This is a genomic window from Marimonas lutisalis, from assembly GCF_005434965.1.
Lineage (GTDB): Bacteria > Pseudomonadota > Alphaproteobacteria > Rhodobacterales > Rhodobacteraceae > Marimonas_A > Marimonas_A lutisalis.
This window is the reverse complement of the sequence record NZ_SKCI01000004.1, coordinates 390,839-447,757: the sequence shown is the minus strand read 5'-3', so window position 1 is coordinate 447,757 and position 56,919 is coordinate 390,839. Positions and strand designations below refer to the sequence as shown.

Sequence of the window (56,919 nt, the reverse complement as noted above, 5' to 3'; positions counted from 1 at the left end):
GACGCGCTGGGCAGGTTCTATGCCGCTGAGATGGCCGAGGACGGCACCGATTTCGTTAACCCGCCGGTGGCAGGGGGTGAACTGCCGACCTCGCGCTCGATGATCTTTGTCAGCCCCGATGGCGAACGGTCGATGAACACCTACCTGGGCATCTCGGCCGAGCTGGGGCCCGAAGACGTGGACGATGCGGTGGCCGGTCAGGCCGAGCTCCTGTTCCTCGAGGGGTATCTTTACGACAAGGACAAGGGCAAAGAGGCTTTCCTGGCCGCGGCGCGGGCCTGCCGCGCGGGGGGCGGCAAGGCAGGTATCGCGCTGAGTGATCCCTTTTGCGTGGACCGGCACCGGGATGATTTCCGCAAGCTTGTGAAAGAGCTGGATTACGTGATCGGCAATTCCCATGAATGGGAATCGCTCTACCAGACGGACCTGAGCAGCGCGCTGGAACAGGCGGCGGCCGATGCCGGCATGGTGGTGTGCACGCGGTCGGGCCATGACGTGGTGCTGGTGCGTGGAGACGAACTGGTCGAGGTGCCGGTGGACGAGATCGTGCCGGTGGACGCCACCGGCGCGGGCGATCAGTTCGCCGCCGGGTTCCTGTACGGATATGCCACGGGTGCGAGCCTGGAGGTATCGGGCCGCATGGGATGCATTGCGGCGGCGGAAGTGATTTCGCATTTCGGCGCGCGGCCCGAGCGGGACGTGATGGCGCTCTTCCGCGAGGCAGGACTGGTCTGACCGTCGCGCGCCCGGCGCAGCCGCATTGCGGCTGCACGTGCTTTTTGATTTCGGGAAAATCGGGTGAGAGGCTGGACAACGACCCAAGCGGGGCTCGTTACGGCTGCTTCCTTCCGGACCTGACCGGGTTGGCGAGGCGCTTGCCCGCGCCAACCTCTCGATCCGGGATATAGGACGGCGCGGCGGGATTCGCAAGGCGGCCTATAGCGTGAGGCGCAGCAGCATGTAGCCCTCTTCCGTGTCGCCCAAATCTTCGACAAGCGGCAGCGCGGGATCGTCGAGATACGCGCGGGCGGCCGGCGCGGTGCGCATCAGCGCGCGGGCGCCACCAAGCGGGGCAAAGGACCAGATCGGGCGGGGCGCAATATCGAGCGGGCTGTGGCGTTGCACGTAGTCGCGAAGGATATCGCGGTTCCAGGTGGCGGCTTCGAGCACGATGGCGGGGGGCGTTTCATAGCCATGATCGCGGCGAAAGCCTGTGCCATGGGCGCGGAAGCTGTTGCTGGCGACGAGAAATCGCATGTCGTCCGTCACCGGGGCATCGTTCCAGCGCAGATCGGTGATCCGGCGCGCTTCTGGGTTCTGCAGGCGGCTGGTGGCATCGAACCGCGCCGGTTGCGACAGGTCGATCCGGTAAGTCACCCCCGAGATGACATCGAAGCTGTAGCCGGGAACGGCATCGTCGAGCAGGGGCTGAACGACGGGACAGCCGGGTGTGACCCGGTTGAACACGCTGGCGCTGTGCTCGAGCCAGGTACGCAGCGCGGCGCCATCGGCCAGAACGGCGCAAAAGGCATTCGGGTAGCAGTAGAGATCGGCAAGGCTGTGCTGTGTCAGCGGCCCGGTCGGGACGTGGCAATAGTGATCCGGCCCGGCGGCCCCGGTTTGAAACGGCGCCGCTGCGGACAGGATCGGCAGGTCGGGCAGGCCTGCGCGGCGGCGGATATCGCGCAGATAAGCGGCCTGAGCATCCGCCACGAGCTGCAGAACGCTGTCGTTGGCCATGAGCGAGAAAAAACTGGTCAGCGGACGACGTGTTTCGCCGACCTTCTGCTTCATGAAGCCCTGCGCGCGATCATGGGTGGCGCGGGAAATGGAGGCGATTTCGGGATCGGGCGGCAGCGCGGGGCGGTTTCCGTCGCGCACAGGTAGCAGCCGGGCGGATCGCGCGGTGACCTGCCAACGGCCCTTGTCCATGGCGGCAAGCGACAAGTCGACAACGCCCAGGTGGCTGGCCGAGGTGCCGCTCATGACGATGGGGGTGCCGTGGTAGAGACCGTTTTTTTCGTCGAGATCGGGCAGGGCGGCGCCGGCGGGGCCGGGAAACGCCTGGTGCGTGTGGCCGCCGAAAACCGCGTCGACTCCATCGAGGCGGGCCAGCGCGAGCAGCACGTTTTCGCGGCCGTCCGTGCCGGGCGTGTCGAGCCCGGAATGCGCCAGAACGACAGTCAGATCGCAACCCTTTGCGCGTAGGGTTGTGAGTTCCTGGCGCACACTGTCGACCATGTCGGGGATGTCGTAGGAGACCGAAAGGTGGTGATCCCATTCCAGTGTTTTAGGTGGCAGGCAGCCGATCACGCCGATCCGCAGATCGTGCGGCACACCGGCGGTATCGGTGAACCGTCGGGACAGAACCAGGTGTGACGGCAGGGCAGAACGTTCGCGTGGCGCGGCATCGCCCTTGTTGAGAAGGTTGCAGCAGGTCAGCGGAAACCGGGCATGGCGGAAACTGTCGAGGAAGAAGGCTGCGCCATAGTCGAAATCGTGATTGCCCGGGACGGCGGCGTCATAGCCGAGCGCGTTCATCGCCCGGATGATCGGGTGCGGCGGCGGCATGTCGAGGTCGCCGCGCGCGACAAGATCGCAGATCAAGGTGCCCTGCAAAGTGTCGCCGGTATCGAAAAGCATGCAGTTTCGCGCTTTGGCACGGGCATGGCGGACAAAGGGTGCCAAATGAACCAGGCCCTGACGGTCCCTGCCGGGACCGGCGGTATCATCCGTTTCGCCAAGGGCGCCATGCAGATCGGTGGTGTGCAGAAACCTGACATCCAACCGGGCAAATTGAGATTTGTCTGCCAAAAGACACGAGCCACCATTGTGCGATACGGAAACTTCCCGCAACCGAGGACACAGAACGCAAAAACGGCCCCGCACCTATGCCCGCAGGGCATGCAGGCGTGGCAGCGCGATTTCATTTTCACGAAATTTTAAGTCAACGCGGAACGCGACACAACTTAAAGATCTTATTACGCGATCACATACACTTAATGGGTGATATTTGCGCAACTTGCACGCGAGACATGTGCAATTGCCTGACTTGCGGAAACGTGCGAAACCGCGATTGAGGGAGAGTGGTATGCGTCTTGCGGAAACGGTGACATTCGGGGGGTCCGGGCTGGACCGGGCGGCGCATCTGCGCGGAAATGCCGAGGCGTTGGACGCGGCAATGAAGGCGCCCGAGAGCCGGACCATCCTGTTATGGCGCAGCAAGCCGCTGTTCGGGGGCGAGGGGCGCGACCATGTCGTGCGCGTTCCGATGGATCACCCGATGTTGCAGGATGCCTCGGCGCCGCCGGTTCTGCTGGGACTTGGGGATGGGGCGGCGGTCTTTGCCCATGACATTTCGCGCTGGCAGCCCGTGGAGGTGGACGAGAATGCCATGGGTGGTTTTTTCGATCCGACCGAGCAGGTGCATCCCGCCGCGCCGGAACACAGCGCATTTTGCGAATTGCGCGGGGTGATGACCCGGATTTCGGCGCGTGATGCCGAGCTGGCCGCGACGGCGAAGGCGATCATGAGCTGGCATCGCAGCCATCGGTTCTGTGCGCGCTGCGGGAAGGAAAGTGAAATGATCATGGCAGGCTGGCAACGCAGTTGCCCATCCTGCAAGACCCAGCATTTTCCCCGCACCGATCCTGTTGTGATCATGCTGATCACGCGGGGCAACAAGGTGCTGATGGGCCGCAGCCACGGCTGGCCCGAGGGCATGTATTCGCTGCTTGCGGGGTTCGTCGAGCCGGGCGAGACGATCGAGGCCGCGGTGCGCCGGGAGACCGCAGAGGAAACCGGCATCGAGGTGGGTGCGGTGGAATACCTGGCGTCGCAGCCATGGCCCTATCCAAGTTCGCTGATGTTCGGCTGCCGGGGCGAGGCGCTGAGCGAGGAGATCGAGATCGACCCGGCGGAAATCGAAACGGCACAGTGGTTTACACGCGAAGAGATCGCCGATGCCTTTGCCGGGCGGCATCCGTTCCTGAAGCCGGCGCGCAAGGGCGCAATCGCGCATTTCATTCTCTGGAACTGGCTTGCGGATCGGCTGGATTGACGTGAAACTGAAACCTAAAAAAGAAAGCAGATGGGCGACCGGGCAGATGAAATTCGAAACCAAGGAAGACATTGCAGCACCGTTGGAATACGTGTTCCGCGTGGTGTCGGATTTCGACGGGTTCGAGCGGCAGGCGATGCGGCGTGGCGCCGAGGTTTCAAGGCTGGATGCTCTGAGCGAACCCGGAACGGGCATGGCATGGGATATTGCCTTTCCGCTGCGCGGCAAAACGCGCCAGTTGCAGATTGAACTGACGGATTACGATCTTCCGCATCGCATGATGTTCGAGAGCCGTTCGCCCAACATGGGAGGCCACATGGTTGTTGACCTTGTGGCGCTGTCGCGTCAGCGCACGCGACTGGGCCTTGAACTGGAACTGAAACCGCAGAACCTGTCGGCGCGGCTGCTGGTGCAATCGCTGAAACTGGCACGCAACAACCTGAACAAGCGGTTCCAGATCCGGGTGGCCGAATTCGCCAAGACGACCGAGGAACGCTATGAAGGCCGCATGGCCTGATCGGGATCAGCGTTCGCGGTCGGCGGGATAGACACCCATGATCTCGAGATGCGAGGTGAAGTAATCGAGCTCTTCCAGCGCGCGCTGCACGGCCGGATCGTCGGGGTGGCCATCGATATCGGCCCAGAACCGCGTGGCGGTGAATGAGCCGTCGACCATGTAGCTTTCCAGCTTGGTCATGTTAACGCCGTTCGTGGCGAAACCGCCCATTGCCTTGTAGAGCGCGGCAGGGATGTTGCGCACTTCGAAAACGAAACTTGTCATCATGCCGAGTTTTCCACGGCGCGAATAATCGGGTTCGCGCGCCATGATGACGAAACGCGTGGTGTTGTGGCCGTGGTCCTCGATATCCCGGGCAAGGATGTCGAGCCCGTAGATTTCGCCGGCCAGGGCCGAGGCAAGCACGCCTTCGCCCGGGGTTTTAAGCCGGGCGAGATCGGCTGCGGCCCCGGCACTGTCGGCTGCGGCGATCCCCTTGATGCCGTGCTGTTTCAGGAAATTGGCTGATTGCGGCAGCAGCACCAGGTGCGCGCGCACGGTGTGGATGTCTTCGAGGTTTGCCTCCGGACTGGCCAGAAGGCTGATGCGGACGCGCACGAACGCCTCGTCGACGATATGCAGGCCGCTTTCCGGCAGAAGTCGGTGAATATCGGCCACACGGCCATAAGTGGAGTTTTCCACCGGCAGCATCGCACAGTCGGCTTCGCCGTCGCGCACGGCGGAAATCACCTCTTCGAAGGTGTGGCAGGGCAGGGCTTCGAAGCCCGGACGGGCCTTGTGGCAAGCCTCGTGACTGTAGGCGCCGGGCTCTCCCTGAAACGCGATGCGCTGGGTCATCTGGATCAATTTCCTGTCAGTTTGCCACCAAAAGGGCGATTGGTCGCGGAAACTACACCTTGCTTTGTCCAAGGGGAAGCGGATAGATACGCGCCGAAACGAGACCAATTCGGAAACGGGCCAATGTTTGACACGATGACTTCTACCAAGATTATCGGCGCCTTCTGCGGAGCACTCCTGGTGTTCATGCTGGGCAAGTGGGCAGCCGAGTCGCTGTACTCGATGGGCGGCGGACATGGCGATGAGGAACACCACGCCGGTTACGTGATCGAGGTCGAAGGCGGCGATGACCACGGCGGCGAGCAAGAGCAGGGCCCGACCTTCGAGGAACTGCTGGCATCGGCCGATGTGGGCAAGGGCGCAAAGGTGTTTGCCAAGTGCAAGGCCTGCCACAAGCTTGAACAAGGCGCGAATGGAACCGGCCCCTACCTCTACGGTGTTGTCGGCCGTGCAATCGGTGGGGCCGAGGGCTTCAACTACTCGGGCAGCCTGAACCAGGTTGGTGATACCTGGACGCCGGAGCACCTGGACGCGTTCCTGGCCAACCCGAAGGGCGCCGCACCCGGTACCTCGATGAGCTTTGGTGGCCTGAAAAAGGACACCGACCGGGCCAACCTGATCGCGTATCTCGACAGTCTCGACGATTGATCGACGCCTGATTCGAACCGGAATGGCCGCCTTCCGCAGGGAATGGCGGCCATTTCTTTGCTCTCTCACATCCAGTTTACATTTTCGCAACTTGAATGTGACTGCCCCTGCCCATTAGCTTGGGTCAGAATAAGCGGCCATGATCCAGGGCCGGTCCAACAGGAGGAAGAGCACGATGCCCCATCGCCGCCCCCCGATCGAACCGCAGGCCCGCGTGATTGCGCGCACGCGACATCTGCGAGCGCAACTCGAGGCGTTTTTCCTGGGGCTGTTGCTGATCACGCTGGGGGCGCTGCCCGCGCTGGCGCAGGAGAAGGTGATCAAGAGCCACGGGTATTCCTATTTCGGCGATCTGAAATATCCGGCCGATTTTCTGCATTTCGACTACGTGAACCCGGACGCGCCGAAAGGGGGCGAAATTGTTCTCTATTCGCTGGGCACCTTCGACTCGCTCAACCCCTACACCCGCAAGGGGCGCGCCAGTGGCACGCTGATCTGGAGCACCTACGAGAGCCTTCTGGGTGATGGACCGGCGGATGCCTACGGCGAAAACTACGGGCTTCTGGCTGAGAGCCTGGAATATGACGAGGGCAAGACCTGGGTGATTTTCCATATGCGGCCCGAGGCGCGGTTTTCGGATGGCACGCCGGTGACGGCGCATGATGTCGTGTTCAGCCACAACCTGTTCCTTGAGCAGGGCCTGCCCTCTTACGCCATCGCGGTGAAGAAACGGGTGCTGAGTGCCGAGGCGCTGGACGATCACACGGTGAAGTTCACCTTTGCCGAGGGGATTTCGCGGCGCAGCCTGGTTGATCAGGTGGGCAGCACGCCCGTGTTTTCGCGCAAGTGGTACGAGGAGACAGGCGCGAGGCTGGATGAATCGCGGCTGACCTACCCGCCGGGATCGGGGCCGTATGTTCTGGAGAGCTTCGATATCAGCCGGCGCGTTGTCTATAAACGCAACCCCGACTACTGGGGCTGGCATCTGCCGATCAACAAGGGCCGGCACAATTTCGATGAGATCCGGGTGGAGTACTTCGCCGATGACGGCGCGGCCTTCGAGGCATTCAAGGCCGGTGAATACACGGTGCGGCAGGAAAGCGATCCGAAGAAATGGGCCACGAGCTATGACTTCCCGGCGGCCAAGCGTGGCGAGGTGAAGGTGGTGGAACTGCCCGACGGGGTGCCGCCGTCGCCCACCGGGTTCATCTTCAACCTGCGGCGCGACAAGTTCGCTGATCCGCGCATCCGCGAGGCGATCGCGCTGGCCTATAATTTCGAATGGACCAATGCGTCGCTGCAATACGGGTTGTTCGCGCAGCGAAACTCGTTCGTGCAGAACGCCCCGCACGAGGCCAAGGACGTGCCAGAAGGGGCCGAGCGCGCCTTGCTGGAAGCGCTGGGTGATCTGGTGCCCGACGCCGTGCTGAACGAACCGGCGGTGATGGCGCATACGTCGAAGGGCGAGCGGCAGACGGACCGGCGCAACCTGCGCCGGGCGATGAAGCTTCTGGACGAGGCGGGCTGGGCCGTGGGTGATGACGGCATGCGCCGCAATGCCGAGGGCCGGGTCTTCACGATTGATTTCCCGATCCCGTCGAGTTTCCCGTCGACACTGAGTGCGGCGATCGAGGTGTTCGCGAAGAACCTGCAGCGGATGGGGATCGACGCGCAGGTGAACGCGATCGACCCGGCGCAATACACGCTCCTGGAGCGCGATTTCGACTACGACATGATCTATGACGCCTATATCCCGTTCCTCGAGGCGGGAACGGGCCTGCATCAGCGCTATGGTTCGGCCGAGGCGGCGATCAGCCTCTTTAACCCGGCCGGGCTGGCCAGCCCGCTGGTGGACAAGATCATCGACACGGCGCTGGAATCGGAAACCAGCGAGGAAGAGCAGACGGCGCTGATGGCGCTGGACCGCGTTCTGCGCTACGAGCGGTTCATGGTGCCGACGTGGTACAAGGACAAGCACTGGCTGAGTTACTGGGACATGTATGAACACCCCGACCCGCTGCCGCCCTTTGACCTGGGTGTGCTGGATTTCTGGTGGGTCAATCCCGAGAAGGCAGAGGCGCTCAGGGCCTCGGGCGCGTTGAGGTAAGCGGCGAATGGGCGCCTATTTCGCACGGCGGTTGCTGCTGATCATCCCGACGCTCATCGGGATCATGGTCATCAACTTCACGCTGGTCCAATTCGTCCCCGGCGGCCCGGTTGAGCAGGTCCTGGCGCAGGTTCAGGGCCAGGGTGACGTGTTTTCGGGCTTTGCCGGCGGAGGTGGCGAGCAGGCGGGCGGTTCGGACCTTGTGGGCGACGATTTCTTTGTCGGCTCGGGCGGGGACGAGAAATACGTCGGCGCGCGCGGCCTGCCCAAGGAATTCATCGAACAGCTGGAGAAGGAGTTCGGGTTCGACAAGCCGCCGCTGGAGCGGTTCCTGAACATGATGTGGAACTACATAAGGCTGGATTTCGGTGAGAGCTATTTCCGCTCGATCAGCGTGATCGACCTGGTGCTGGAAAAGATGCCGGTTTCGATCACGCTGGGCCTGTGGTCGACACTGATCGCGTATATCGTGTCGATCCCGCTGGGCATCCGCAAGGCGGTCAAGGACGGCAGCCCGTTCGACACATGGACCAGCGGCGCGATCATCGTGGCCTATGCGATCCCGGGCTTTTTGTTCGCCATCCTGCTGCTGGTGCTGTTTGCCGGCGGCTCCTACTGGAAGATTTTCCCGCTTAGGGGGCTGACGAGCGACGGGTTCGAGGATCTGAGCATGATCGGCAAGGTGCTGGATTATTTCTGGCACATCGCGCTGCCGGTTCTGGCGTCGACCATCGCGGCCTTTGCCACGCTGACGCTGCTGACCAAGAACAGTTTCCTTGATGAGATCAAGAAACACTATGTGATGACCGCGCGGGCCAAGGGGCTGAGCGAGGGCAAGGTCTTGTATGGCCACGTCTTCCGCAACGCGATGCTGATCGTGATTGCGGGTTTCCCGGCGGTGTTCATCGGCGTCTTTTTCGGCGGCAGCCTGATCATCGAGACGATCTTCTCGCTCGACGGTCTGGGACGGCTGGGGTTTGAGGCGGCGGTGGCGCGGGATTACCCGGTGATGTTCGGCACGCTGTTCATATTCGGCCTGATCGGTCTGGTCGTGGGCATCCTGAGTGACGCGATGTATGTGCTGGTGGATCCGCGGATCGATTTCGAGCGGAGGGAGGGGTAGTGGCGCTTTCACCGCTGAACCAACGCCGCTGGCGCAATTTCAAGCGCAACAGGCGGGCCTTCTGGTCGCTCTGGATTTTCCTGTTGCTGTTCGGGATCACGCTGTTTGCCGAGTTCATCGCCAATGACAAACCGATCGTGGTGAAGTACCGGGGCGAGATTTACATGCCGATCTTCAATTTCTACCCCGAGACGACCTTCGGAGGCGATTTCAAAACCGAGGCAGTCTATCGCGACCCCGAGGTGCGCTGCCTGATCGAGACCGGGGGACTGGACCTGTGTTTCGATGATCCCGAAGCCTATATTGAGGACGCGCAGGACGGGATGATCGAGGGCGAGGCTATCGAGAAGGGCTGGGCGCTGTGGCCGGTCATTCCCTATTCCTATGACACGAGCGTGGACCGGCCCGGCGCAGCCCCCCTGCCACCGGGCGAGGGCAACCTGCTGGGCACGGACGATACCAAGCGCGATGTGCTGGCACGCGTGATCTATGGCTTCCGTCTTTCGGTGCTCTTCACGCTGATCGTGACAGTGCTGGCCAGCGCCATCGGCATCGCTGCGGGTGCGGTACAGGGATATTTCGGCGGTTGGCTGGACCTGGTGTTCCAGCGCGTTATCGAAATCTGGAGCGCGACGCCGCAGCTCTACGTGATCATCATCATGTTCGCGGTGCTGGGGCGAAGTTTCTGGCTGTTGGTGTTCATCACCGTGCTGTTCGGCTGGACCGCGTTGGTGGGCGTGGTGCGGGCCGAGTTCCTGCGGGCGCGCAACCTGGAATACGTGCGTGCGGCCAAAGCGCTGGGCGTCAGCAACACCACGATCATGTTCCGCCACATGCTGCCCAACGCGATGGTGGCGACGCTGACCATGCTGCCCTTCATCGTCACCGGCACGATCGGGCTTCTGGCGAGCCTCGATTTCCTGGGCTTTGGCCTGCCATCGAGCGCGCCGAGCCTGGGTGAGCTGACGCTGCAGGCCAAGCAGAACCTTCAGGCGCCGTGGCTGGCCTTTACCGCGTTCACCACATTCGCTGTCATGCTGTCGCTTCTGGTCTTCATCTTCGAAGGCGTGCGCGATGCGTTCGATCCGAGGAAGACCTTTCAATGAGCCTTCTGGATGTGCGCAACGTGTCGGTCGGCTTCCGGCAGGACGGCAAGGTGAACCCGGCGGTCAGAGGCGTCTCCTTTACCGTGGACCGTGGCGAGACCGTGGCGCTGGTGGGCGAGAGCGGATCCGGCAAGTCGGTCACGGCGCTGAGCACCGTGTCTTTGTTGCCGGCGAGCGCCCAGATCAGCGGGTCCGTCACCTATGACGGGCAGGAGATGATCGGCGCGGACGAAGCGATGCTGCGCAAGGTGCGCGGCAATGACATCAGTTTCATCTTCCAGGAGCCGATGACCAGCCTGAACCCGCTGCACACGATCGAAAAGCAGCTGGCCGAGAGCCTGGCGCTGCACCAGGGGTTGGTGAACGACGCGGCGCGCAAGCGTATCCTGGAACTGCTGGAAAAGGTTGGTATCCGCGATGCCGAAAGCCGGCTGGGCGCTTATCCACACCAGCTCTCGGGCGGGCAGCGGCAGCGGGTGATGATCGCCATGGCGCTGGCCAACAAGCCCGACATCCTGATCGCGGACGAGCCAACAACAGCGCTGGATGTAACGATCCAGGCGCAGATCCTGGAACTGCTGGCCGAGCTGAAGCGCACCGAGAACATGGGCCTGCTGTTCATCACCCACGACCTGGGCATCGTGCAGCGGATCGCCGACAAGGTCTGCGTGATGAAGGATGGCGAGATCGTCGAGAGCGGGCCGACCAAGGAGATTTTCGCCAACCCGCAGCACCCCTATACCAAGAAGCTGTTGGGCGCGCGGGCCGTGGGCCAGCCGGCGCCGGTGCCGGAGGGTGCAAAACAGATCGTTCAGACCGAGCATCTGAAGGTGTGGTTCCCGATCCAGAGGGGATTCCTGAAGCGCACAGTGGGCCACGTGAAGGCCGTGAACGACGCCACGATCGACGTGCGCGCGGGCGAGACACTGGGCATCGTGGGCGAATCGGGCAGCGGCAAGACGACGCTGGCGCTGGCGATCATGCGGCTGATTTCGTCGGAAGGCGGGATCACCTTTGATGGGCAGAACGTGCGGAAATGGTCGACCAGGAAACTGCGCGATCTGAGGCGAGAGATGCAGATCGTGTTCCAGGATCCGTTCGGATCGCTGAGCCCGCGGATGAGTTGTGAACAGATCATTGCCGAGGGTCTGGGCGTGCATGGCAACCCTGGTGGCCGGCCCGAGCGCGAGCTGGTGGCCGAGGTTATGGAAGAGGTGGGTTTGGATCCTGCCACGATGGACCGCTATCCGCATGAATTCTCGGGTGGTCAGCGCCAGCGTATCGCGATTGCGCGCGCGATGATCCTGCGGCCGCGGCTGGTGGTTCTGGACGAACCGACAAGCGCGCTGGACATGACGGTGCAGGTGCAGATCGTCGACCTGCTGCGCGACCTGCAGGTGAAATACGGGTTGGCCTATCTTTTCATCAGCCATGACCTGAACGTTGTGCGCGCGATGAGCCACAAGATGATCGTCATGAAGCAGGGCGATATCGTCGAGGCCGGCGAGGCACAGGCACTTTTCGAGAGCCCGCAGACCGACTATGCCCAGACATTGCTGCATGCCGCGCTGGATCTGACCGCCTGAGCACCTGCACACCACCGCGACGTGGTGGCACAGGTTCGCGGCTTTACAGGTTTGCGGGTGTTCTGAGGGTCAATACCCACCGGGGTTCAGCCGGGTTTCGTTCTCGAGCAGGCGTTTGACGAAGTCGCAACCGTGGCCCGGCGCGCTGAAATGCAGCCAGGCGCGCGCCGCGAAGAGCCCCGGCGAAAACATCAGGACCATGTCGTTGAGATCATCCGCCATGACCGGCGTGCCGGTTGGGTGGCTTTGCAGAACGAGGCGGCGATTGGGCGCGGACAGGGAGTCGAGCTGCAGCGCGTAGGCGATGTATTCGTTGGCGGAAACCGTGGGCATTTCGTCACCTGCCGTCTGAAACACCAGCGCATGGGTCAGTTCGTGGACGATCAGGCTGTCGAACAGATCTGTTGCGGAAAGGCCGGCGAAAGCGTGGGTGTCATCCATCTGGTCGGAAATCTGCGAAGGGGGCAGAAGTTCGACCCGGTTTTCGGCGCAGACAAATGCCCCAAGGCAGGCCGGATGGCCGTATTCCAGCTGTGCCTTGATTTCGATGGTGATGGGTTGGGTCTGGCGCAGGTTGCATTTTTCGAGCCTGGCAAGTGCGCGGTCCGCGACCGTGCAAACACGCGACGAAACCTCTGGATCGTTGGCGATCACGGTCACGTTGCGGGTGTCGCAGGCTGTATGTTGGCTGGCGTCTGCCGCGCTTGCCGCGACCACGGCGCATATCGCGAAAAGAGTTTTGCGCAAATCAGTTCCTTCCCGGATGGAGCCTAACACGAAATGCACCATGTCAAAGGCCGGGAAACCGGACCGACAGGGCCGCGTGATCGCTGGCATGGGGCCTGTGGGTGCCGGTGCCGGGCAGGAAGGGACCGCCGTAGCGCCGGGTTTCATGCCCGAGACCTTCGCGCAGGATGGAGGGCCTCGCCTCGGGAAAGCGATGGGCCAGAGCAGGCGAGGCGAGCATCTTGTCGGGGCAGGCATAGACACCCTCTTCTGGCTGGTACCAGGACCAGCGATCCTGCTCTGGCACCCGGTCGAGCAGGTTGACGGAGAAGGGCGGCAACAGCGGTGCAATCGCGCGGTCCCGCCCCTTAGGCGTATCGCGCGGATCGTTGAGATCACCGAGCACCAGCCAGAGCGCAGAGGCAGGATCGGGAAACTGTGTTTCGATCAGGTGACGCACTGACAGGGCTTCGGCGCGGCGCACCTGCCAGGCCTTTTCAACATCGGGGTAAGGTGCCTTGAAATGACAGATGAACAGGGTCAGTTCCCCGATTTCGACCTCGAGACAATCGCGGCGGAAGAGGGGCACATCCGGATCAAGCCTGCTCTCAAGGCCGAGGCCAGCATCGCGTGGGGTGAGCGCGGCATGGCTTTCAACCCGGTCGGGCGCGATGCGGCTGAGAAGAGCCAGATCGAGGCCGCGCCCGTCATTGCCCGGCAGGCAGATGCGATGCGGATAGGGCGCTGCTCCGGAGGGCAGCAGGTAGTGATCGTGGAAATGGTCGAGCGTTTCGGCATCGAAGACTTCCTGCAGGGCCAGCACATCGGCATCGGTATCGCGGATCAAGGCCGCGGTCAGTTGCCTGTCATATGAATCGAGCAAGCCGGCTGCGGGGCCGGTATCAAGATGGGAATCGCGGTCGCGCGCGCCATCGAGCGCATCGCCCTGCGGTCCGTGGCGCAGGCGCATGTTCTGAACGTTGAGTGTGGCGATGCGCATCCGACCGCCCGTCCTGGCCTAGATCGCCGAGCTGTGCCCGGCCTTGGAGAGATCGTATGCGTCGAACGCCCGGGCGATCATCCGGGTCAGGGGGCGGGCCTTGACCGGGATCGTCAGGCCCATGTCGGTGATCCTGAGAATGCCCTGGAATTCGGCCTGGACGGCGCTGAACATCTGCGCCAGGCGGTCCTGCGTGATGTCGAAGTCGCGGAGAATCTCGACGGCGTCGATCCGGAAATCGCACATCAGCATCTCGATCATGCGCGCGCGGAGCTTGTCATCGGCGCTGAAGACATGGCCGCGCGCGGTCGAGAAGCGCCCATCGCGTATGGCCGTGGTATGCGCCGAGGTGGCCGGTGCATTCTGCGCATAACCCTGCGGAAAGCGCGAGATGGACGAGGCGCCGAGGCCGATGAGGACTTCGGACGTGTCATCGGTGTAGCCCTGGAAGTTGCGCCTCAGCGTACCGTTTCGCTGCGCCACTTCGAGGCCGTCACCATGAGCGGCAAAATGGTCGATTCCAATCTCGGCGTAATTGTCCCACAGGAACAGCTTGCGCGCGGTTTCGAACAGCTCCAGGCGCTCTTGCGGCGTTGGCAGCTTGTCTGACGGGATCATCTGCTGGCGCTTGGCCATCCAGGGCACATGGGCATAGCCGTAAAGCGCCACCCGGTCCGGCGACAGCGCGAGGAGTTTCTGCACGCTTTCGGTGATGCGTGCCTTGGACTGGTCGGGCAGGCCGAACAGGATGTCCGCATTCAGCGATGTGACCCCGCGGGCGCGAATTTCCTCGACGGCATCGCGGGTGACGTCGAAACTCTGGATCCGGCCGATTGTCTTCTGAATCGCGTCGTCGAAGTCCTGCACCCCGATCGAAGCCCGGTTCATGCCCGCCGCGGCGAGCGCATCAAGCCGCGGACCGTCAACTTCGTTCGGGTCGATTTCGACCGAGAATTCGTAGTTTTCCGCAAACGGCGCAATGTCGGCGATGGCGCCGGCCAGGTCAGTCATCATCGAGGCCGTCAGCAGCGTAGGCGTGCCGCCACCCCAATGCAGGCGCGATAGTTTCACACCGTCGGGCAGTTGCCGGCCCAGCATCGCGATTTCGGTTTTCAGGGTTTCGAGATAGGCCAGAACGGGCGCATCGGTTTGCGTACCCTGCGTGCGGCAGGCGCAGAACCAGCACAACCTGCGGCAGAAAGGCACGTGAACATAGAGCGATATCCCGGACCCGGGCGCGATTTCGCCGATCCAGCTGCGGAAATGTGATTCGTCTACGGACGCATCGAAGTGCGGCGCGGTAGGATAACTCGTATACCGCGGTACTTTCGCGTCAAATAGACCCATTTGGGCGAGTTGCGTTTTCGTAACCATCGGCGTAGCGTTAAAGAGTGTGTACCTGTATATCTTTGACACAGATCAAGACGCGCGAACGAGATCTTATATGCTTAAAGACGACATAGTTGCGGTTCCGCACGAATGTGTGGATTGCCCGATTCGACACCGTGCCGTTTGCGCGCGATGCGAACCCGATGAACTCGCCGAATTGGAGGAGTTCAAGTATTACAGAAGTTTCGAGGCCGGGCAGACTGTCGTCTGGTCAGGCGACCGCATGGATTTCGTCGGAACAGTCGTTTCCGGCATTGCGTCGCTGACGCAGACGATGGAGGACGGGCGGACCCAGATGGTGGGCCTTCTGTTGCCCAGCGATTTCGTGGGGCGCCCGGGGCGCGAAGGTGCGGCCTATGACGTCGTGGCCACGACCGATCTGACGATGTGCTGTTTCCGCAAGAAGCCGTTCGAGACGATGATGGAAACCACGCCGCACATTGCCCAGCGCCTGCTGGAAATGACGCTGGACGAACTGGATGCGGCGCGCGAGTGGATGCTGGTTCTGGGCCGCAAGACCGCGCGGGAAAAGATCGCCAGTCTTCTTTCGATCGTTGCGCGGCGCGATGCGACACTGCGCAAGGTTACGATGGATGGACCGCTGGTTTTCGATCTGCCGCTGACGCGCGAGGCGATGGCCGACTACCTGGGTCTGACGCTGGAAACGGTGAGCCGCCAGATCAGCGCGCTGAAGCGTGATGGCATTATCCACCTTGAAGGCAAGCGTCATGTGACGGTGCCGGATATTTCGGTTCTGATGGAAGAGGCGGGCGACGACAGCGACGGTGGCATGCTGGTCTAAAGCTGGCTCCGGACCACAAATGAAAAGGGCGCCGGAACGGGCGCCCTTTCCTTTTTCGTGACCGGATATGGCTCAGTGCGCCATGAAGACCGGCAGCTTGGCCTGTTCCAGCATGTAGCGGGTCGCGCCGCCCAAGATCGCCTCGCGGAAGCGGGAATGGCCATAAGCGCCCATGACGATCAGGTCGGCCTCGATATCGGAGGCATGGCGCATCAGCACGTCGGATACGCGCGGCAGGGTTTTCGACAGCACATCCACTTCGGCGCGGATGCCGTGGCGCGACAGGTATTGCGACAGAAGTCCGCCGGGATCGGACCGGTTAGGCCCGTGCGCGGGCGGGTCGATCACCACAACATGCACGGCCTCGGCATAGGTCAACACCGGAAGAGCCGCGCGCACGGCGTTCAGCGCCTCGCTGCTTTCGTTCCAGCCGATCATGACCCGCTTGGGCTTGGGCCGCGGCGCGCCTTCGTCGGGTACGACAAGAACCGGTGTCTGGCCCTCGAACATGGCCGCCTCGACGACGGGCTCGAGCTCGGCGCCCCGGTTTTCACCGTAAGGCTGCGGCAGGATGACCAGATCTGAGAAACGGGCATGGGCAGCAACGTGGCGGCCGATATCGGCCAGTTGCGCAACGCCGGTATCCGTGCCCCAGCGGATGCCCGAGGATTTCAGGACGTCGATGGCCTTGGCCTCGATTTCCTCTGATTCCTCTTGTGCGCGGTTGATGGTTTCCTGAAGCACCATGGCATTGGCGCCAGCGTAATAGTAGCCAGTCTGGCTTCGATCGACGCCAAGGCACAACACGTCGAGATGCGCATCGATCACGTCGGCGATGGCAATACCGTGCGCGAGAACATTCTCGGCCAGTTTGGGGTCGGTCAGAACCGAGAATAGCGATTTGTAGGCCATTTTGGACTCCTGCAGAGGGTTTTGCTCAGGCTAGCTTGCTTTGCCGGGTGCGACTTTGATGCGTATCAGGAAAACACGGCACCAATTTTGATGCAGATCAAGGCGGTCTTGCCCCCGGGAGGCCCATTAAGCACGCAGTCAAATCCCCCTGCGCGGGAGAACGAATCGCGCCGGGCAAGACGAAGGGACGAAAAATGGGTAATTATATCAAGCTGATCGTGCTTGGTGTGATCACGGTTCTGGCCTTGATCGCAGCAAATTACGCACGTGACGTGGCCTACATGGTGAACGCGCTGACAGTAGCGCTGGTCGCCGCGGGGGTCTTTCTTTGGACGCTGCGCCGCACGGGCGAGCCGGTTCCGGCTGGTGACCTTTCGGGCGAGTACATGGATGGGCCGGTTCGCGCCGGTGTCATTCTGACTGCCTTCTGGGGCGTCGTCGGTTTTCTTGTGGGCGTGACAATTGCGTTCCAGTTGGCGTTTCCGCAGCTCAACTTCGAGTGGGCGCAGGGCTATGCCAACTTCGGGCGTCTTCGTCCCTTGCACACCAGCGCGGTGATTTTCGCATTTGGCGGCACCGCACTGATCACGACCTCGTTCTACGTGGTTCAACGTACCAGCGCCGCGCGGCTTTGGGGCGGCAACCTCGCCTGGTTCGTGTTCTGGGGGTATCAACTGGTGATCGTCCTTGCGGCGACCGGGTATCTGCTGGGGGCAACCCAATCGAAGGAATACGCCGAGCCGGAATGGTATGTCGACTGGTGGCTGACCATCGTCTGGGTGATGTACCTTCTCGTCTTCGTCGGCACGATCATGAAGCGCAAAGAGCCGCATATCTATGTGGCGAACTGGTTCTTCCTTTCGTTCATCATCACGGTGGCCATGCTGCACGTGGTGAACAACCTGGCCATTCCGGTGTCGATCTTCGGGTCGAAATCGGTTCAGGTCTTCAGCGGCGTGCAGGATGCCATGACGCAGTGGTGGTACGGCCACAACGCGGTGGGCTTCTTCCTGACCGCGGGCTTTTTGGGAATGATGTACTATTTCGTGCCGAAACAGGCCGAGCGGCCGGTCTTCAGTTACAAGCTGTCGATCATCCACTTCTGGGCGCTGATCTTCATCTACATCTGGGCTGGTCCGCACCACCTGCACTATACCGCGCTGCCTGACTGGGCGTCGACGCTGGGCATGGTGTTCTCGGTCGTGCTGTGGATGCCCAGCTGGGGCGGCATGATCAACGGCCTGATGACGCTTTCGGGCGCTTGGGACAAGCTGCGCACCGATCCGATCATCCGCATGATGGTGATTTCGGTCGGCTTCTACGGCATGTCGACCTTCGAGGGTCCGATGATGTCGATCCGCGCGGTGAACTCGCTGTCGCACTATACGGACTGGACCATCGGTCACGTGCACTCGGGTGCGCTGGGCTGGAACGGTATGATCACCTTCGGGGCGCTTTACTTCCTGGTGCCGAAGCTGTGGAACAAGGAGCGGCTCTACAGCCTGCGCCTCGTGAGCTGGCACTTCTGGCTCGCTACCATTGGCATCATCCTCTACGCCGCAGCAATGTGGGTGACGGGGATCATGGAAGGCCTGATGTGGCGCGAAGTTGACGCAAACGGCTTCCTCGTGAACTCGTTCGCCGACACCGTGGCCGCGAAGTTCCCGATGTACGTGGTGCGCGGCACCGGCGGTATCCTTTACCTGCTGGGTGCGATCATCATGGCCTATAACCTCTGGATGACCGTGAAGCGTTCGCCGGCTGTAGAAGCCACGAACCATCTGGTCCCGGCTGAATAAGGAGGGCCGGACACATGGCAATTCTCGACAAACACCAAGTTCTTGAGAAGAACGTCACGCTTCTGGCCATCTTTGCCTTCCTGGTGGTGACCATCGGCGGCATCGTGCAGATCGCACCGCTGTTCTGGCTGGAAAACACGATCGAGGATGTGGACGGCATGCGCCCCTACACCCCGCTCGAACTGGCCGGGCGCGACATCTACATCCGCGAAGGGTGCTATGTCTGCCACAGCCAGATGATCCGGCCCATGCGGGACGAGGTTGAGCGTTATGGTCACTACAGCCTGGCGGCTGAGAGCCAGTACGACCACCCGTTCCAGTGGGGTTCGAAGCGGACGGGGCCCGACCTCGCCCGCGTCGGCGGCCGCTACTCGGACGAGTGGCACGTGGATCACCTGCGCAACCCGCAGTCGGTGGTGCCTGAATCGGTGATGCCGAAATACGGGTTCCTGGAAAACCGGATGATCGATGGCAAGTACATCGAGGACGTGATGGCCACGCATGCCTTTGTCGGCGTGCCCTACACGGACGAGATGCTGGAAAACGGGCAGGAGGACTTTGCTGCCCAGGCCGATCCCTGGGCGGACACCGATGGCCTGTTCGAGCGCTATGGCGAGAAGGTGCAAGTGCGCAACTTCGACGGCAAGCCGGGAATCTCGGAGATGGACGCGATGGTCGCCTATCTGCAGATGCTGGGCACGCTGGTCGACTTCTCGACATTCGAGCACACCGGCACGCGGTAAGGGAGGGAAAGATGGAAACATATTCCCTTCTGCGTGAGTTCGCCGACAGCTGGATGCTTCTCGCTCTCTTCACCTTCTTTGTCGGAATGGTCCTTTGGGTACTGTTCCGGCCCGGGAGCTCGAAGACCTACCGCGACGTGGCAAACATCCCGTTCCGGCACGAAGACAAGCCCGCGCCCGCGCGGGACGCCAAGGAGGCGTAAGACATGGCAAAACAACCTGAAAAGAAGAACGGTGACGTTGAAACCACCGGTCACGTTTGGGACGAAGACCTTCAGGAGTTCAACAATCCGCTGCCGAAATGGTGGGTCTGGATCTTCTACCTGACGATCATCTGGGGGATCTGGTACACGATCGCCTATCCCGCATGGCCGCTGATCAACGAAGCCACCTCGGGCTACAAGAACTGGTCGACCCGGGCCAATGTGGCCGCCGAGATCGCGGACGTGGCAGAGCGCAACGCGCCGGCCAACAGCGAACTGGAATCGGTTGAACTGGCGTCCTTTGTGAACCAGACCGACAGTGAGCTTTATGGCTATGCCCGGTCGGCCGGTGCGGCCGTGTTCCAGACCTGGTGTGCCCAGTGTCATGGTTCGGGTGCCGCAGGTGCCAAAGGTTATCCCAACCTTCAGGATGACGACTGGCTCTGGGGCGGTGATATCGAAGAGATTCACTATACCATCAGCCACGGCATCCGGAACGAGGATGACGCAGATGCGCGTTACTCGGAAATGCCTGCCTTTGGTCGCGACGAGCTTCTTGAGCCGGCACAGATCGAACAGGTGGTTAACTACGTGATGTCGCTTTCGGGCGAAGCACAGGATGCCGCCGAGGTCGAAGCGGGTGCCGTGGTGTTCGAGGAAAACTGTGCCTCGTGCCACATGGAAGACGGCACCGGCGACCGTGCACAGGGTGCGCCGAACCTGACCGACGCGATCTGGCTCTATGGTGGTGACTACGACACGCTGATGGAAACGGTGACGAACAGCCGTTACGGCGTGATGCCGCCGTGGTCGGAAGCCGCGTCGCCCGCGGGGCGCCTGTCGGAGGCCGAGATCCGCGCCGTCGCGCTCTATGTCCACCAGCTCGGTGGTGGCGAATAAACAGAATTCCGGGGGCTTCGGCCCCCGGATAAGGCACCGGCCCTTCCGTCCTGTTCGCGCGTTTCCTGGAAGGCCGGTGCCATCTAACCCCGGGTCGGGGTATCCGCAGAGCCGCCGAGAGGCGGCTTTCGTGCATTTGAGTGCCACGTGGTCGCGCGGCACTTTTTCGTGAATAGGTAAGTATTAGATTCAGAATTTGATGCAGGTCAAGGTCGCGCTGCGGCGGGACTGTGAGAAGAACCCAGATGAAACGTGTAGTATCGGAGTGATTCCGTGAGCCAAGCCGAACCCGAACAACTCTACGCCGCGCGAGAGCCGATTTTTCCCAAAAAGGTCTACGGCAAGTTCCGTAACCTGAAGTGGATCATCATGATCGTGACGCTGGGCATCTACTACCTGACCCCGTGGATCAGGTGGGACCGCGGTCCGAGCCTGCCGGACCAGGCTGTTCTGATCGACATGGCCAACCGCCGTTTCTACTTCTTCTGGATCGAGATATGGCCGCATGAATTCTATTTCGTCGCGGGCCTTCTGGTGATGGCCGGGCTGGGTTTGTTCCTGTTCACCTCTGCCTTGGGCCGGGTATGGTGCGGCTATACCTGCCCGCAAACGGTGTGGACCGACCTGTTCATCCTGGTCGAACGCTGGATCGAAGGCGACCGCAACGCACGGCTGCGGCTGCACCGGCAGAAGAAATGGGATTTCCGAAAGGCGCGGCTACGCCTGACCAAATGGATTTCATGGCTTCTGATCGCGGTCGCCACGGGCGGCGCCTGGGTTTTCTACTTTGCCGACGCGCCCACGCTGATGCGGGACCTGTTCACGCTCAATGCACATCCGATCGCCTATACGACGATTGCCGTTCTGACCGGTACGACCTTTTTCTTCGGCGGGTTCGCACGCGAGCAGATCTGTATCTATGCCTGCCCGTGGCCGCGTATCCAGGCGGCGATGATGGACGAGGACACGATCACCGTCGCGTATCGTGAATGGCGCGGTGAGCCGCGGGGCAAGGGCAAAGCCCGCGACGGCCTGGGAGATTGCATCGACTGCAATGCCTGCGTGAATGTCTGCCCGATGGGCATCGACATCCGCGATGGTCAGCAGTTGGAATGCATCACCTGCGCGCTGTGCATCGATGCCTGCGACGAGATGATGGACAAGGTCGGCAAGCCGCGCGGCCTGATCGATTATATGGCGCTGACGGATGAAAACGCCGAGCGCGCCGGTGGCAAGGCCAAGAACATCTGGAAACACGTCTTCCGCCCGCGCACCGTGTTGTACACCACGCTTTGGGGGTTGGTGGGTGTCGGTCTGGTCGTGGCGCTCTTCATGCGTTCGGACATCGACATGACGGTCGCGCCTGTGCGTAACCCGACCTATGTGACGCTGTCCGATGGCTCGATCCGCAATGTCTATGAGATCAAGCTGCGCAACAAGCATGGCGAGGAACGGCCGTTCCGCCTGACGGTCAAGGGTGATCCGGCGCTGCGCGTTCAGATCGAAGGCAGCCCCTATGAAACGGTTACCGTGCCGCCCGACACGGCGAAGCCGGTCCGCGTTTACGTGGTGGCGCCCAAGGGCTCGGTCCCGGCCGAAAGCGAGCGCGTCGATTTCCGGTTCTGGGTGGAAGACGTGACCAATGGTGAACGTGCCTTCAAGGATACGGTATTCAACGGGAGGGCGAACTGATGGCGGAGCGCAAGATTACTGGCAAGCACGTCCTGATCGGGTTTGTTGCAGCCTTTTCGGTGATCATTGGCGTGAATGTCGTTCTGGCCGTCAGCGCCGTGCGCACGTTCCCGGGGCTGGAGGTGAAGAACTCCTATGTTGCCAGCCAGGAATTCGATGAACGGCGCGCCGCGCAAGAGGCCTTGGGCTGGGATGTCTCTGCCGACGTCGTGGATGAAAACCTGGTCCTTTCGATCACCGATGAGGCAGGCAAGCCCGTCGAGGTGGCCGAACTGAACGCGATCCTGGGCCGACCCACCCATGTCAAGGAAGATAGCGAACCGGCCTTTGTCTTCGACGGCAAGGCTTATGTCGCGCCGGTCGAGCTGGAAGACGGAAACTGGGACTTGCGCATGGTGGCCTTTGCCCAGGATGGCACGGAATACAGAATGCGTGTGAAGGTGAACACGAAGTAACGCCATGACCGCAACGATGCGCCCCAATATCTCGGCCTGCCCGGCCTGCAACGCGGCCCCAGCGGCCGAGGCATTGGCCGAGCGCGAGGCACAGAAGGACGTGCGCATCGCCCTGTCGGTGCCTGCGGTGCACTGTGCCGCCTGTATCGTCGCGATTGAACGAGCGCTGGCCGATCACCCGGGTGTGACCAGCGCGCGGGTCAACCTGACCCTGAAACGCGCGACCATCGAAGCCGAACCCGATGTCATGCCCGAGGACCTGATCGGCGTGCTGGACCGCATCGGATACGAGGCGCACGAACTGGACGTCGGTACGTTGAGTGCAACGCAAACCGATAAGGCCGGTCGCGAACTCCTGATGCGGCTGGCAGTGGCGGGTTTTGCCTCGATGAACGTGATGCTTTTGTCGGTCTCGGTATGGTCTGGGGCGGCGGATGCGACGCGTGACATGTTTCACTGGATTTCGGCGGCGATCACGCTGCCGACCATCGCTTTTTCGGGTCAGCCGTTTTTTCGCAATGCCTGGGCCGCGCTGAAGAATGCGCGGTTGAACATGGATGTGCCGATCACGCTGGCTATCGTTCTGGCGGTTGTGACCTCTCTGTGGGAAACCTCGCTTTCGGGCGAACATGCCTATTTCGACGCCGCGCTGGCGCTGACTTTCTTCCTTCTAGCCGGGCGCTACCTGGATCACCGCACCCGTGCGATCGCCCGCTCTGCCGCCGAGGAACTGGCAGCGCTGGAAGTGCCGCGCGCCTTCCGGATCGAGGATGGAGAAGAGCGCCAGGTGCCCGTGGCCGAGCTGACGGTGGGTGACCTTATCCTGGTGCGCCCTGGCGGACGCATGCCGGTGGACGGCGAGATTGTCGCCGGCACATCCGAGATTGACCGCAGCCTTCTGACTGGTGAGACGATCCCGGTTTATGGCGGGCCGGGCCAGGCGGTATCGGCGGGCGAGGTCAACCTGACCGGGCCGCTGACCGTTCGGGCCACCGCTGTGGGCGAGGAAACTTCGCTTCACCGTATGGCCGATCTTGTCGCCATCGCCGAGTCGGGGCGATCCCGCTACACCTCTCTCGCGGACAGCGCGGCCAAGCTTTATGCGCCCGGCGTGCATATCCTGTCGGCACTCAGCTTCGTCGGTTGGTATCTTTTCACTTTCGACGTGCGCACCGCGCTGAATATCGCGGCTGCCGTGCTGATCATCACATGCCCCTGTGCCTTGGGCCTTGCCGTGCCGGCGGTGACGACAGCAGCGTCGGGGCGGCTGTTCCGCAAGGGGATGCTGATCAAACATTCGACCGCCTTGGAGCGCCTGGCGCAGGTGGATACCGTGGTCTTCGACAAGACCGGTACGCTGACGGCCGGTGCGCCCGAGGTGATGAACCTGGGACAGGTCTCGACGCGCGATATCGGTATCGCGCTGGCTCTGGCGGAAAGCTCATCGCATCCGCTCGCCATGTCGCTGACCTCTGCGGCGCGGGCTGCGGGTTTCAGCCCCGAGGATGTATCGCAGATTACCGAAGTTCCCGGCTATGGCACCAGGGGCGTCTGGAACGGGCGTGAGGTGTTCCTTGGCCGCGCCAGCTGGGTCGATGCGCCACGGATTTCGCGCACGGCAGCCTGGCTCAGAGTGGGCGATGAAGCGCCGCAGGCCTTCGAGTTCACAGATCGCTTGCGCGATGGCGCCGAAGAGGCCGTAGCGGCGCTGAAGGCGGCGGGCAAGGATGTCTACCTGATGTCAGGCGACACCACCGCGGCGGTGGAGGAGATGGCGGGGCGGTTGGGCATCCCGCACTGGCTGGCCGAGGCGCTGCCTGCGGACAAGGCGGCGCGTGTTCAGGCCATGGCCAAGGAAGGCCGCCATGTCCTTATGGTGGGCGATGGGCTCAACGATACAGCGGCGCTGGCGGCAGCGCATGTCTCGATCTCGCCGGCCAGCGCGCTCGATGCGGCGCGGGTGGCGAGTGACATCGTGCTTCTCGGAGGGGACCTCGAACCGATCGGCAGCGCGTTGGGGACCGCAGGATCGGCGATCCGGCGGATCAGGGAAAACTTCCGCATCGCAACGCTGTACAACATCATCGCGGTACCGCTCGCAGTGGCGGGACTGGCGACGCCGCTGATCGCGGCCTTGGCGATGTCGGCCTCATCCATTACGGTGTCGCTGAATGCACTCCGACTGAGGTAACCCGATGAACATCCTGGTTTTCCTGATCCCGATTTCACTGATCCTCGGTGGTGTCGGGCTGCTGTTCTTCGTCTACACGGTGCGCACGAACCAATATGACGACCCCGAAGGCGATGCGCGCCGAATCCTGTCGGGTGAATACGACGACAAACCCAAACAGTAACCACGGCGCTCGCAGGGGTTAACGCCGCCGCGGCGTAGCAAAGGCCCGGGGGTGATCCACGGCTGCCGCCCGGCTGACATCCGTGCACCGCTGCACCGCGGCAAGTCTTGACGCTTTTTTCAGTTAATGATGCGTGCGATGGGTCGCCCCCCGGGCCCGCCGCCCACCCACCCGCCCCGGCAGCCCCGGGGGGCTTGGTGCAAGGCGTTGACATGCGCGCAAACCGAGACGGTGGATTTCGAGTATTTGGACCAAGAAAGAGCATCTGATCGGCTCTTTCTTGGCAAAAATACTCATTGAACAAACCTGTCTGCCAGCGCCACGGAGGAGAAGCGGGAACGCGGGTGATGGCACGGCGGGGCCGAGGCGTTAGCCGAGGCCTCGCCCCGCCGCGACGCGTGGAACACGCGGCGCAATCCCTGTTGTCAGCCGGGGCCGATCATGAAGCAGGTGACGTTTCGGGCCTGAAGACGACGGCAGGCGAGCTCGGCGGTATCGCGCGACATGCCCATGAAATTCGCATCATAGCCGGAATTTCGCTTTATCACCTTGCGAAGCGAACCATCGAGCGTGGCCATTTCATTGAGCGCCGTTTTCAGCAATACGCGTTCGGCCTGGTAGCGGCTGCCATAGCGGCCGACATTGATGCCCCAGTGACGCCCGCCCGAGGTCGAAATGCGCGTGACCACTTCTGGCTGGGGATCGGCGGTATCCGCCGGTGCGGCCGCGGCGAGGACCAGATCGCTGGGACGGGCCTTGGGCGTTTTCGCCGGAGGAGCGGCTGGAGCCGGGGCGGCGTCCGCCGTTTTTTCCGGCGCAGGTGTCTTGGTAACTGCTTTCGCCGCCGCGAGCGCCTCGGTGATGTCGTCCTTGACGGCGACGATAACCGGGGCCGGTTCGGTGCTGCCGGGGCGCGCGACGGGACGCAGGCTCTTGCGCACGGCGGTGACGAGCCGGATCGTCTTGCCGGCGGTGCCTGGGGCGGCCCTGCCAGAGCCAGTCGCGGCATAGACCGGGGCATCGGGTTTGCGCACGGGCGCGTTGGACGGGGAGCGGCGGAACCCGAGATCGAGCAATTCTGCGACCTTGGCGTTGCGCGAGGCCGAGGACCGGCCGCCGAACACAGTGGCGATGACGCGTTCGTTGCCGCGTTCGGCCGAGGCGACGAGGTTGAAGCCGGCCGCGCGGGTATAGCCCGTCTTGATCCCGTCGGCGCCCTTGTAAGCGGCCAGCAGGCGGCGGTTGGTATTGGCGACTTCGCGCACGCCGGCATTGGTCGAGCGGCGGGAGAAGAGATTGTAGTATTGCGGGTAGTCGTAGAGCACGTGGCGCCCGAGGATCGTCATATCGCGCGCGGTGGAGAGATGGCCGGACTCGGTAAGGCCATGGGCGTTCTTGAAGGTGGTGCGGGTCATACCCAGCGCCTTGGCCGTGCGGTTCATCCGGCGGGCGAATTTTGCTTCGGAGCCTTCGATCGCTTCGCCGATTGCGGTGGCGGCATCATTGGCCGACTTCACCGCTGCGGCGCGGAGGAGGTAGCGCAGCTTGATCCTCTGGCCAGCCTTGAGCCCAAGTTTCGAGGGCGGTTCGGCGGCTGCGTTCTTCGAGATGCGCACCATCGTGTCGAGGTCAATCTCGCCGCGTTCGACTGCCTCGAAAGCGATGTAGAGCGTCATCATCTTGGTCAGCGATGCCGGGTGCAGGCGGGTATCGGCGTTGCGTGCGTGCAGCACCTTGCCGGTGCGCGCGTCCATGACCAGCGCGGCATAGGGCGCGGCAGCTGCCGAAAGCGGGAGCACCACAAACATCCAGATCGCTGCAATGATGAATAGCCCGGTTTTGGCCGGGTGCCTGCCACGCATCCGCATGGTATTCCGCCTTTCTGCCTCTCGCGCCGCCGGTTTTCCGACTGGCTTTTTCTGCAAGAGCAGCCTAGCACGCGGAGCGTTTGAAATAAAGTTTAGATTTCAAGCGGATAGGCGCGGCATCGTTCCACATGTTGCGGCAAGGGACGCCAAGCCCCCCAACAAATTGATTGTGGCAAGAATGTGGCGGAGATTTTTCGCAGAAAAATCGGGGCCGGCGGAGGGGTGATTTGCCCCGCCGGCCACAGGTCTGTCAGATCAGTTTGACGATCTGTTTGCCCAAGTTCCGGCCTTCGAGCAGGCCCATGAAGGTGCGCGGGGCGTTTTCGATCCCCTCGGCGATATCTTCGAGATAGGCGATGTCGCCCGAGGCCACGAGCGGCGCGACCTCGCCCAGGAACTCGGCAAAGCGGTCCCAGTGGTTGGAAATGATGAAGCCCTGCGCCAGCAGGTGCTTGACCAGCAGCGTGCGCCAGAAGACCGGGAAGTAATCCGGCCCCTCGCCGGGGGTGCCGCCCAGCGCGCCGGTATTGTAGCCCGAGATCATGCCACAGACCGGGATGCGCCCGAAGCGGTTCATCAGCGGCAGGACCGCCTGGAACACCTTGCCGCCGACGTTTTCGAAATAGATGTCGACGCCGTCGGGTGCGGCTTCGGCCAGCGCCTTGCGCAGCGAGCGGGCATCATCATGCGCGCGGTGGTCGATTGCGGCATCGAAGCCGAACGTGTCGGTGGCGATCTTGCATTTGTCCGCGCCGCCGGCGATGGCGACGGTGCGCAACCCGCGGGCCTTGGCGATCTGGCCCACCATGCTGCCCACGGGACCGGTGGCGGCGGCCACGACCAGGGTTTCGCCCTCTTTCGGTTTGCCGATCTCGGTCAGGCCGTACCAGCCGGTGAAACCCGGCATGCCCAGAACGCCCAGAGAGGTGGTGATCGGCAGGCCATCGGGCAGCTTGCGCAGCATGCTGCCGGGCTGCACGCCGTGGGTGGTCCAGCCGAACATGCCGAACACCATGTCACCGGGCGAAAACTGCGGGTGGTTCGAGGCGATCACCTCGCCCGCGCCGCCGGCCTCCATGATGCCGCCGATGGGCACGGGGGCGGCATAGGATTTGGCATCGTCCATGCGCCCGCGCATGTAGGGATCGAGCGACATGTAATGGACACGCACCAGTACCTCGCCGTCGCCGGGGGTGGGTACGTCACGGGTTTCCAGTTTGAAATCGCTGTCCTTGGGCGCGCCATCGGGGCGGGCCGCCAGCGTGATGCACTTCATTTCGTCAGACATGGGATTATCCTTTCTTGCTGCCCCGCAGCCGGAAGACGGCGGTGGCGGTTGCGATGAGCGTGCCGGTATCGTCGCGGATCTCGCCCTCGGCAAAGACGGTCGAGCGCCCGCCGCCGGTACGGCGGCCTTCGGCGATCAGCTTGGACCCGTTGGCGACGGCGAGATACTGCACGTTGAGCGAGAGCGTCATGGCGAGCTGCTTGTCATCGGGATCACCAGTATAGCAGATGGCATAGCCCATGGCCGTGTCGAGCAGGGTTGCATGCACGCCGCCATGGGGGATGCCGTAGCGGTTGCCGATATGCGGCACGACGGGTTGTTCCAGCCGGCAATAGCCATCTGACCAGTCGGTGATTTCAAATCCGACATGGGCCTGGAACGGGTAGGGGTATTCCTTCAGTTTCGGGTCGAGCATTCAAACGGTCCTTGCTGCGGCAAGCCCGGCCTGGGCGAAGCGCGGCACGGCCTCGCCCAGGCGGAAGGCGCGTTCGGGGTTCGAGGCATTGCCGTCGATGGCGCGTTTCAGCACCCCCTGGATGATGCCGGCCATGCGGAAGAAGGTGAAGGCGAGATAGAAGCCGAACCCGTCGATGCCGGAAATGCCGCGGCGTTCGCAGTAGCGGGCGACGAACTCCTCGTCCGTGATCAGGCCTTCTGCGGCGCGGTCGACGCCGCCCATGCCTTTCGATTCGGTTCCGGGCGGCATGGACCATTGCATGATGACGGCGGCGAGATCGGCATAGGGGTGGCCGATGGTCGACAATTCCCAATCGAGCAGGGCGGCGACGCGCGGCTCTTGTGGGTGAAACAGCATGTTGTCGATCCGGTAATCGCCGTGCACCAGCGTCCGCTGACCGTCATCCGGCGGGATGTTGGATTTCAGCCAGTCGGTCAGGTCGTCCATTTCGGGCAGTTCGGTGGTTTTTGATGCCTCGTACTGCTTGGCCCAGCGATTGATCTGGCGTTCATAGTAGTTGCCCGGCGGGCCATAGTCGGACAGGCCGACCGCCTCGATGTCGACGTCGTGCACGGTGGTCAGAACGCGGCACATCTCGTCGAGATAGGCCATGCGCTCTCCCTTGGGCAGTTCGGGCAGGCAGGGGTCTTCGAAGCGGCGGCCTTCGACGCAATCCATGATGTAGAACATCGAGCCGATCACGCTTTCATCCTCGCAGAGCGCATACATTCTTGCCACGGGCACATCGGTTTCATAGAGCGCCTTCTGCACGCGAAATTCGCGGTCTACGGCATGGGCGGATTTCAGAAGCGTGCCTGGCGGTTTGCGGCGCAGCACGTAGCGGCCCGACGGCGTGGTGAGCCGGAAGGTGGGGTTGGACTGGCCCACGGAAAACTTGTGCAATTCTATCGGGCCCTGGAACCCGTCGACGTTTTCGCGGCACCAGGCTTCGACGGCGTTGAGATCAAGATGGGCGGCGGTGTTCGCGCTCATGTCTTTGGCCTCCCTAGCTGTAGGTCAGGAGCCGCTCTTCGTTGGCGGCGTTGATATGGGGGGTTTCGTTGAACCCGTGCAGATAGACCGATCTTGAAGAGTAAACAAAACGGTTTACGGCGCAATTCTTCATCTGAAGCTGCAGCTTGATCTGCTGGCCCGGCCCGCATTCGAGCAGGTGTGAGATCATCCGGGCGATGGCCCCGCCCGAGGAGACAGCAAGCACCTGTTTGTGGTCGGGGGTCATGATCGTGCGGCGCGCATCTTCGACCCGGGCGGTAAAATCGGCCCAGCTTTCGCGGGCATCGGGGATGCCGCCCTGTTCCCATTCCAGCACCGTGTCGCGCAGGGTGCGGAAATGGCTCTTGCGCTCGGTGTGCATGTTCTCGGGGCCGGTGCCGGCGGGATACTTGGCATCGAGCAGGTTGGTGAAGTCGAATTCGTTCAGGCCGGTGTGGATCTCGGGCTCGGCTGTGAGGCCCAGCCCTTCGAGGATGCCATCAAGCGTTTCACGGTGACGCACCATGTCGCCAATGAAAAAGGCCGTGGGGGCTGCGCCCTGCGCCCTCAGGGCGCGGCCAAGCTCGCGTGATTGCTCGTGACCGAGCGTCGAGAGCTTGTCGTAGTTCGCCGCCCCGAACGAGGCCTGGGCGTGGCGGACGAGGTAGAGCTCAGCCATTGCAGAGCGCCTCTTTCGCCGCGTGATACTCGGTGGCGAGACGGTCGATCAGCTGCGCGGCGGGCTGGATTTCCTTGATCGCGCCGATGCCCTGGCCCGAGCCCCAGATTTCCTTCCAGCTTTTGGGTTTCTCGCGGTTGGCGCCGAAATTCATTTTCGACGGGTCGGATTGTTCGAGGTTGTCCGGATCCATGCCCGCGCGGGCGATGGACGGTTTGAGATAGTTGCCGTGCACGCCGGTGAAGAGGTTGGAATAGACGATATCCTCGGCCCCGCTCTCGACGATCATCTGCTTGTAGTCGGGTTGCGCGTTGGCCTCGTCCGTGGCGATGAAGGGTGAGCCGATATAGGCGAGATCGGCGCCCAGAGCCTGCGCGGCAAGGATGGATTTTCCGTTCGCGATGGACCCCGAGAGCGCGAGCGGGCCATCGAACCATTCGCGGATTTCGCTGATCAGCGCGAAGGGCGATTGCGCACCGGCATGGCCGCCGGCGCCGGCGGCCACGGCGATCAGGCCGTCAGCGCCTTTTTCGATCGCCTTTTTCGCAAACGTGTTGTTGATGATGTCATGCAGCGTGATGCCGCCGCAGGAATGGGCGGCCTCGTTCACCTCGACCCGGGCGCCGAGCGAGGTGATCCAGATCGGTACCTTCCATTTCGCGCAGATCTCGAGATCGCGTTCCAGCCGCGTGTTGGAGCGGTGGACGATCTGGTTGACGGCGAAGGGGGCGGCAGGCGTGTCGGGGTTGTCCTGGTTGTGCCGGTCAAGCTCTTCGGTGATGCGCTTGAGCCAGGCATCGAGCAGGATCGGCTCGCCCTCTTTTTCGCGGGCGTTGAGCGCGGGGAAGGAGCCCACGATCCCGGCCTTGCATTGGGCAATGACGAGATCGGGATTCGAGATGATGAAGAGCGGAGAGCCGATGACGGGAATCCGCAGGTTTGCCAGTTGGGTTGGGAGCGTCATGATCCGGTCATTCGTTCAAGGGAAGCCGGGCTTCAGCCCGGCCTACGTTGGTGAAGATGGTAGGGCGGGCTTCAGCCCGCCATTCTTGTCAGAGAACCTCGAACAGGCCCGCGCCGCCCATGCCGCCGCCGATGCACATGGTGCAGACCACGTATTTCGCGCCGCGGCGTTTGCCTTCGATCAGCGCGTGGCCGACCATGCGGGCACCCGACATGCCGTAGGGGTGACCGATCGAGATGGCGCCGCCGTTGACGTTGAGGATTTCGTTCGGGATGCCGAGAACGCGGGCCGATTGCAGCACCTGGCTGGCAAAGGCTTCGTTGAGCTCCCAAAGGCCAATATCGTCCATCTTGAGGCCATGCGCCTTGAGAAGTTTCGGCACGGCGTAAATCGGGCCGATACCCATTTCATCGGGCTCACAGCCTGCCGCCATGACGCCCATGTAGCGGCCGAGCGGTTCAAGGCCGCGTTTCTCGGCCTCTTTCGCCTCCATCACCACGGCGGCGCTGGCGCCATCGGAAAGCTGGCTGGCGTTGCCGGCGGTGATGTATTTGCCTTCCTTAATGACCTGGCCGTCCTTGAACACGGGCTGCAGGCCCTGAAGGCTTTCCAGCGTGGTGCCGGGGCGGTTGCCCTCGTCCTTTTCAAGGGTCACCTCCTTGAAGGAGACTTCCTTGGTTTCCTTGTCCATCACGCCCATGGTGGTGGTCAGCGGCACGATCTCGTCGTCGAACTTGCCGGCCTCTTGTGCGGCGGCGGTGCGTTGCTGTGATTGCAGTGCGTAGGCGTCCTGATCTTCGCGGCTGACGCCATAGCGTTCGGCCACGGTTTCGGCGGTTTCCAGCATGGTCATGTAGAGCGCGGGCTTGTGCTCCTTGATCCAGGCATCGGCGAGGTGGTCGGTGCGCATCTTCTCGTTCTGCACGAGGCTGATCGACTCGACGCCGCCGCCGATGGCGATGTCCATGCCATCGGTGATGACCTGCTTGGCCGCGGTGGCGATGGCCATCATGCCGGACGAGCACTGACGGTCGAGCGACATGCCGGCGACCGAGACGGGCAGGCCCGCGCGGATCACGGCCTGGCGGCCGACGTTGCCGCCGGTCGAGCCCTGCTGGATCGCGCAGCCGATGATGCAATCCTCGACCTCGGCGCCTTCGAGGCCGGCGCGGGAGACCGCGTGGCTGACGGCGTGGCCGATCAGGGTTTGCGCCGAGGTGGCGTTGAAGGCGCCGCGATAGGCCTTGCCGATCGGGGTGCGGGCGGTGGAAACGATGAGTGCGTCACGCATGGGTCTTAGTCCTTTTTCTCGAGTGAGATGCCGCGCAGAGCCGCGGCCATCTGGATGTACTTGTTGGTCTGGTCGAATGCGCCGGGCATTTCGGTCTGCCCGTCGGTATCGCGGATGCGGGCCATGTTGGCCATCACCGCCTCGGGTGTCAGTTCATCATCCGGCAGGGCGATGCCCCGGGTTTCATAGACCTTGGTCTCGGCGAAGCAACCGCCACCGGCGCCGAGGATCATTTTCGAGGGCGCGTCTTCGCTGACCAGCGCCAGAAGGCCCGGGGTGATGGTTTCGGGTTTCAGGAGCGGCAGGACCTGTTCCGGAAGAAGCTCCTCGGTCATCCGCGTGGCTGCGGTGGGGGCCAGAAGGTTGACCCGCACGTTCTTGCGGCTGCCTTCCTGGTGCAGCACATTCATCAGCCCCAGCATCGCCGCCTTGGCCGCGCCATAGTTCGACTGGCCGAAATTGCCGTAGAGGCCCGAGGCCGAGGTGGTGAAGACGATGCGGCCGTATTCGCGTTCGGTCATGTGGCGCCAGAGGGCATGGGTGCAGTTGACCGTGCCCATCAGGTGCACGTCCATCACCAGCTGGAAATCCTCCAGGCTCATCTTGGCAAAGGTCTTGTCGCGCAGGATGCCGGCGTTGTTCACCAGGATGTCGACATGGCCGTATTCGGCGATCGCCTCGTCCACCATGGCCTGAACCTGATCGGCGTCGGCCACGTTGGCGCCGTTCGCGATGGCGTGGCCGCCCGCGTCGCGGATTTCCTTGACCACGGCCTGGGCCGCCTCGGAGCTGCCGCCCGAGCCGTCGCGGGAGGCGCCGAGATCGTTGACGACAACCTTGGCACCGCGCGCGGCAAGGCCCAGCGCGTGCGAGCGGCCCAGGCCCACGCCTGCGCCGGTGACGATGGCAACGCGCCCGTCGAAACGTACTGTCATGTGTTTTCTCCGAAGTAGCGGCGGCCGATCCAGTCGGCGGCCAGCGCGGGTTTGTCCTGGCCTTCGATTTCGACCTCGACCGAGGTGTAGCTGGTGACGAAGCCGGGTTTCGATTCGTCCAGTTTGGTCAGGGTGAAATGGCCGCGGATGCGGCTGCCCGCCGGGACGGGCGACAGGAAGCGGATCTTGTCGAAGCCGTAGTTCACGCCCATGGCCACGTTTTCCAGCACCGGCATTTCATAGACCATGGCCGAGAGCATCGAGAGCGTCAGGAAGCCGTGCGCGATGGTGGTGCCGAAGGGGGTTTCCTTCGCAGCCTCGGGATCGACATGGATGAACTGCCAGTCCTCGGTCACGTCGGCGAATTTGTCGATACGGTCCTGGTCGATCAGGTACCAGCTGGTCGTGCCCATCTTGTGGCCGACCAGCGCGCGCATTTCATCGAGTGTCAGGACCTTGCCCTGGAAATCCCTGGTCATGGTTCAGAGGTCCTCGTTGAAGATGCCGGGCTGCGCCTTGGACTGCATCCCGCCCGAGAGCGGCAGGATCGCGCCCGAAAGGTAGGAGCCGCCCGGCCCGCAGAGATACTGCAGCGCGGCGGCGATGTCCTCGGGGCGGCCGACACGGCCGAGCGGCACGCCCTGCGCGGCGGTATCCTGGCCTTCCTTGGTGCCGATGGCAAAGGCGGTCATCTTCGACACGAACGGGCCCGGAGCAATAGCGTTCACGGTGATATGCTCGGGCGCGAGATCGTTCGACAGCACGCGGGTCATGTGATGCACCGCGCCCTTGGACACGGCGTAGGAATAGGTTTTCGTGCCTTTGGGGATATCGCCCATCACCGAGCCCACGTTGACGATGCGGGCGGGATCTTCGGGCGTGGCGGCGGCGCGCAGGAGCGGCAGGAGCTGCTGGGTGAGGTGGAACATGCCGGTGACATTGAGCGCGAGAAGCTTGTTCCACGCATCATAGGGGTGTTCGCCCAGCGGCGCACCCCAGGTGCGGCCGGCGTTGTTCATCAGGATGTGCAGACGCTCGGTGCGCAGCTTGACCTCTTCGACGATGGCGTTGATGCCTTCCTCGGTGGCGACGTCGCCGCCGAAGCCTTCGACGCTGCCGTGGATGTCCATCGCGTTGATCTCGTTGGCCACGGCTTCGCAGGCGTCGGCCTTGCGCGAACAGATCAGCACGCGGGCGCCTGCGGCGGCCAGCCCCTCGGTCGCCATGCGGCCGATGCCGGTGGCGCCGCCGGTGACAAGGGCAACCTTGCCGGTGAGATCGAAGAGATCAGATGGTCTCATGGTGGTCATGTTTTTTTCTCCCTCAGAGCCCGCGCGAGGCGGCGACGATGGCGGCATGGTGGCCGTAATCGCCGAGCCATTCTGCACCAACGCGGGCGCGTTTCATGAAAAACCCTGCGTCATACTCGTCGGTCATGCCGATGCCGCCATGCATCTGCACGCCCTCCATCACCGCAAGGCGCGCAGTTTGCGTGGCGCGGGCCTTGGCCAGGCTTACGGCGACCTGCGCCGCGTCGGGATCGTGATCGAGCACGCGGCCGGCATTTGCGATGGCGCTGGCCGTCACCTCGATTTCCGAGAAGAGATGCGCGGCGCGGTGCTGCAGGGCCTGGAAGCTGCCAATGGTGCGGCCGAATTGCTTGCGCTCTTTCAGATAGCCCAGGGTGATGGCCGAGATGCCCGCCGAGAGACCGCCCAGTTCGGCCGCCAGCGCGGCCTGACCGGCGCGCAGGCCGGGGCCGAGCGCGGCAAGGCCGTTGTCCACATCGCCCACGATATCATCGCCGGTGACGGCAACATCATCGAAATCGAGCGTGGCGAAATCTCGTGCGTCGATGCTGCCGGATGCGGTGCGGGCCAGGCCCGCGCGTTCGGCATCGATGTCAAAGAGGGTGAGGCCCTGCGCATCACCGGCGCCGCCCGAGGTGCGGGCAAGGACAAGCACGCGGTTGGCGCTGCTGCCGTCGGCGACGAAGGTCTTGCGGCCCGAAAGGCGGAAGGCGTTGCCGTCGGGCTTGGCCGCGAGCGCGCTGCTTGCGGGTGCGTGCTTGGCGCCTTCGTCCACGGCCAGGGCATAGAGCGCCTCTCCGCCGGCAATCGCGGCGAGCCGGTCGGAGCCGGCCGCGCGCAGCGCGGTGGCGGCGATGACGGCGGATGAGATGAAGGGCGAGGCGGCGAGCGTTTTGCCCATCTCCTCGGCCAGGATGCCGGCGGCGCGGTGGCCCATGTCGGCGCCGCCCGCGTCTTCGGGGATCAGCACGCCGGCCCAGCCCATACTTGCCATCTCGCTCCAGAGCGCTGGATCATAGGGGCGGCCCGCGTCGCGGTTCGCGCGGAAGGCAGTGAGGGGGGCGGCATCGTCAAGAAACCCGCGTGCGGCGTCGCGCAGCATGACTTCGTCTCCGGTATCGACCAGCTTTTCCATTGGTGTAGCCCCTTATTTCGACGGCAGTTCGAGAACGCGTTTCGAGATGATGTCGAGCATCACCTCGGAGGTGCCGCCCTCGATCGAGTTGGCCTTGGTCCTGAGCCAGGGGGCTGCGGCGCCATGCCCCCAGTCGAGCGCGTCGGAGCCCTTGGCCGACATGATGATTTCGTGCCGGCGCTTGTTCAGCTCGGTGCCGTAATATTTTAGCATGGCGCTGGCATTGCCCACGCCTGCGCCGCTTTCGGCCATGTCCTTGTAGCGTTCCATCGTCAGGGCAAAGGCCATGGCATCGACTTCGAGTTCCATAGCCTCGGCGCGCAGCACCGGGTCGGCGGTGGCGGCCGGGTCCATGGTGCCGATCATGTCGGAGAGCGTGGAGCCGGACATGAGCCCGCCACCACCGCCGCCGATCATTTCGCGCTCATGGGTGAGCAGGTACTTGGCCACGTCCCAGCCGCGGTTTTGTTCGCCGACGATGGCGCCCTCTTTCGGCACCTTCACGTTGTCGAAGAAGGTTTCGCAGAAGGGTGAGGCGCCCGAGATCAGGCGAATGGGTTTCGTGGTGACGCCGGGCGTTTCCATGTCGATCAGCATGAAAGAAATGCCCAGGTGCTTGGGCGCGTCGCGGTCGGTGCGCACCAGCGCGAAGATCTTGTCGGCCTTGTCGGCATAGGAGGTCCAGATCTTCTGACCGTTGATGAGCCAGTGATCGCCCATGTCTTCGGCCCGGGTCTGCACGTTCGCGAGGTCCGAGCCCGCGCCCGGTTCGGAATAGCCCTGGCACCAGCGGATTTTACCTGCCGTGATGTCGGGCAGATGGGCGGCCTTCTGTTCGTCGGTGCCGAATTTCAGAAGCGCGGGACCGAGCATCCAGATACCGAAGGATTCCAGAGGCGAGGGGGCCTCGGCCTTGAGCATTTCTTCGCGGAAGATCTTTTCCTGCGCACGGCTGAGACCGCCGCCGCCATATTCGGTGGGCCAGCGCGGGCAGGTCAGACCGCGGGCATGGCAGCGTTCGAGCCATTGCTTCTGCGCGTCGGAGGCGAACTGCCAGTTTCGCCCGCCCCAGCAGATCGTGTTTTCGTCACGCGGGATGCCCTTCAGTTCGGCCGGCAGGTTGTCGGCGATCCAGGCCGCGATTTCCGTGCGAAAGTCATCGAGGTTGTCTGACATGTGCGGTCTCCTCCCAGAAGCCGTGCAAGGGCACACTGGAATCAGTGTGCGGCGCAAGGGGCGCGGCGGTCTGACGGAACGTCATTCGGCGCAAGTGCCGTGGCGTTCCGGGCAAGGCCCGGCCGCGCGGCCGGGCGTCATGCGACCGCGCGGTCGCATGACCTGCGCGATCAGCGCAGGTCGGGCAGTTTGTAATCGCCCAGGTTCTTGCGCAGCGTCAGCTTCGAGACCTTGCCCGTCGCGGTCAGCGGCAGTTCGTCGACCCAGATCACATCGTCCGGCAGCTGCCACTTGGCGAAATGCTCTTCGAGATGGCGGTGCAACTCGTCGAGGCCGGGTTTTTCCTCGCCCGCCGCGACGGCCACCAGAACGGGGCGTTCATCCCATTTCGGATGCGGCACAGCGATCACCGCGGCATTCGCAATGGCCGGATGGGCGATGGCGGCGTTTTCCAGGTCGATCGAGGAAATCCACTCGCCGCCCGATTTCACAAGGTCCTTGGCGCGGTCCTGGATGTTGAGGAACCCGTCGGGCGTGATGGTGGCCACGTCGCCGGTGCCGAACCAGCCGTCGGCGTCGATGGCGCCCTTGGAGGCTTCTTCGTTCTTGAAATAGCCCGAGATGATGGCGTTGCCGCGCACGAACAGTTCCCCTGCGGCTTCGCCGTCATGCGGCAGGGGATTGCCGTCTTCGTCGACGATCTTGAGTTCCACGCCGAAGACGCGGCGGCCCTGCATCGCCTTCTTGTCGATCATTTGGTCGAAGGGCAGTTCCTTGACCCATTTCGGCATGGTGCCGTGGGTGCCGATGGGTGACATTTCGGTCATGCCCCAGGCATGCACCACGTCGACATCCATCTTCTCGAAATTCTCGATCATCGCGCGTGGCGCGGCCGAGCCGCCGACGACGACGTGGCCAAAGCCCTCGGGCTTGCGGCCCTGGTTCTTGATCTCGGCCATCAGCCCCATCCAGACGGTGGGCACGCCCCAGGCCGAGCTGACCTTTTCGGTGTCCATCAGCTTCCACAGGCTGGGCCCGTCGAGCGCGCCGCCTGGCATGATGAGCGAATGGCCCATCAGCGGCGCGAAATACGGCAGACCCCACGCATTGACGTGAAAGAGCGGCACCACGGGCAGGATTTTCGCCTCTTGCGGCAGGGTGACGCCCAGCGCCATCGCGACGTAAAGCGCGTGCAGCACGGTGGAACGGTTCGAATAAAGCGCCCCTTTGGGGTTGCCGGTGGTGCCCGACGTGTAGCAGAGACCGGCAGCAGTGTTCTCGTCGAACTCGGGCCAGTCGATGGTGGCGGGCTGGCCTTCGAGCAGCTCTTCATAGCAGAGCGCGTCGAGCGCGTTTTCTGGCATGTGCGCGCGGTCGGTCATCACGACATAGGTCATGTCCGCGGGCAGGTGGCCTTTGACGGCTTCGAGGATCGGAACGAAGGTCGTGTCGACGAAGATGATTTTGTCTTCGGCGTGGTTGACGATGTAGATCAGCTGCTCGGCCGAGAGGCGCGGGTTGATCGTGTGACAGATCGCGCCCATGCCGGAAATTGCATAGTAGAGTTCGAAATGCCGGTAGCCGTTCCAGGCCAGCGTGGCGACGCGGTCGCCGATCTCGATCCCGTGCGCCTTGAGCGCATTGGCAAGCTGCGCTACGCGGCCGGCGGTTTCGGCATAGGTCTGGCGGTGGATGTCGCCCTCGGTGCGGACCGAGACGATCTCACCCTTGGGGTGCATCTCGGCAGCGTACGTCAGGATGTCGCTGATCAGCAGCGGGCGCTGCATCATCTGGCCCAGCATGGTCTCTCTCTCCCTGATATTCTTTTCCAGAAAACCTAGGACTAGGGAGGTGGATTCGGAAGCGATTTCAAGAGTCCCGGGAAAAATGGCGGAAATGACGTTCCGGCATTTGCCCGGTGCGGGGCTTGCCGCCGAGCGGCGCGGCTGCCTAGGGTTTGCGGACAGGAAAAGGGAGGTGCGCGACATGAAGGCGATCATTTGCAAGGCATTCGGCCCGCTGGACGATCTGGAATACGGTGAAGTGCCCGAGCCGGAGGCGAAAAAGGGGCAGATCGTGATCGGCGTCGAGGCGGCGGGGGTGAATTATCCCGATGGTCTGCTGGTGCAGGGGCTTTACCAGATGAAACCAGAAACCCCCTTTACCCCCGGCATGGAAGTGGCCGGCACCGTCGAAGCCGTGGGCGAGGGCGTAAGCGGATTCAAGGTGGGCGACCGCGTGGCCGGCAAGGGCGGGCTGGGCTGCTATGCCGAGAAGGTTGCGATGCCGGCGAACCAGTGCTTTGCCATGCCCGAGGGCATGGACGGCGCCGATGCTTGTGCGCTGATGGTGGCCTATGGCACGTCGCATCATGCGCTGAAACAGCGCGCGAACCTGCAGCCGGGCGAGACGCTGGTGGTGTTCGGCGCGTCGGGGGCGACGGGGATCGCCGCGGTGCAGATCGGCAAGATCATGGGCGCACGGGTGATCGGCGTGGCCTCGACCGAGGAAAAACGCCTTTTGGCCAAGGAAGCGGGCGCCGACGAGGTGATCGGCTACGACAACCTGAAAGACGACGTGAAGAAGCTGACCGGCGGCAAGGGCGCCGATGTCTGCTATGATGTCGTGGGCGGGGATGCGTTTCACGCCGCGAGCCGCTTTATGGGCCGCAACGGGCGGCTTCTGGTGGTCGGATTTGCGGGCGGAGAAATTCCGAAGCTGCCGGTGAACCTGACGCTGGTGAAGGAATACAGCGTCGTGGGCGTGTTCTGGGGCAATTTCACCATGCACGAGCCGGACGTTTACGCCGACAACATGCGCGAGCTTTTTGGCTGGTATGCCGAGGGTAAGGTGCAGCCGCTGATCGAGGGGCGCTATCCGTTGAGGGATGCGGCCGAGGTTCTGAAACGCGTGTTGGGGCGCGGCGCGACCGGCAAGATCGTCCTGGTGCCCTAAGCGGGGATGCCGCCCGCGGGCGTCGCCCACCCACCCACCCCGACGCCCGCGGGCGGCAGGGCGGTGCGGGATGGGGGCCGGCCCCCAAGCCGCAAAATGCCAGGCATTTTGCGGCCTCCCCCGGGATATTTGCGGCAAGATGAAACGCCGGATGCATCACAGGCTGGGCAGGAACGCCCCCTTTTGTTCGGCGATATGGTTGAAGACCGTATTGAGCGTCGGTGACATGTCGAGATCGGCGCGGTGCAGCAGGTACCATTGCCGGCGGATCGGCAGCGTGTCGGCATCGAGCGCGACAAGCCGGCCCGAGCGCAGTTCCTCGGTCACGGTGTGCTGCGAGATCATGGCGATGCCGAGGCCGGCCATCACCGCCTGCTTGATGGTTTCGTTCGAATCCATCTCGACCAGCCGGTAGGGCGTGCCGCCACCGATCCGGTCGAGGTAGCGTGTCATCAGGATACGGGTGCCCGAGCCCTGTTCGCGGGCGATGAAGGTCTGGTCCAGCAGGGCCTGCGGCGCGATGCCGCGCCGACCCGCGAGAGGGTGATCTGGGGCCGCGATCATGACGTGCGGATGTTCGCCGATGGGTTCGGCATGCACCGCGGGCGTGCGCGGCGGGCGGCCCATGATCGCGAGTTCGATCGCGCGCTGCTGCAGCGCGGTGATGATGCCGTCGCGGTTCGAGACCTTGAGGATCACTTCGATTTCCGGGAAGGCCTGGCGCAGCTGGGCAACAAGCCGGGGCGCGAAATACTTGCCGGTGGAGACCACGCCCAGCACCACGACGCCGGTGCGGCCTTCGCGGTAAGCCTTTAATTTCTGGGCACAACTTTCCAGCGCCGACTCGATCGTGATGTTGGCATCGAGGACGGCACGCCCTTCGGTGGTGAGCTGCGCGCCGCCCGCAGGGGAGCGATCGAGCAGGGTGCAGTCGAGGTTGTCTTCAAGCGTGCGCAGCTGGGTGTGCACGGCCGGCGGGGTGAGCGACAGCACCTCGGCGGCGGCGGTGATCGACCCGTAATCCGCGACCGCACGCAGGGCGCGGAGCTGTTTCAGGGTGACGGCTTCGAGTCGCGCCATTAAATTTCCTTTAGGCTGACATTCATTTTATTAAATTCTATAAACCTCGCGTTTCTGGAATATCAACCCCGAGGAGACTGCAGCCATTGGATTCGGGGGGAGAAATGAACCAATCCGCAGAGATCATTTCGTCTGACCGGATACCGGCCGATCTTGCGCCGGTGATACGTGCGGTCTGCGAGGTGTCGCGTGAGGTGGCCGGTATCATCGCCCGCGGTCCGCTGGCCGGTGCGCTGGGCGAAGGCGTGGGCGAGAACACGGACGGCGACCAGCAGAAGGCGCTGGACGTGATGGCCGACGAGATGTTCGAGGCCGCGCTGCGCAAGACCAGTGTCAGATACTATGCCAGCGAAGAGCAGGAGCAGGTTCTGGAGCTGAACCCCGAGGGCAAATACGCGCTGGCGATCGACCCGCTGGACGGGTCATCGAATATCGACGTGAATGTTTCGATCGGGACGATCTTTTCGATCTTCGAAGCCAAGGACGGCGCGCAGGAGAGTTTCCTGCGCAAGGCGCGCGAGCAGATCGCGGGCGGCTATGTGATCTATGGGCCGGCAACGGCGCTGGTGGTGACCTTTGGCGACGGCACGCTGATGTTTACCATGGACCCGGAGAGCCGCAATTTCGTCCTGACCAGCGCGGCGATGAATATCCCAGTGACGTCGAAGGAATTTTCGATCAACGCGTCGAACTATCGTCACTGGACCAAGCCGATACGCGCCTATATCGACGACTGCCTGGCCGGTGACACGGGCCCGCGCGACAAGAACTACAACATGCGCTGGGTGGCGAGCCTGGTGGCGGAAACCCACCGCATCCTGACCCGCGGCGGCGTGTTCCTTTATCCCGGCGATGCGCGCCCGGGTTACGAGCGCGGCCGGCTGCGCATGGTTTATGAATGTGCGCCGATTGCCTTTCTGGTCGAGCAGGCGGGCGGCAAGGCCACGGATGGCTGCGATGCGATCCTCGACCAGAGCGCGCGAGAGTTGCACGCGCGCACGCCGTTCGTGTTCGGCTCGGCCGAAAAGGTCGACCGGGTGGCAACCTATCACGATCTGCCGGACCAGGAGGTTTCGGCCCTGTTCGGACAGCGCGGACTGTTCCGAGGGTAGCTAAGGAATTGAAAATATGAGCAAAAAACACCCCATCATCTCGGTGACGGGCTCGTCGGGTGCGGGCACGAGCACGGTAAAAGGCACGTTCGACCAGATTTTCCGCCGCGAGGGAATCAACGCGGTGTCGATCGAGGGTGATGCGTTTCACCGCTATGATCGCGCGTCGATGAAAGCCGAATTGGAGGCCCGCAAGGCCGCCGGTGACGAGACCTTTTCGCATTTTTCCTATGATGCGAACGAGCTGGGCGAGCTGGAGCGCGTGTTCCGCGAATATGGTGAAACCGGCGCGGGGAAAACGCGCCATTACGTGCATGACGATGACGAGGCAGAGCGTTATGGCGTGCCGCCGGGCCATTTCACCAATTGGGCGCCGTTCGACGACGGCTCGGACCTTCTGTTCTATGAAGGGCTGCATGGCGCGGTGGTGAATGACGAGGTCAACCTGGCCAAGCTGGCCGATCTGAAGATCGGTGTTGTGCCGGTGATCAACCTTGAATGGATCCAGAAGATCCATCGCGACAAGGCGCAGCGCGGTTACACCACGGAAGCGGTGACCGACACGATCCTGCGCCGGATGCACGCCTATGTGCACTGCATCTGCCCGCAGTTCATCGAAACCGACGTGAATTTCCAGCGTGTGCCGGTGGTGGATACGTCGGACCCGTTCGTCGCGCGCTGGATTCCCACCGCGGATGAAAGCCTTGTCGTGATCCGCTTCAAGGATCCGCGGGGCATCGATTTCCCCTACCTGACCAGCATGATCCACGACAGCTGGATGAGCCGGGCGAACTCGATCGTGATCCCGGGGGGCAAGATGGACCTGGCGATGCAGCTGATTTTCACGCCGATGGTGCACCGGCTGGTGAGCGAGAGCAAACGCGCCTGAGTTCCGTGTCTTTCGGAGGAGACCTGTTATGAATACCCAAGCCAAGATTTCGACCTCGACCGAGGACCTGATGGCCAATGCCATCCGGGCGCTGGCGATGGACGCGGTGCAGGCTGCCAATTCGGGCCACCCCGGCGCGCCGATGGGCATGGCGGACGTGGCGACGGTGCTGTTCAACCGCTTCATGAACATCGATCCCAGCGCCGACCGCTGGGCCGACCGCGACCGGTTTGTGATGAGCGCGGGGCATGGCAGCATGCTGGTCTATTCGATCAATCACTTGCTGGGCTATGACGATATGGACATGGAGCAGCTGCGCAACTTCCGCCAGATGGGATACCGCACGGCGGGCCACCCGGAATATGGCCATGCCAAGGGGATTGAAACCACAACCGGCCCTCTGGGTCAGGGGATCACCACCGCCGTGGGCATGGCATTGGCCGAGCGGATGGACAACGCGCGGTTCGGCGATGACCTGGTCGATCACTACACCTATGTGATTGCCGGCGACGGCTGCCTGATGGAGGGCATTTCGCACGAGGCGATCGATTTTGCCGGGCATATGGGCCTGGGCCGACTGGTGGTGATGTGGGACGACAACGCGATCACCATCGACGGCAGCACCGATGTATCGACCTCGACCGATCAGAAGGCGCGCTTTGCCGCTGCCGGCTGGCATGTGCAGGCGGTGGATGGGCACGATAAAGAGGCCGTGTCCGAGGCGATCGAAGCCGCGAAGGCCGATCCGCGCCCCAGCCTGATCGCCTGCAAGACGATCATCGGGTTCGGCGCGCCCAACAAGCAGGGCACGGCAGCCACCCATGGCGCACCGCTGGGCGACGAGGAAATCGCGCTGACGCGCGAAGCGCTGGGCTGGTCCCATGCGCCGTTCGAAATTCCGAACGAGGTTTACGAGGCGTGGCAAGCGATTGCCAAGCGTGGTCAGGCGGTCCGTGTTGCGTGGGAGGGCCGCCTGACCTCTTCCCCGCAAAAAGCGGCGTTCGAGGCAAGCCACGGCGAGGTGGATGCCGCGGCGCTGACCGAGGCGATGACCGCGTATCGCAAGCGCCTGTCGGCGGATGCGCCCAAGGTGGCCACCCGCAAGGCCAGCGAAATGGCGCTGGAAGTGGTCAATGCGACGCTGCCCAATTCGGTGGGTGGCTCTGCCGACCTGACCGGATCGAACAACACCCGCACGAAGGGGATGCAGCCGGTTTCGAAGGACAATTACGGTGGCGACTACATCCATTACGGTGTGCGTGAGCACGGCATGGGCGCGATCATGAATGGCGTAGCGCTGCATGGCGGGTTCAAGCCCTACGGCGGCACCTTCCTGGCCTTTGCCGATTACTGTCGCCCGGCGATCCGGCTGAGCGCGCTGATGGAGGTGCCGGTGGTCTATGTCATGACACATGACAGCATCGGGTTGGGCGAGGACGGCCCGACGCACCAGCCGGTGGAACATGTGGCCAGCCTGCGGGCGATGCCGAACCTGAACGTGTTCCGCCCCGCCGACGTGGTGGAAACCGCCGAGGCGTGGGAGATCGCGATGCAGGACACCCGCACGCCCAGCGTGCTGTGCCTGAGCCGGCAGGGCCTGCCCTGCGTGCGCACCACCCATACCGATGCCAACATGAGTGCGCGTGGCGCCTATGTGCTGAAGGATGCAGGGCCCAAGCGCGATGCCACGCTGATCGCCACCGGTTCGGAAGTGGAGATTGCGCTGGCCGCCGCCGAGGCACTGGAGGCCGAGGGCAAAAAGGTCGCCGTGGTGTCGGCGCCGTGCTTCGAGCTTTTCGCCGGTCAGGATGCGGAGTACCGGGCCGAGGTGCTGGGCGATGCCCCGCGCGTGGGTGTCGAGGCCGCGGTGAAACAGGGCTGGGGCGAGATGCTGGGCTGCGAGGGGGCCTTTGTGGGCATGACCGGCTTTGGCGCGTCGGCGCCGGCCGATGAGCTGTATCAGCATTTCGGAATTACCGCCGATGCCGTGGCCGAGGCCGCGCGCCGGCTGATGAAATAAGACGAGACGAGAGGGAAAGACATGGTCGTAAAGGTTGGGATCAGCGGCTTTGGCCGTATCGGGCGCTGCACGCTGTCGAGCATCATCGAGAACGCGCGCGACGACATCCAGGTGGTGAAGATGAACGCCACCGGGCCGATCGAGGATATCGCGCATCTGCTGAAATACGACAGCGTGCATGGCCGCTTTGCGGGCGACATCCGGATCGAAGGCGACATGATGGATGTGGGCCAGGGCCCGATGAAGGTGTTTTCGACCTACGACCCCGAAGAGTTGGACTGGTCCGGCGTGGACGTGGTTCTGGAATGCTCGGGCAAATTCAATTCGAAGGAGGCATCCTCGGTGCACCTGCGCCAGGGCGCGAAAAAGGTGCTGGTGTCGGCGCCCGCGACCAATGCGGACAAGACCATCGTGCATGGCGTGAACTCGGACATGCTGACGGCGGATGACCTGGTGGTGTCAAACGGGTCGTGCACGACGAACTGCCTGGCGCCGGTGGCCAAGGCGATCAACGATGCGATCGGGATCGAGTCGGGGATCATGACCACGATCCATTCCTATACCGGTGACCAGCCGACGCTGGACCGCCGCCACAAGGACCTGTACCGCGCGCGTGCCGCGGCGATGAGCATGATCCCCACCTCGACCGGGGCGGCCAAGGCGATCGGGCTCGTGCTGCCGGAACTGAACGGCCGGCTTGATGGGTCGGCCATCCGGGTGCCGACGCCGAATGTGAGCGCGGTGGACCTGACCTTTGTCGCGGCCAAGGATGTCACGGCCGAGGACATCAACGAAGTGATCGCCGCCGCTGCGGCGGGCCCGATGAAGGGCATCCTGACCTACGAGACGGAAAAGAAGGTCTCGGTCGATTATAACCACAACACCGCTTCGTCGAATTTTGCCGCGGACCAGACCAAGGTGATGGGCGGGCGGCTGGTGCGCGTGCTGGCTTGGTATGACAACGAATGGGGCTTTAGCTGCCGGATGGCGGACAATGCCGTACACATGGGGACGATCTGATATGGATATTCCTGCAATCACCGACATGGACGTGGCGGGCCAGCGCCTGCTGGTACGGGCCGATCTGAACGTGCCGATGGCCGAGGGCCGGGTGACGGATGCAACGCGGATCACGCGGTTCGCTGCCGGCATGAAACCGTTGCTGAAAAAGGGCGCGCGGCTCGTGATCCTGACGCATTTCGGCCGGCCCAAGGGCAAGGTCGTGCCCGCGATGAGCGTCGAGCCGCTGGTGATCGCCTTGTCGAACGCGATGGGGGTGGAGGTGAAGTTCTGCCCGGCGTCGAGCGGGCCCGAGGCCGAAGCGGCGGCGAAGGCGCTGAAGGACGGCGAGGCGCTGCTGTGCGAGAACGTGCGTTTTGACGCGCGTGAAGAGGCCAATGACAGCGGTCTGGGCGCGCTTTTTGCGCGGTTGGGCGACATCTATGTCAACGATGCGTTTTCCACCGCGCACCGGGCGCATGCTAGCACCGAGGCGGTGGCGCATCTTATGCCGTCGGCCGCCGGGCCGCTGATGATGGAGGAGATCAGCGCGCTGACCAAGGCGCTGGAAGCGCCGCAAAGCCCGGCCATCGCCATCGTGGGGGGCGCGAAAGTGTCAACCAAGATCGCGGTGCTGAAGAACCTCGTGCAGAAGCTCGATGGTGTTGTGATCGGTGGAGGCATGGCCAACACCTTCCTCTATGCCGACGGCGCGCCGATGGGCGCATCGCTGCACGAGCCCGACCAGGTCGAGACCGTGGCCGAGATCCGCCGCTTGGCCGAGAGCCACAACTGCGACCTGTTCCTGCCGACCGATGTGGCGGCCGCATCCGAGTTCAAGGCGGGCGCGTCGATGTCGCTGGTTCCGGCGGACAAGTGCCCGGGCGACCAGATGATCCTGGACGCCGGGCCGCAATCGGTCGAGCGGTTCAAGACGGCGCTGGAGGGGGCGAAAACGATTTTGTGGAACGGCCCGTTGGGCGCGTTCGAGATCCCGCCCTTTGACAAGGGGACCAATGAACTGGCGAAAAAGGCCGCCCAATTGACAAGAAATGGCAGCGCTGTGTCGGTTGCCGGTGGCGGAGACACCGTATCGGCGTTAATTCATGCAGGTGTGAAGGATGACTTCACCTACGTCTCCTCGGCCGGGGGTGCATTCCTGGAATGGCTCGAGGGCAGGACGTTGCCCGGAATTGCTGCGCTGATGCGCGCCGAGATTGCTGCTTAACAAGGAAAGACGATGGCTCTTATCACGCTTCGACAACTTCTCGATCACGCCGCCGAGCAGGGCTATGGCGTGCCCGCGTTCAACATCAACAACATGGAACAGGGACTGGCGATCATGAACGCCGCGCAGAAATGCGACGCGCCGGTGATCATGCAGGCCAGCCGCGGGGCACGGTCCTATGCCGGGGATATCATGCTGAAGCACATGATCCAGGCGCTGGCCGAGATGTTCCCGGACATCCCGATCTGCATGCACCAGGACCACGGCAACAACGAACAGACCTGCCTGTCGGCGATCAAGCACGGTTTTACCAGCGTGATGATGGACGGCTCGCTTGAAGCCGACATGAAGACGCCGGCGAGCTGGGATTACAACGTCGAGATCACCGAGCGTGTGAGCCGCATGGCGCACTGGGTCGGTGCAAGTGTCGAGGGCGAACTGGGTGTTCTGGGCAGCCTGGAAACCGGCCAGGCGGCCAAGGAGGACGGCTCGGGCGCGGAAGGCAAGTTGAGCCATGACCAGCTGTTGACTGATCCGGACGAGGCGCTGGATTTTGTCAAGCTGACCAAGGTGGACGCGCTGGCGATTGCCTGCGGCACCAGCCACGGCGCCTACAAGTTCAGCACCAAGCCGACGGGCGAGACGCTGGCGATCAGCCAGATCGAGAAGATTCATGCCAAGATCCCGAACGTGCACCTGGTGATGCATGGCTCGTCCTCTGTTCCGCAATACCTGCAGGACCTGATCAACGAGTATGGCGGCGAGATGCCCCAGACCTATGGTGTGCCTGTCGAGGAGATCGAACGCGGCATCAAGTCGGGCGTGCGCAAGGTGAATATCGACACCGACAACCGCATGGCGATCACCGGCCAGTTCCGCAAGGTGGCACAGGAAAAACCCACCGAGTTCGACCCGCGGAAATTCATGATCCCGGCGATGGACGAGATGGAGAAGCTGTGCCTTGACCGGTTCCAGCGGTTCGGCACGGCGGGCAACGCCTCGAAGATCAAGCCGATCGATATGGACGAGATGGCGAAGCGTTACGCGGACGGGTCGCTTGATCCGTGAGGGGATGGCGGGCTGAAGCCCGCCCTACGCCGCAAGGCACTGGTGCGCGGAACGCGCACCGACGAAAAGGAGGTTTGGCATGGCTTTTGACCGATCTATCAAGATTGCACCCTCGATCCTGTCGGCGGATTTCGCCGATTTCGGACGCGAGATCCAGGCGATCGAAGCGCAGGGGGCCGACTGGGTCCATGTGGATGTGATGGACGGGCATTTCGTGCCGAACCTCACCTTCGGGCCGCCAGCGGTCAAGGCGTTCCGGCCGCATGTCAAAACCTTCATGGACGTGCACCTGATGATCGCGCCGGTGGACCCTTACATCGAAGCCTATGCCGAGGCCGGCGCCGACATGATCGTGGCGCATTTCGAGGCCGGCCCGCACCCGCACCGCACGCTGCAGGCAATCCGCGCGACCGGCAAGAAAGCGGGGATCAGCCTGAACCCGGGCACGCCGGCAAGTGCTGTCGAATACCTGCTTGATCTGTGCGACATGGTGCTGGTGATGAGCGTGAACCCCGGCTTCGGCGGGCAGAAGTTCATCCCGTCGAGCGTTCAGAAAGTGGCGCAGGTGCGCGAAATGATCGGCGATCGCGAGATCCATATCCAGGTGGATGGGGGCGTGGACCCGAACACCGTGGGGCCGCTCGTGGCCGCGGGCGCGGATTGCTTCGTGGCAGGCTCGGCCGTGTTCAAGGGCGGATCGGTCGACAATCCCGCGCCCTATGGCGAGAACATCCGCGCGATCCGCGCGGCGGCGGAAGGTGCGCGGAAGGCGGCGTAACCGCTTGTCCGGCGCTTGCGCGCCGGACGCGCGAGGCGGGCTGTGAGGCCCGACGAGCGCCACATGAAAGGAGATAGAGATGGCTGCAATTCCACCCGTCTGCAACTTCGGTTGGCAGGCGCCAGATTTCTCATTGCCCGGTGTTGACGGGAAAACCTATTCCCTGGCCGATGTTGCGGGCCCCAAGGGCACGCTGATCATGTTCATCTGCAATCACTGCCCCTATGTGCTGGCGGTGAAAGACCGGATCATACGCGATGCGAAGGATCTGGAAAAACTGGGCATCGGGGTGGCGGCGATCTCATCGAACGACGTGGAAACCTATCCGCAGGACAGTTTCGAAAAGATGAAGGAGGAGGGCTATCCCTTCCCCTATCTCTATGACGAGACACAGGACGTGGCCCGCGCCTATGACGCGGTGTGCACGCCGGATTTCTTTGGCTTCAATGCGAAGGGCGAGTTGCAGTATCGCGGACGGCTGGACGCGAGCCGCAAGGAAACCGGCCCGGCGGACCTGCGCCGTGATCTGTACGAGGCGATGAAGCAGGTGGCGGAAACCGGGAAAGGGCCGGAGGAGCAGGTGGCCTCGATGGGCTGTTCGATCAAGTGGAAGGAAGAGGCGTGAGAACAGTTGTTTTCGATCTTGATGGCACGCTGATCGACAGTGCGCCGGATATCCAGGCCGCGGCCAACCGGATGCTGGAGGGCGAGGGCCTGCCGCCGCTGGACCTGCTGACGATCACGTCTTTCATCGGCAACGGGCTGCCCAAGCTGGTGGAACGGGTGATGCGGGCGAGCGGGATTGACCCGGACCGCCACGACGAGCTGACGAAAGTCACGCTGGAGTTCTACAACCAGGCGAGCAGCGATCTGACCCGGCCCTATCCCAACATGATCGCCGCGCTGGAGCGGTTGTCGAACGCAGGCTGTGCCATGGGCGTATGCACCAACAAACCCGAAGCACCCGCCCGCGATATCCTGCGGGCGCTGGACATGGAGCGGTTTTTCCGCGTGGTCATCGGAGGCGACAGCCTGGGTGTCAAGAAGCCAGACCCGGCGCCCCTGCTGAGGGCGTTCGATGCGCTTGCGGAGCCCAACCCGCTCTATGTCGGGGATAGCGAGATCGACGCCGAAACGGCCGAGCGTGCGGGTGTGCCTTTTGCGCTGTTTACCGAAGGCTATCGCAAGGCGGCTATCGAGGAACTGACCCATGCGTTTCGGTTTGACGATTTCGCCAAGCTTCCGGATTTTGCGCTGAGATGAGCCTGAAGGCGCTGATTTTCGATGTCGACGGCACGCTGGCCGAGACCGAGGAGGCCCATCGCGACGCGTTCAATGCGACGTTCGATGCTTGGGATCTGAACTGGCACTGGACGCGGGACGACTATCGCCGGCTGCTGAAAACCACGGGCGGAAAAGAGCGCGTGCGGGCGTTCCAGGCCGAATTGCCCGAAGGCGCGCGGCGCCTGAGCGACGACGAGATCGTGGCCTATCATGCCGAGAAAACGAAAGCCTATACCGACCTTCTGAAACGGGGCGGGCTGGCGTTGAGGCCCGGTGTGGCGGAGTTGATCGCGGCGGCGCGGGAGGCCGGGCTGCGCGTGGCCGTGGCGACGACGACGAACCGGCCCAACGTCGAGGCGCTGTGCCAGTGCGGTTGGGGCCGGACGGCCGATGAGGTTTTCGACGTGATCGCGGCGGGCGACGAGGTGGCGGCGAAGAAACCCGCGCCGGACGTGTTCCAACTGGCGCTGGAGCGGTTGGGGATGGCGCCCGAAAGCGCGCTGGCCTTCGAGGACAGCCGCAACGGGGTGCTGTCGGCCAGGGGCGCGGGGCTGCGCGTGATGGTGACGCCAAGCGCCTATACCGACACCGATGATTTCAGCGCGGCGGATTGGGTGGTGCCGTCGCTGGAGCGGGCGCATTGGCCCGAGCCGTTGCGGGTGGCGGTGGGCTGAAATCCCGGCCTACGGGGTTGCGCATTTCATTTGGTCGCGGGCATGATCCCCTTGGGAAGCAAGGGAGCGATGCGATGGACCTGTCAGAGAAACTGATGCTGGAGATCGAGGCGCGGCGTGCCGACCTGGTGGAGTTGACGCAGGACCTGATCCGCATTCCGACGTTGAACCCGCCGGGCGAGAATTACCGCGAGATCTGCGATTTCCTGGATCGCAGGCTGGTGCGGCACGGGTTTCATACCGATCTGGTGCGCGCGGAAGGCGCGATTGGCGATAGCGACAAGTATCCGCGCTGGAACTTAATAGCCCGTAAAGAGGGCGCACAGCCGGGCGAGTGCGTGCATTTCAACAGCCACATCGACGTGGTCGAGGTGGGGCGCGGCTGGACCACCGATCCGTTCGGCGGGGAGGTGAAGGACGGCAAGATTTATGGCCGCGGCGCCTGTGACATGAAAGGTGGCCTTGCCGCGAGCATTGTCGCGGCAGAGGCGTTCATCGCCATCTGCCCCGATTTCAGGGGCGCGATCGAGATCAGCGGCACCGCTGATGAAGAATCCGGCGGGTTTGGCGGGGTGGCCTATCTTGCTGAAAAAGGGTGGTTTTCGCCCGAGCGGGTGCAGCATGTGATTATCCCCGAGCCATTGAACAAGGACCGCATCTGCCTCGGCCATCGCGGCGTGTGGTGGGCCGAGATCGAGACGCATGGCGAGATTGCCCATGGCTCCATGCCGTTTCTGGGCGATTGCGCGGTGCGGCACATGGGGGCGGTGATGAGCGAGATGGAAACCAGCCTTTTTCCGGCGCTGGCGCAAAAACGCACGGATATGCCGGTGGTGCCCGAAGGCGCCAAGCAATCGACGCTGAACATCAACTCGATCCACGGGGGCGAGGCCGAGCAGGAGGCAGATTATACTGGTTTACCAAGCCCTTGCGTGCCGGACAGCTGCCGGATGGTGATCGACCGGCGGTTCCTGATCGAGGAGGATATCGACGAGGTACAGGAGGAAATTCATGCCGTGCTGCGCCGGGTGCAGGAGAGCCGCGAGAATTTCCGATACGACGTGCGCGAGTTGCAGCGGGTGCTGCCGACGATGACGGAAAAAAGCGCGCCGGTGGTGCAATCGGTGGCGAAGGCGATTGCCGACGTGATGGGGAAAGAGGCGGATTATGTCGTTTCGCCAGGTACTTACGACCAGAAACATATCGACCGGATCGGGCGGCTGAAGAACTGCATCGCCTATGGGCCGGGCATCCTGGACCTGGCGCACAAGCCGGATGAATACGTGGGCATCGACGACATGGTGGAGAGCGCGCAGGTGATGGGGCGCAGCCTGCTGGACCTGCTGGGATAGGGCACCGTCCCGCGTGGTTAACGCGAATTTTCGCAGAAAATTCGGGGGGTGACATGCGTATGACTTCCGGCTGACATCCGGCTGCCGGCAATTCGGGCCGGGAGTTAACCGGAATTAACTTAACGCGGCGCGCGGTGCGGCGCAGGAATGGGCGAACATGGACGATCTGGTAGCGCTCCGGCACGAGTTTCACAGACGGCCCGAGTTGGGTTTCGAGCTGCCGCGCACGCGTGCCCGCGTGGCGGGGCTGTTGCGCGACTGGGGACTGGAGGTGCACGAGGGCGCGGGCGTGGTCGGCATATTGCGCGCGGGCAATGGCAACCGGGCGATCGGGCTGCGGGCGGATATGGATGCGCTGCCGATCACCGAGACGAGCACGCATGATTACGTCTCCGAGCATGCTGGCAGGATGCATGCCTGTGGCCATGATGGGCATACCACGATGCTGCTGGGCGCGGCGCAGGCCCTGGCCGAGGCGCGGGATTTCGACGGCACGGTGGTGTTCCTGTTCCAGCCGAACGAGGAACACGGGCTGGGCGCGCGGGCGATGATCGACGAGGGCGTGCTGGAGCGGTTCCCGATCGAAGAGGTCTATGGCATCCACAACCTGCCGGGCGCGCCGGTCGGGCAGGTCTCGACCCGCAAGGGGCTGATCTGTTCCAGCGAGAGCCTCTTTGAGATCACGATTGAGGGCCAGGGCGGCCATGCATCGATGCCGCAGGCGGGGCGTGATGCGATCACCGTGGGGGCCGAGATGGTGCAGGCGTTGCAGACCATCGTGGCGCGCCGCCTGCCGCCCGGGGCCGGCGCGGTGGTGTCGGTGACCGAGTTCCTGACCGACGGGCAGCGCAACGTCTTGCCCGGGCGGGCGGTTCTGAAGGGCGATGCGCGGGCGCGGAGCCCCGCGGACCGCGAAGAGATCGAGTCGCTGATGCGGCAGATCGCCGGGGGCGTGGCGGCCGCGCATGGTGTGGAGGCCGAGGTGAGTTTCAACACCGAGTTCATCGAGACGATCAATGCCGAGGCGCCGACCGAGGCCGTGCTGCGCGCGGCGCAGGCGGCGGGGCTGGACGCGCTGGGCGATCGCGCGCCGATGAGCTTTTCCGAGGATTTCGCGCATTTCAGCGCCGCCGTGCCGGGGTGTTTCCTGCTGCTGGGCAATGGCGAGGACGGCGCGCACGGCCAGACGCTGCATTCGAGCGACTATGATTTCAACGATGCGCTGTTGCCGCTGGGCGCGCGGTTCTGGGCGGCGCTGGTCCGGGACCGGTTGCCCGTGCGGGGGGAAGGATAAGGGCCATGATGTTTGAGACGCGTATGCAAGAGTTCCGCAATCGCCTGGCCGAGGCCGGCATCGACGTGGCGCTGATTACCGATGACGACAATGTCTATTACCTGACCGGGTATTTCGACTATCTGCACATGGAGTTCGGCCGACCCACGATCCTGGTGGTGCCGCGCGATGGCGAAAGCCTGCTGATCACGCCGGCGCTGGATCAGAATGCGGCCCGGGCGCTGGCGCATGTCGGGCGGATCGCGGCGTGGAACGACGGGCTGGGCAATGAGTGGCGCGAGGAACTGCCCGGCGCGCTGAAGCATGCCGGCAAGATCGGGCTGGAGCCCGACCACATGCCGCCCGTGGTGCGGGCCTACGTGGATACGCTGGTGGAGGCACCCGCGATCGGGAACGTGACGCCGATCCTAGCGGATCTGCGGATGATCAAATCGCCCGAGGAGTTGCAGTTGGCGCGCCATGCCGGGCAGGTCGGCATGGCGATGATGCAGGCCGGGCGCGAAGCGATCGGCGCGGGTGTGCCGGAATACGAGGTGGCAATTGCCACGTCGCAGGCGGGCACGCGCAAGGCGGCCGAGATCCTTGCCGCGCATTGCGACACCACCGAGATGTCGCCCAATACGCATTTCCTGCAGATCATGGCCTCGGGGCGGGATATCGTGAAGACGCATCACCGGGCCTCGACCCGGATCATGCAGCGCGGCGAGCCGGTGTTCCTGTGTTTCTGCGGGATGACGAATTTTCACCGCTTCAAGCTGGGATTCGACCGCACCTTCTGGATCGGCGAGATCGCCGATCCGCGGCAGGCCGAGGTCTACGAGGTGGCGGTGGCGAGCCAGCGCGCCGCGCTGGAGGTGCTGGGCCCGGGGGTGACGGCCGAGAGCGTGCACGCGGCCTATGCCGAGGTGATCCAGGGGGCGGGCTATGATTACCCGTTCCGCTGTGGGCGGGCGACGGGGTTCAGCTTCCTGGAGCATCCGCAATTGGTGACCGGGGACAAGACGGTGTTGCAGCCGGGGATGGTGTTTGCCGTGGACGGGTCGGTGACGGTCGAGGATTTCCGCGCGCAGGTGGGGGATAGTTTCATCATCACCGAGGACGGCTATGAAGCGGTGACGCGCCACCCCAAGGCGGTCGAGGACATGATCGTCTGAGCCCTCAGGCCAGCAGGGCAAAACCGGCCGTGCCGAGCGCGACGATGCCAAGCACGCCGTAGAAATGACGGCGGTGGCGGCGATCCTGCCGGGAGGTGCCGCCGGCGTAGTCGAAGCGTTCGTAGACGATGTTGCGCATCGGCATGCCGAGATCGCCGAGCGCGTCGGAAACGGCGGTGATCATCCTGCCGGGGCCGCAGATCATGGCGACGCTGCGCGCGGGATCGAGGCCTGAGAGCATGGTTTCCAGACGCTCATGTGTGAGGCGGCCAAGCTGGCCCTGCCAGCTGGGGGTGTCCTCTTCGCTGAGCAGAAGAGTCCGCAAATCGAGGGTTTCCTGCGCTGCCGCGATTTCATCGAGGCAGGCGAAGTTGTCCGGGTGGCCGGCGGCGTAGGCGAGGCGGACCGGGCGCGTATCGCCGGTGGCCGCAAGATCGCGCAGGAGACCCATTATCGGCCCGATCCCGGCGCCGCCGGCGATGAGCAGGATGGCATCGCCGGGATGGTCCTGTAGCGTGAAATTGCCATAGGGGCCGTCGATCCCGACCGGGGTGCCCGGCGCCAGCGCGGGAACGGCTGAAGTGAAATCGCCGAGCTCCTTGATCAAGAACGAGAGGCCGGGGCGGCGGGGACTGTCGGCGATGGAAAACGGATGGTCGAAGAGCGGGAAACGGTGGGTGCCGGTGGTGATCCAGGCGAATTGCCCGGCGCGGTAGGCCAGCGGCGGGGTGCCGGGGGCAGGCTGCACGTCAAGCTCCCATATCCGGTCGGCGCGTTTGGTGACCGAGGCCACGCGCCAGGGCGCGCGGTGCAGCCGCGCCCAGCGCCAGAGGTAAAGCGTAGCGAGGATGAGAAGGACGGCCAGACCGGTGAGCCACCAGAAGCCATTGAGCGCGCCGAGTGCGCTGAACCGGCCGGCGGTGATGGCATGATGCAGCCCGCAGAAGATCGCAACCATTCCGAGGACCAGGTGGCCGGCCCGCCAGGTTTCGTGTTGCCAAGGCAGGCGTTCGCGCAGGGCGGCGGACAGAACGAGAAGCAGCAGCGCCGCCAGCGCGACGACACCGGTGCGATAGCGCGGCAGCGTGAGATAGGCGGTGAGCCGTTCGGTGCCGAGTGCGGGGTTTTCGGCCCATGTGGGCAACACGAAGAGAAGCGGGTGCAGCAGCAAAGCGGCCAGCGCCCACCAGGCGGCGATCTTGTGAAAGGCCATGATCCTGTCGATGCCGAGCCGGGCGGAGATGACGTGAAAGCGCCCGGAGGTGACGAATTGCACTGCCATGGCAGAGAGCGCGACAAGGCCGAGGCCCGCGGCGGCGTGTTCCCACGGATCGGCCGGCGCGGCGGGGCGCAGCAGCGCCAGCGCCAGCGGCGCGAGGCAGGCGGCGAGATAGATCAGCGCCAGGAGGGCACCGGATGCGTGGCGTGGGGTTCGGGGTGCGTGGGTCATTCGGGGCATTTGCAAGTCGGGCGCGTTTCAGCGTCGCAGACCTGCATGCGCCGGGCTTTGATCCCCGTCAAGCTGGCACGCCGGGGCGTGTGATATTCTGTTAAGGTCGGATGTCAGTGGAGGATGGATCATGCGCCTGAGATGGATTGCCCGAATGTTTGCCGGTGTCTGCATTCTTGGCGCCGCGCCGGTGACGGCGCAGGAGCAGGGGCTGGGCGGGATCGTGGATGCCTGGATGGCGAGCCCGCACGGGGATTATCACTCCGAATCTTTCACCCACTGGAACGAGGAGGGCGCGGTACCGGAGGTTTGCGCCACCTGCCATTCGGCGCCGGGATTCGCCGATTTCATCGGTGCCGATGGATCGGCCGCGGGCAAGGTGGATGCGCCCGCACCGATCAACGCGCCGGTGAGTTGCGCGGCCTGCCACAGCACGGCGGCGATGGCGCTGGATCGCGCGGTGTTTCCATCGGGCGTTGCGGAGGATGGGCTGGGCGCGGATGCCGCCTGCACGGTCTGCCACATGG

54 protein-coding genes and 1 other RNA gene (2 of these 55 only partly in view) are annotated in these 56,919 nt (G+C 63.5%); 33 read left to right on the top strand and 22 right to left on the bottom strand.

What is annotated here, in order from left to right:
* On the top strand, positions 1–735 hold the 3' portion of the coding sequence (locus E0501_RS17980) for an adenosine kinase (RefSeq protein ID WP_137702774.1). It extends 249 nt beyond the left edge of the window; the window shows 735 of its 984 coding nt (coding positions 250–984); the start codon falls outside the window, past its left edge; it ends in the stop codon at positions 733–735.
* 62 nt (positions 736–797) lie between these two features.
* Here E0501_RS17980 and ffs read toward each other — a convergent pair.
* An RNA gene (ffs, locus tag E0501_RS17975) (signal recognition particle sRNA small type) lies at positions 798–894 on the bottom strand.
* 42 nt (positions 895–936) lie between these two features.
* Positions 937–2,787, bottom strand: coding sequence for a 5'-nucleotidase C-terminal domain-containing protein (locus E0501_RS17970; protein ID WP_161594657.1), 1,851 nt, complete (start codon positions 2,785–2,787; stop codon positions 937–939).
* Here E0501_RS17970 and E0501_RS21295 point away from each other — a divergent pair.
* The 3 genes from E0501_RS21295 to E0501_RS17960 all read left to right on the top strand — a co-directional run bounded on the left by E0501_RS21295 (position 2,689) and on the right by E0501_RS17960 (position 4,577).
* A complete protein-coding gene (locus E0501_RS21295; protein ID WP_170222788.1) occupies positions 2,689–2,946 on the top strand; it encodes a hypothetical protein in 258 nt (85 codons plus the stop codon). The two genes, E0501_RS17970 and E0501_RS21295, sit on opposite strands and share 99 nt — an antisense overlap.
* A 145-nt stretch (positions 2,947–3,091) precedes the next feature.
* Complete coding sequence (gene nudC / locus E0501_RS17965; protein ID WP_137702772.1) at positions 3,092–4,060, top strand: NAD(+) diphosphatase; 969 nt, start codon at positions 3,092–3,094, stop codon at positions 4,058–4,060.
* 46 nt (positions 4,061–4,106) lie between these two features.
* On the top strand, positions 4,107–4,577 hold the full coding sequence (locus E0501_RS17960) for an SRPBCC family protein (protein ID WP_137702771.1): 471 nt from the start codon (positions 4,107–4,109) through the stop codon (positions 4,575–4,577).
* Positions 4,578–4,583: 6 nt separating this feature from the next.
* On the opposite strand, the gene E0501_RS17955 is transcribed toward E0501_RS17960, so the two are convergent.
* The gene (locus E0501_RS17955) at positions 4,584–5,414 is read right to left on the bottom strand and encodes a prephenate dehydratase (RefSeq protein WP_137702770.1); all 831 of its coding nucleotides are present in this window, start codon (positions 5,412–5,414) and stop codon (positions 4,584–4,586) included.
* 123 nt (positions 5,415–5,537) lie between these two features.
* Between E0501_RS17955 and E0501_RS17950 the strand changes: the two genes are divergently transcribed.
* From E0501_RS17950 to E0501_RS17930, 5 genes are all read left to right on the top strand, one after another.
* A complete protein-coding gene (locus E0501_RS17950) occupies positions 5,538–6,062 on the top strand; it encodes a c-type cytochrome (protein ID WP_137702769.1) in 525 nt (174 codons plus the stop codon).
* A 175-nt stretch (positions 6,063–6,237) separates the two neighbouring features.
* The gene (locus tag E0501_RS17945) at positions 6,238–8,169 is read left to right on the top strand and encodes an extracellular solute-binding protein (RefSeq protein ID WP_137702768.1); all 1,932 of its coding nucleotides are present in this window, start codon (positions 6,238–6,240) and stop codon (positions 8,167–8,169) included.
* Positions 8,170–8,176: 7 nt separating this feature from the next.
* Positions 8,177–9,292, top strand: coding sequence for a microcin C ABC transporter permease YejB (locus tag E0501_RS17940; RefSeq protein ID WP_137702767.1), 1,116 nt, complete (start codon positions 8,177–8,179; stop codon positions 9,290–9,292).
* A complete protein-coding gene (locus E0501_RS17935) occupies positions 9,292–10,398 on the top strand; it encodes an ABC transporter permease (RefSeq protein ID WP_137702766.1) in 1,107 nt (368 codons plus the stop codon). Before E0501_RS17940 ends, E0501_RS17935 begins: the two co-directional genes overlap by 1 nt.
* A complete protein-coding gene (locus E0501_RS17930; protein WP_137702765.1) occupies positions 10,395–11,984 on the top strand; it encodes an ABC transporter ATP-binding protein in 1,590 nt (529 codons plus the stop codon). Before E0501_RS17935 ends, E0501_RS17930 begins: the two co-directional genes overlap by 4 nt.
* 69 nt (positions 11,985–12,053) lie before the next feature.
* Here E0501_RS17930 and E0501_RS17925 read toward each other — a convergent pair whose 3' ends face one another.
* From E0501_RS17925 to hemN, 3 genes are all read right to left on the bottom strand, one after another.
* Entirely contained in the window at positions 12,054–12,701 is a 648-nt protein-coding gene (locus E0501_RS17925) for a DUF6639 family protein (RefSeq protein ID WP_137702764.1), read from the bottom strand.
* Positions 12,702–12,774: 73 nt separating this feature from the next.
* On the bottom strand, positions 12,775–13,710 hold the full coding sequence (locus E0501_RS17920) for an endonuclease/exonuclease/phosphatase family protein (protein WP_137702763.1): 936 nt from the start codon (positions 13,708–13,710) through the stop codon (positions 12,775–12,777).
* Positions 13,711–13,728: 18 nt separating this feature from the next.
* Entirely contained in the window at positions 13,729–15,084 is a 1,356-nt protein-coding gene (hemN, locus tag E0501_RS17915) for an oxygen-independent coproporphyrinogen III oxidase (protein WP_137702762.1), read from the bottom strand.
* Between the two features lie 70 nt (positions 15,085–15,154).
* Here hemN and fnrL point away from each other — a divergent pair, with 70 nt between their 5' ends.
* On the top strand, positions 15,155–15,901 hold the full coding sequence (gene fnrL / locus E0501_RS17910; RefSeq protein WP_137702761.1) for a transcriptional regulator FnrL: 747 nt from the start codon (positions 15,155–15,157) through the stop codon (positions 15,899–15,901).
* Between the two features lie 72 nt (positions 15,902–15,973).
* On the opposite strand, the gene E0501_RS17905 is transcribed toward fnrL, so the two are convergent.
* Complete coding sequence (locus E0501_RS17905; protein WP_137702760.1) at positions 15,974–16,813, bottom strand: universal stress protein; 840 nt, start codon at positions 16,811–16,813, stop codon at positions 15,974–15,976.
* A 194-nt stretch (positions 16,814–17,007) separates the two neighbouring features.
* Between E0501_RS17905 and ccoN the strand changes: the two genes are divergently transcribed.
* The 8 genes from ccoN to ccoS all read left to right on the top strand — a co-directional run bounded on the left by ccoN (position 17,008) and on the right by ccoS (position 24,959).
* Entirely contained in the window at positions 17,008–18,612 is a 1,605-nt protein-coding gene (gene ccoN / locus E0501_RS17900) for a cytochrome-c oxidase, cbb3-type subunit I (RefSeq protein WP_137702759.1), read from the top strand.
* Between the two features lie 14 nt (positions 18,613–18,626).
* Positions 18,627–19,355, top strand: a complete 729-nt coding sequence (ccoO, locus tag E0501_RS17895) for a cytochrome-c oxidase, cbb3-type subunit II (protein WP_137702758.1) — start codon at positions 18,627–18,629, stop codon at positions 19,353–19,355.
* A gap of 11 nt (positions 19,356–19,366) precedes the next feature.
* Entirely contained in the window at positions 19,367–19,558 is a 192-nt protein-coding gene (locus tag E0501_RS17890) for a cbb3-type cytochrome c oxidase subunit 3 (protein WP_137702757.1), read from the top strand.
* 3 nt (positions 19,559–19,561) lie between these two features.
* Complete coding sequence (gene ccoP / locus E0501_RS17885; RefSeq protein WP_137702756.1) at positions 19,562–20,458, top strand: cytochrome-c oxidase, cbb3-type subunit III; 897 nt, start codon at positions 19,562–19,564, stop codon at positions 20,456–20,458.
* Between the two features lie 273 nt (positions 20,459–20,731).
* On the top strand, positions 20,732–22,150 hold the full coding sequence (ccoG, locus tag E0501_RS17880; protein WP_137702755.1) for a cytochrome c oxidase accessory protein CcoG: 1,419 nt from the start codon (positions 20,732–20,734) through the stop codon (positions 22,148–22,150).
* The gene (locus E0501_RS17875) at positions 22,150–22,605 is read left to right on the top strand and encodes a FixH family protein (RefSeq protein WP_170222789.1); all 456 of its coding nucleotides are present in this window, start codon (positions 22,150–22,152) and stop codon (positions 22,603–22,605) included. The genes ccoG and E0501_RS17875 overlap by 1 nt, the downstream gene beginning before the upstream one ends.
* A gap of 4 nt (positions 22,606–22,609) precedes the next feature.
* Positions 22,610–24,796 carry a heavy metal translocating P-type ATPase gene (locus tag E0501_RS17870; RefSeq protein WP_137702753.1) on the top strand — a complete coding sequence of 729 codons (2,187 nt, stop codon included), beginning with the start codon at positions 22,610–22,612 and terminating at the stop codon, positions 24,794–24,796.
* 4 nt (positions 24,797–24,800) lie between these two features.
* Positions 24,801–24,959: a cbb3-type cytochrome oxidase assembly protein CcoS gene (gene ccoS / locus E0501_RS17865; RefSeq protein ID WP_137702752.1), complete on the top strand. Its 159-nt coding sequence runs from the start codon at positions 24,801–24,803 to the stop codon at positions 24,957–24,959.
* Positions 24,960–25,384: 425 nt separating this feature from the next.
* Here the strand turns inward: ccoS and E0501_RS17860 are convergent, their stop codons facing one another.
* The 13 genes from E0501_RS17860 to E0501_RS17800 form a co-directional block, all read right to left on the bottom strand.
* A complete protein-coding gene (locus E0501_RS17860) occupies positions 25,385–26,767 on the bottom strand; it encodes a D-alanyl-D-alanine carboxypeptidase family protein (protein WP_235857898.1) in 1,383 nt (460 codons plus the stop codon).
* Between the two features lie 310 nt (positions 26,768–27,077).
* The gene (locus tag E0501_RS17855; protein WP_137702750.1) at positions 27,078–28,115 is read right to left on the bottom strand and encodes an NADP-dependent oxidoreductase; all 1,038 of its coding nucleotides are present in this window, start codon (positions 28,113–28,115) and stop codon (positions 27,078–27,080) included.
* Positions 28,116–28,119: 4 nt separating this feature from the next.
* The gene (locus E0501_RS17850; RefSeq protein ID WP_137702749.1) at positions 28,120–28,530 is read right to left on the bottom strand and encodes a PaaI family thioesterase; all 411 of its coding nucleotides are present in this window, start codon (positions 28,528–28,530) and stop codon (positions 28,120–28,122) included.
* Positions 28,531–29,565, bottom strand: coding sequence for a phosphotransferase family protein (locus tag E0501_RS17845; protein ID WP_137702748.1), 1,035 nt, complete (start codon positions 29,563–29,565; stop codon positions 28,531–28,533).
* A 13-nt stretch (positions 29,566–29,578) separates the two neighbouring features.
* Positions 29,579–30,244, bottom strand: a complete 666-nt coding sequence (locus E0501_RS17840; protein WP_137702747.1) for a histidine phosphatase family protein — start codon at positions 30,242–30,244, stop codon at positions 29,579–29,581.
* On the bottom strand, positions 30,237–31,208 hold the full coding sequence (locus tag E0501_RS17835) for an NAD(P)H-dependent flavin oxidoreductase (protein ID WP_137702746.1): 972 nt from the start codon (positions 31,206–31,208) through the stop codon (positions 30,237–30,239). Before E0501_RS17835 ends, E0501_RS17840 begins: the two co-directional genes overlap by 8 nt.
* An 88-nt stretch (positions 31,209–31,296) precedes the next feature.
* Positions 31,297–32,499 (bottom strand): acetyl-CoA C-acyltransferase, encoded by a 1,203-nt coding sequence (locus tag E0501_RS17830; RefSeq protein WP_137702745.1) that lies wholly within the window; start codon positions 32,497–32,499, stop codon positions 31,297–31,299.
* A 5-nt stretch (positions 32,500–32,504) separates the two neighbouring features.
* Entirely contained in the window at positions 32,505–33,434 is a 930-nt protein-coding gene (locus E0501_RS17825; RefSeq protein ID WP_137702744.1) for an SDR family NAD(P)-dependent oxidoreductase, read from the bottom strand.
* Positions 33,431–33,913: a MaoC family dehydratase gene (locus E0501_RS17820; RefSeq protein WP_137702743.1), complete on the bottom strand. Its 483-nt coding sequence runs from the start codon at positions 33,911–33,913 to the stop codon at positions 33,431–33,433. Before E0501_RS17820 ends, E0501_RS17825 begins: the two co-directional genes overlap by 4 nt.
* Before the next feature lie 3 nt (positions 33,914–33,916).
* Positions 33,917–34,735, bottom strand: a complete 819-nt coding sequence (locus tag E0501_RS17815) for an SDR family NAD(P)-dependent oxidoreductase (protein ID WP_137702876.1) — start codon at positions 34,733–34,735, stop codon at positions 33,917–33,919.
* Positions 34,736–34,757: 22 nt separating this feature from the next.
* Positions 34,758–35,879 carry an acyl-CoA dehydrogenase family protein gene (locus E0501_RS17810; protein WP_193555914.1) on the bottom strand — a complete coding sequence of 374 codons (1,122 nt, stop codon included), beginning with the start codon at positions 35,877–35,879 and terminating at the stop codon, positions 34,758–34,760.
* A 12-nt stretch (positions 35,880–35,891) separates the two neighbouring features.
* The gene (locus E0501_RS17805) at positions 35,892–37,055 is read right to left on the bottom strand and encodes an acyl-CoA dehydrogenase family protein (protein WP_137702742.1); all 1,164 of its coding nucleotides are present in this window, start codon (positions 37,053–37,055) and stop codon (positions 35,892–35,894) included.
* Between the two features lie 170 nt (positions 37,056–37,225).
* A complete protein-coding gene (locus tag E0501_RS17800; protein WP_137702741.1) occupies positions 37,226–38,857 on the bottom strand; it encodes a long-chain-fatty-acid--CoA ligase in 1,632 nt (543 codons plus the stop codon).
* Positions 38,858–39,041: 184 nt separating this feature from the next.
* Here E0501_RS17800 and E0501_RS17795 point away from each other — a divergent pair, with 184 nt between their 5' ends.
* Positions 39,042–40,010, top strand: a complete 969-nt coding sequence (locus E0501_RS17795) for an NADPH:quinone oxidoreductase family protein (protein WP_137702740.1) — start codon at positions 39,042–39,044, stop codon at positions 40,008–40,010.
* Between the two features lie 156 nt (positions 40,011–40,166).
* Here the strand turns inward: E0501_RS17795 and cbbR are convergent, their stop codons facing one another.
* Positions 40,167–41,090, bottom strand: coding sequence for a LysR family regulator CbbR (gene cbbR / locus E0501_RS17790; RefSeq protein ID WP_137702739.1), 924 nt, complete (start codon positions 41,088–41,090; stop codon positions 40,167–40,169).
* A 104-nt stretch (positions 41,091–41,194) separates the two neighbouring features.
* Here cbbR and E0501_RS17785 point away from each other — a divergent pair, with 104 nt between their 5' ends.
* The 13 genes from E0501_RS17785 (at position 41,195) to E0501_RS17725 (ending at position 54,942) form a co-directional block, all read left to right on the top strand.
* Positions 41,195–42,202, top strand: a complete 1,008-nt coding sequence (locus E0501_RS17785) for a class 1 fructose-bisphosphatase (protein WP_137702738.1) — start codon at positions 41,195–41,197, stop codon at positions 42,200–42,202.
* Between the two features lie 16 nt (positions 42,203–42,218).
* The gene (locus E0501_RS17780; RefSeq protein WP_137702737.1) at positions 42,219–43,091 is read left to right on the top strand and encodes a phosphoribulokinase; all 873 of its coding nucleotides are present in this window, start codon (positions 42,219–42,221) and stop codon (positions 43,089–43,091) included.
* 28 nt (positions 43,092–43,119) lie between these two features.
* Positions 43,120–45,111: a transketolase gene (gene tkt / locus E0501_RS17775; protein ID WP_137702736.1), complete on the top strand. Its 1,992-nt coding sequence runs from the start codon at positions 43,120–43,122 to the stop codon at positions 45,109–45,111.
* Positions 45,112–45,132: 21 nt separating this feature from the next.
* A complete protein-coding gene (gene gap / locus E0501_RS17770) occupies positions 45,133–46,131 on the top strand; it encodes a type I glyceraldehyde-3-phosphate dehydrogenase (protein ID WP_137702735.1) in 999 nt (332 codons plus the stop codon).
* A 1-nt stretch (position 46,132) separates the two neighbouring features.
* Positions 46,133–47,338, top strand: a complete 1,206-nt coding sequence (locus E0501_RS17765; RefSeq protein WP_137702734.1) for a phosphoglycerate kinase — start codon at positions 46,133–46,135, stop codon at positions 47,336–47,338.
* Positions 47,339–47,350: 12 nt separating this feature from the next.
* Positions 47,351–48,406 (top strand): class II fructose-bisphosphate aldolase, encoded by a 1,056-nt coding sequence (gene fba, locus E0501_RS17760; RefSeq protein WP_137702733.1) that lies wholly within the window; start codon positions 47,351–47,353, stop codon positions 48,404–48,406.
* A 79-nt stretch (positions 48,407–48,485) separates the two neighbouring features.
* Complete coding sequence (gene rpe / locus E0501_RS17755) at positions 48,486–49,184, top strand: ribulose-phosphate 3-epimerase (RefSeq protein ID WP_137702732.1); 699 nt, start codon at positions 48,486–48,488, stop codon at positions 49,182–49,184.
* 79 nt (positions 49,185–49,263) lie between these two features.
* Positions 49,264–49,809 (top strand): thioredoxin family protein, encoded by a 546-nt coding sequence (locus E0501_RS17750; protein WP_137702731.1) that lies wholly within the window; start codon positions 49,264–49,266, stop codon positions 49,807–49,809.
* A complete protein-coding gene (gene gph, locus E0501_RS17745; protein WP_137702730.1) occupies positions 49,806–50,447 on the top strand; it encodes a phosphoglycolate phosphatase in 642 nt (213 codons plus the stop codon). The genes E0501_RS17750 and gph overlap by 4 nt, the downstream gene beginning before the upstream one ends.
* A complete protein-coding gene (locus E0501_RS17740; protein WP_137702729.1) occupies positions 50,444–51,142 on the top strand; it encodes an HAD-IA family hydrolase in 699 nt (232 codons plus the stop codon). Before gph ends, E0501_RS17740 begins: the two co-directional genes overlap by 4 nt.
* Before the next feature lie 74 nt (positions 51,143–51,216).
* Positions 51,217–52,494, top strand: a complete 1,278-nt coding sequence (locus tag E0501_RS17735; protein ID WP_137702728.1) for an acetylornithine deacetylase/succinyl-diaminopimelate desuccinylase family protein — start codon at positions 51,217–51,219, stop codon at positions 52,492–52,494.
* A 157-nt stretch (positions 52,495–52,651) separates the two neighbouring features.
* Positions 52,652–53,788 carry an amidohydrolase gene (locus E0501_RS17730; protein WP_137702727.1) on the top strand — a complete coding sequence of 379 codons (1,137 nt, stop codon included), beginning with the start codon at positions 52,652–52,654 and terminating at the stop codon, positions 53,786–53,788.
* A 5-nt stretch (positions 53,789–53,793) separates the two neighbouring features.
* Entirely contained in the window at positions 53,794–54,942 is a 1,149-nt protein-coding gene (locus E0501_RS17725) for a M24 family metallopeptidase (protein ID WP_235857897.1), read from the top strand.
* Positions 54,943–54,946: 4 nt separating this feature from the next.
* Here E0501_RS17725 and E0501_RS17720 read toward each other — a convergent pair whose 3' ends face one another.
* Positions 54,947–56,392: a ferredoxin reductase family protein gene (locus E0501_RS17720; RefSeq protein ID WP_205123515.1), complete on the bottom strand. Its 1,446-nt coding sequence runs from the start codon at positions 56,390–56,392 to the stop codon at positions 54,947–54,949.
* Positions 56,393–56,522: 130 nt separating this feature from the next.
* Here E0501_RS17720 and E0501_RS17715 point away from each other — a divergent pair, with 130 nt between their 5' ends.
* On the top strand, positions 56,523–56,919 hold the 5' portion of the coding sequence (locus E0501_RS17715; protein ID WP_137702724.1) for a polyheme membrane-associated cytochrome C. The gene runs 683 nt beyond the window's last position; 397 of the gene's 1,080 nt are visible here — the first part of the coding sequence; it begins with the start codon at positions 56,523–56,525; the stop codon falls past the right edge of the window.

Excerpts from the sequence above, each read along its gene's own strand:
- E0501_RS21295 (WP_170222788.1), top strand. The coding sequence starts at position 2,689 with ATGAACCAGGCCCTGACGGTCCCTGCCGGGACCGGCGGTATCATCCGT.
- nudC (WP_137702772.1), top strand. The coding sequence starts at position 3,092 with ATGCGTCTTGCGGAAACGGTGACATTCGGGGGGTCCGGGCTGGACCGG.
- E0501_RS17960 (WP_137702771.1), top strand. The coding sequence starts at position 4,107 with ATGAAATTCGAAACCAAGGAAGACATTGCAGCACCGTTGGAATACGTG.
- E0501_RS17955 (WP_137702770.1), bottom strand. The coding sequence starts at position 5,414 with ATGACCCAGCGCATCGCGTTTCAGGGAGAGCCCGGCGCCTACAGTCAC.
- E0501_RS17950 (WP_137702769.1), top strand. The coding sequence starts at position 5,538 with ATGTTTGACACGATGACTTCTACCAAGATTATCGGCGCCTTCTGCGGA.
- E0501_RS17945 (WP_137702768.1), top strand. The coding sequence starts at position 6,238 with ATGCCCCATCGCCGCCCCCCGATCGAACCGCAGGCCCGCGTGATTGCG.
- E0501_RS17940 (WP_137702767.1), top strand. The coding sequence starts at position 8,177 with ATGGGCGCCTATTTCGCACGGCGGTTGCTGCTGATCATCCCGACGCTC.
- E0501_RS17930 (WP_137702765.1), top strand. The coding sequence starts at position 10,395 with ATGAGCCTTCTGGATGTGCGCAACGTGTCGGTCGGCTTCCGGCAGGAC.
- E0501_RS17920 (WP_137702763.1), bottom strand. The coding sequence starts at position 13,710 with ATGCGCATCGCCACACTCAACGTTCAGAACATGCGCCTGCGCCACGGA.
- hemN (WP_137702762.1), bottom strand. The coding sequence starts at position 15,084 with ATGGTTACGAAAACGCAACTCGCCCAAATGGGTCTATTTGACGCGAAA.
- fnrL (WP_137702761.1), top strand. The coding sequence starts at position 15,155 with ATGCTTAAAGACGACATAGTTGCGGTTCCGCACGAATGTGTGGATTGC.
- E0501_RS17905 (WP_137702760.1), bottom strand. The coding sequence starts at position 16,813 with ATGGCCTACAAATCGCTATTCTCGGTTCTGACCGACCCCAAACTGGCC.
- ccoN (WP_137702759.1), top strand. The coding sequence starts at position 17,008 with ATGGGTAATTATATCAAGCTGATCGTGCTTGGTGTGATCACGGTTCTG.
- ccoO (WP_137702758.1), top strand. The coding sequence starts at position 18,627 with ATGGCAATTCTCGACAAACACCAAGTTCTTGAGAAGAACGTCACGCTT.
- E0501_RS17890 (WP_137702757.1), top strand. The coding sequence starts at position 19,367 with ATGGAAACATATTCCCTTCTGCGTGAGTTCGCCGACAGCTGGATGCTT.
- ccoP (WP_137702756.1), top strand. The coding sequence starts at position 19,562 with ATGGCAAAACAACCTGAAAAGAAGAACGGTGACGTTGAAACCACCGGT.
- E0501_RS17875 (WP_170222789.1), top strand. The coding sequence starts at position 22,150 with ATGGCGGAGCGCAAGATTACTGGCAAGCACGTCCTGATCGGGTTTGTT.
- E0501_RS17870 (WP_137702753.1), top strand. The coding sequence starts at position 22,610 with ATGACCGCAACGATGCGCCCCAATATCTCGGCCTGCCCGGCCTGCAAC.
- ccoS (WP_137702752.1), top strand. The coding sequence starts at position 24,801 with ATGAACATCCTGGTTTTCCTGATCCCGATTTCACTGATCCTCGGTGGT.
- E0501_RS17860 (WP_235857898.1), bottom strand. The coding sequence starts at position 26,767 with ATGTTTGTGGTGCTCCCGCTTTCGGCAGCTGCCGCGCCCTATGCCGCG.
- E0501_RS17855 (WP_137702750.1), bottom strand. The coding sequence starts at position 28,115 with ATGTCTGACGAAATGAAGTGCATCACGCTGGCGGCCCGCCCCGATGGC.
- E0501_RS17850 (WP_137702749.1), bottom strand. The coding sequence starts at position 28,530 with ATGCTCGACCCGAAACTGAAGGAATACCCCTACCCGTTCCAGGCCCAT.
- E0501_RS17845 (WP_137702748.1), bottom strand. The coding sequence starts at position 29,565 with ATGAGCGCGAACACCGCCGCCCATCTTGATCTCAACGCCGTCGAAGCC.
- E0501_RS17840 (WP_137702747.1), bottom strand. The coding sequence starts at position 30,244 with ATGGCTGAGCTCTACCTCGTCCGCCACGCCCAGGCCTCGTTCGGGGCG.
- E0501_RS17835 (WP_137702746.1), bottom strand. The coding sequence starts at position 31,208 with ATGACGCTCCCAACCCAACTGGCAAACCTGCGGATTCCCGTCATCGGC.
- E0501_RS17830 (WP_137702745.1), bottom strand. The coding sequence starts at position 32,499 with ATGCGTGACGCACTCATCGTTTCCACCGCCCGCACCCCGATCGGCAAG.
- E0501_RS17825 (WP_137702744.1), bottom strand. The coding sequence starts at position 33,434 with ATGACAGTACGTTTCGACGGGCGCGTTGCCATCGTCACCGGCGCAGGC.
- E0501_RS17820 (WP_137702743.1), bottom strand. The coding sequence starts at position 33,913 with ATGACCAGGGATTTCCAGGGCAAGGTCCTGACACTCGATGAAATGCGC.
- E0501_RS17815 (WP_137702876.1), bottom strand. The coding sequence starts at position 34,735 with ATGAGACCATCTGATCTCTTCGATCTCACCGGCAAGGTTGCCCTTGTC.
- E0501_RS17810 (WP_193555914.1), bottom strand. The coding sequence starts at position 35,879 with ATGGAAAAGCTGGTCGATACCGGAGACGAAGTCATGCTGCGCGACGCC.
- E0501_RS17805 (WP_137702742.1), bottom strand. The coding sequence starts at position 37,055 with ATGTCAGACAACCTCGATGACTTTCGCACGGAAATCGCGGCCTGGATC.
- E0501_RS17800 (WP_137702741.1), bottom strand. The coding sequence starts at position 38,857 with ATGCTGGGCCAGATGATGCAGCGCCCGCTGCTGATCAGCGACATCCTG.
- E0501_RS17795 (WP_137702740.1), top strand. The coding sequence starts at position 39,042 with ATGAAGGCGATCATTTGCAAGGCATTCGGCCCGCTGGACGATCTGGAA.
- cbbR (WP_137702739.1), bottom strand. The coding sequence starts at position 41,090 with ATGGCGCGACTCGAAGCCGTCACCCTGAAACAGCTCCGCGCCCTGCGT.
- E0501_RS17785 (WP_137702738.1), top strand. The coding sequence starts at position 41,195 with ATGAACCAATCCGCAGAGATCATTTCGTCTGACCGGATACCGGCCGAT.
- E0501_RS17780 (WP_137702737.1), top strand. The coding sequence starts at position 42,219 with ATGAGCAAAAAACACCCCATCATCTCGGTGACGGGCTCGTCGGGTGCG.
- tkt (WP_137702736.1), top strand. The coding sequence starts at position 43,120 with ATGAATACCCAAGCCAAGATTTCGACCTCGACCGAGGACCTGATGGCC.
- gap (WP_137702735.1), top strand. The coding sequence starts at position 45,133 with ATGGTCGTAAAGGTTGGGATCAGCGGCTTTGGCCGTATCGGGCGCTGC.
- E0501_RS17765 (WP_137702734.1), top strand. The coding sequence starts at position 46,133 with ATGGATATTCCTGCAATCACCGACATGGACGTGGCGGGCCAGCGCCTG.
- fba (WP_137702733.1), top strand. The coding sequence starts at position 47,351 with ATGGCTCTTATCACGCTTCGACAACTTCTCGATCACGCCGCCGAGCAG.
- rpe (WP_137702732.1), top strand. The coding sequence starts at position 48,486 with ATGGCTTTTGACCGATCTATCAAGATTGCACCCTCGATCCTGTCGGCG.
- E0501_RS17750 (WP_137702731.1), top strand. The coding sequence starts at position 49,264 with ATGGCTGCAATTCCACCCGTCTGCAACTTCGGTTGGCAGGCGCCAGAT.
- E0501_RS17740 (WP_137702729.1), top strand. The coding sequence starts at position 50,444 with ATGAGCCTGAAGGCGCTGATTTTCGATGTCGACGGCACGCTGGCCGAG.
- E0501_RS17735 (WP_137702728.1), top strand. The coding sequence starts at position 51,217 with ATGGACCTGTCAGAGAAACTGATGCTGGAGATCGAGGCGCGGCGTGCC.
- E0501_RS17730 (WP_137702727.1), top strand. The coding sequence starts at position 52,652 with ATGGACGATCTGGTAGCGCTCCGGCACGAGTTTCACAGACGGCCCGAG.
- E0501_RS17725 (WP_235857897.1), top strand. The coding sequence starts at position 53,794 with ATGATGTTTGAGACGCGTATGCAAGAGTTCCGCAATCGCCTGGCCGAG.
- E0501_RS17720 (WP_205123515.1), bottom strand. The coding sequence starts at position 56,392 with ATGACCCACGCACCCCGAACCCCACGCCACGCATCCGGTGCCCTCCTG.